General features: G+C 62.4%; 54 protein-coding genes. 37 read left to right on the forward strand and 17 right to left on the reverse strand.

Going from position 1 to position 52,370, the window contains the following annotated elements:
- Positions 1-119: 119 nt before the first annotated feature.
- Positions 120-1,655 carry a multiple monosaccharide ABC transporter ATP-binding protein gene (gene mmsA, locus AC1DWF_RS11790; RefSeq protein ID WP_476784818.1) on the reverse strand — a complete coding sequence of 512 codons (1,536 nt, stop codon included), beginning with the start codon at positions 1,653-1,655 and terminating at the stop codon, positions 120-122.
- A gap of 143 nt (positions 1,656-1,798) precedes the next feature.
- The gene (chvE, locus tag AC1DWF_RS11795; protein ID WP_476787903.1) at positions 1,799-2,866 is read right to left on the reverse strand and encodes a multiple monosaccharide ABC transporter substrate-binding protein; all 1,068 of its coding nucleotides are present in this window, start codon (positions 2,864-2,866) and stop codon (positions 1,799-1,801) included.
- A 298-nt stretch (positions 2,867-3,164) separates the two neighbouring features.
- Between chvE and AC1DWF_RS11800 the strand changes: the two genes are divergently transcribed.
- Positions 3,165-4,151 (forward strand): LysR family transcriptional regulator, encoded by a 987-nt coding sequence (locus AC1DWF_RS11800; protein WP_476786557.1) that lies wholly within the window; start codon positions 3,165-3,167, stop codon positions 4,149-4,151.
- 2 nt (positions 4,152-4,153) lie between these two features.
- On the opposite strand, the gene AC1DWF_RS11805 is transcribed toward AC1DWF_RS11800, so the two are convergent.
- The 8 genes from AC1DWF_RS11805 to AC1DWF_RS11840 all read right to left on the reverse strand — a co-directional run bounded on the left by AC1DWF_RS11805 (position 4,154) and on the right by AC1DWF_RS11840 (position 13,526).
- Positions 4,154-5,332, reverse strand: a complete 1,179-nt coding sequence (locus tag AC1DWF_RS11805) for a serine hydrolase domain-containing protein (RefSeq protein WP_476786556.1) — start codon at positions 5,330-5,332, stop codon at positions 4,154-4,156.
- A gap of 19 nt (positions 5,333-5,351) precedes the next feature.
- Positions 5,352-6,548, reverse strand: coding sequence for a serine hydrolase domain-containing protein (locus AC1DWF_RS11810; protein WP_476787902.1), 1,197 nt, complete (start codon positions 6,546-6,548; stop codon positions 5,352-5,354).
- A gap of 150 nt (positions 6,549-6,698) precedes the next feature.
- A complete protein-coding gene (locus tag AC1DWF_RS11815) occupies positions 6,699-7,733 on the reverse strand; it encodes an extracellular solute-binding protein (protein ID WP_476787901.1) in 1,035 nt (344 codons plus the stop codon).
- A gap of 125 nt (positions 7,734-7,858) precedes the next feature.
- Positions 7,859-8,893, reverse strand: a complete 1,035-nt coding sequence (locus AC1DWF_RS11820; RefSeq protein WP_476787900.1) for an ABC transporter substrate-binding protein — start codon at positions 8,891-8,893, stop codon at positions 7,859-7,861.
- A gap of 18 nt (positions 8,894-8,911) precedes the next feature.
- Positions 8,912-9,712: an ABC transporter permease gene (locus tag AC1DWF_RS11825; protein ID WP_476782477.1), complete on the reverse strand. Its 801-nt coding sequence runs from the start codon at positions 9,710-9,712 to the stop codon at positions 8,912-8,914.
- Complete coding sequence (locus tag AC1DWF_RS11830; protein WP_476787899.1) at positions 9,705-10,625, reverse strand: ABC transporter permease; 921 nt, start codon at positions 10,623-10,625, stop codon at positions 9,705-9,707. The genes AC1DWF_RS11825 and AC1DWF_RS11830 overlap by 8 nt, the downstream gene beginning before the upstream one ends.
- A 3-nt stretch (positions 10,626-10,628) precedes the next feature.
- A complete protein-coding gene (locus AC1DWF_RS11835; RefSeq protein ID WP_476782479.1) occupies positions 10,629-11,723 on the reverse strand; it encodes an ABC transporter ATP-binding protein in 1,095 nt (364 codons plus the stop codon).
- A 126-nt stretch (positions 11,724-11,849) separates the two neighbouring features.
- On the reverse strand, positions 11,850-13,526 hold the full coding sequence (locus AC1DWF_RS11840; protein ID WP_476782480.1) for an amidohydrolase: 1,677 nt from the start codon (positions 13,524-13,526) through the stop codon (positions 11,850-11,852).
- A 47-nt stretch (positions 13,527-13,573) separates the two neighbouring features.
- Here AC1DWF_RS11840 and AC1DWF_RS11845 point away from each other — a divergent pair, with 47 nt between their 5' ends.
- Positions 13,574-14,077 carry a TetR/AcrR family transcriptional regulator gene (locus tag AC1DWF_RS11845; RefSeq protein ID WP_476841702.1) on the forward strand — a complete coding sequence of 168 codons (504 nt, stop codon included), beginning with the start codon at positions 13,574-13,576 and terminating at the stop codon, positions 14,075-14,077.
- The gene (locus tag AC1DWF_RS11850) at positions 14,074-15,105 is read left to right on the forward strand and encodes a histone deacetylase family protein (protein ID WP_476782482.1); all 1,032 of its coding nucleotides are present in this window, start codon (positions 14,074-14,076) and stop codon (positions 15,103-15,105) included. The genes AC1DWF_RS11845 and AC1DWF_RS11850 overlap by 4 nt, the downstream gene beginning before the upstream one ends.
- Positions 15,106-15,112: 7 nt before the next feature.
- Here AC1DWF_RS11850 and AC1DWF_RS11855 read toward each other — a convergent pair whose 3' ends face one another.
- A complete protein-coding gene (locus AC1DWF_RS11855; protein WP_476787898.1) occupies positions 15,113-16,297 on the reverse strand; it encodes a TMEM43 family protein in 1,185 nt (394 codons plus the stop codon).
- A gap of 412 nt (positions 16,298-16,709) precedes the next feature.
- On the opposite strand from AC1DWF_RS11855, the gene AC1DWF_RS11860 reads away from it, so the two are divergent.
- Both AC1DWF_RS11860 and AC1DWF_RS11865 read left to right on the forward strand, forming a co-directional pair.
- Complete coding sequence (locus AC1DWF_RS11860) at positions 16,710-17,411, forward strand: helix-turn-helix transcriptional regulator (RefSeq protein WP_476782484.1); 702 nt, start codon at positions 16,710-16,712, stop codon at positions 17,409-17,411.
- Positions 17,408-18,169 carry a helix-turn-helix transcriptional regulator gene (locus tag AC1DWF_RS11865; RefSeq protein ID WP_476782485.1) on the forward strand — a complete coding sequence of 254 codons (762 nt, stop codon included), beginning with the start codon at positions 17,408-17,410 and terminating at the stop codon, positions 18,167-18,169. The genes AC1DWF_RS11860 and AC1DWF_RS11865 overlap by 4 nt, the downstream gene beginning before the upstream one ends.
- A gap of 6 nt (positions 18,170-18,175) precedes the next feature.
- On the opposite strand, the gene AC1DWF_RS11870 is transcribed toward AC1DWF_RS11865, so the two are convergent.
- The 6 genes from AC1DWF_RS11870 to motA are packed head-to-tail and all read right to left on the reverse strand — an operon-like array spanning position 18,176 to position 23,081.
- On the reverse strand, positions 18,176-18,619 hold the full coding sequence (locus AC1DWF_RS11870) for a hypothetical protein (RefSeq protein ID WP_476782486.1): 444 nt from the start codon (positions 18,617-18,619) through the stop codon (positions 18,176-18,178).
- Entirely contained in the window at positions 18,616-19,692 is a 1,077-nt protein-coding gene (flhB, locus tag AC1DWF_RS11875) for a flagellar biosynthesis protein FlhB (protein ID WP_476782487.1), read from the reverse strand. Before flhB ends, AC1DWF_RS11870 begins: the two co-directional genes overlap by 4 nt.
- A 26-nt stretch (positions 19,693-19,718) precedes the next feature.
- Positions 19,719-20,729, reverse strand: coding sequence for a flagellar motor switch protein FliG (locus AC1DWF_RS11880; RefSeq protein WP_476782488.1), 1,011 nt, complete (start codon positions 20,727-20,729; stop codon positions 19,719-19,721).
- A 43-nt stretch (positions 20,730-20,772) separates the two neighbouring features.
- On the reverse strand, positions 20,773-21,177 hold the full coding sequence (fliN, locus tag AC1DWF_RS11885; protein ID WP_476782489.1) for a flagellar motor switch protein FliN: 405 nt from the start codon (positions 21,175-21,177) through the stop codon (positions 20,773-20,775).
- A gap of 57 nt (positions 21,178-21,234) precedes the next feature.
- Positions 21,235-22,170 carry a FliM/FliN family flagellar motor switch protein gene (locus AC1DWF_RS11890; RefSeq protein WP_476782490.1) on the reverse strand — a complete coding sequence of 312 codons (936 nt, stop codon included), beginning with the start codon at positions 22,168-22,170 and terminating at the stop codon, positions 21,235-21,237.
- Positions 22,171-22,205: 35 nt separating this feature from the next.
- Positions 22,206-23,081: a flagellar motor stator protein MotA gene (motA, locus tag AC1DWF_RS11895; protein ID WP_476841703.1), complete on the reverse strand. Its 876-nt coding sequence runs from the start codon at positions 23,079-23,081 to the stop codon at positions 22,206-22,208.
- Positions 23,082-23,234: 153 nt separating this feature from the next.
- Between motA and AC1DWF_RS11900 the strand changes: the two genes are divergently transcribed.
- From AC1DWF_RS11900 to AC1DWF_RS12055, 32 genes are all read left to right on the forward strand, one after another.
- Positions 23,235-24,356, forward strand: coding sequence for a DUF1217 domain-containing protein (locus AC1DWF_RS11900; protein WP_476782492.1), 1,122 nt, complete (start codon positions 23,235-23,237; stop codon positions 24,354-24,356).
- A gap of 7 nt (positions 24,357-24,363) precedes the next feature.
- Complete coding sequence (gene flgF, locus AC1DWF_RS11905; RefSeq protein ID WP_476782493.1) at positions 24,364-25,086, forward strand: flagellar basal-body rod protein FlgF; 723 nt, start codon at positions 24,364-24,366, stop codon at positions 25,084-25,086.
- Positions 25,087-26,487, forward strand: coding sequence for a flagellar protein export ATPase FliI (fliI, locus tag AC1DWF_RS11910; protein WP_476787897.1), 1,401 nt, complete (start codon positions 25,087-25,089; stop codon positions 26,485-26,487). It begins immediately after the preceding gene.
- Complete coding sequence (locus AC1DWF_RS11915; RefSeq protein ID WP_476784982.1) at positions 26,471-27,100, forward strand: hypothetical protein; 630 nt, start codon at positions 26,471-26,473, stop codon at positions 27,098-27,100. The genes fliI and AC1DWF_RS11915 overlap by 17 nt, the downstream gene beginning before the upstream one ends.
- Positions 27,101-27,181: 81 nt before the next feature.
- The gene (flgB, locus tag AC1DWF_RS11920; RefSeq protein WP_476784983.1) at positions 27,182-27,562 is read left to right on the forward strand and encodes a flagellar basal body rod protein FlgB; all 381 of its coding nucleotides are present in this window, start codon (positions 27,182-27,184) and stop codon (positions 27,560-27,562) included.
- A gap of 5 nt (positions 27,563-27,567) precedes the next feature.
- Complete coding sequence (gene flgC / locus AC1DWF_RS11925) at positions 27,568-27,984, forward strand: flagellar basal body rod protein FlgC (RefSeq protein ID WP_476784984.1); 417 nt, start codon at positions 27,568-27,570, stop codon at positions 27,982-27,984.
- Positions 27,984-28,295, forward strand: a complete 312-nt coding sequence (gene fliE, locus AC1DWF_RS11930; protein WP_476784985.1) for a flagellar hook-basal body complex protein FliE — start codon at positions 27,984-27,986, stop codon at positions 28,293-28,295. The genes flgC and fliE overlap by 1 nt, the downstream gene beginning before the upstream one ends.
- 11 nt (positions 28,296-28,306) lie before the next feature.
- Positions 28,307-29,095, forward strand: a complete 789-nt coding sequence (gene flgG / locus AC1DWF_RS11935; RefSeq protein WP_476784986.1) for a flagellar basal-body rod protein FlgG — start codon at positions 28,307-28,309, stop codon at positions 29,093-29,095.
- 59 nt (positions 29,096-29,154) lie between these two features.
- Entirely contained in the window at positions 29,155-29,574 is a 420-nt protein-coding gene (gene flgA, locus AC1DWF_RS11940; protein WP_476787929.1) for a flagellar basal body P-ring formation chaperone FlgA, read from the forward strand.
- Positions 29,571-30,803 (forward strand): flagellar basal body P-ring protein FlgI, encoded by a 1,233-nt coding sequence (locus AC1DWF_RS11945; protein ID WP_476784988.1) that lies wholly within the window; start codon positions 29,571-29,573, stop codon positions 30,801-30,803. The genes flgA and AC1DWF_RS11945 overlap by 4 nt, the downstream gene beginning before the upstream one ends.
- 3 nt (positions 30,804-30,806) lie before the next feature.
- Positions 30,807-31,406 (forward strand): MotE family protein, encoded by a 600-nt coding sequence (locus tag AC1DWF_RS11950; RefSeq protein ID WP_476784989.1) that lies wholly within the window; start codon positions 30,807-30,809, stop codon positions 31,404-31,406.
- Positions 31,403-32,107 carry a flagellar basal body L-ring protein FlgH gene (flgH, locus tag AC1DWF_RS11955; protein ID WP_476784990.1) on the forward strand — a complete coding sequence of 235 codons (705 nt, stop codon included), beginning with the start codon at positions 31,403-31,405 and terminating at the stop codon, positions 32,105-32,107. Before AC1DWF_RS11950 ends, flgH begins: the two co-directional genes overlap by 4 nt.
- A 7-nt stretch (positions 32,108-32,114) precedes the next feature.
- Entirely contained in the window at positions 32,115-32,609 is a 495-nt protein-coding gene (locus AC1DWF_RS11960) for a flagellar basal body-associated FliL family protein (RefSeq protein ID WP_476784991.1), read from the forward strand.
- Positions 32,606-33,337 carry a flagellar type III secretion system pore protein FliP gene (gene fliP, locus AC1DWF_RS11965; protein WP_476787896.1) on the forward strand — a complete coding sequence of 244 codons (732 nt, stop codon included), beginning with the start codon at positions 32,606-32,608 and terminating at the stop codon, positions 33,335-33,337. The genes AC1DWF_RS11960 and fliP overlap by 4 nt, the downstream gene beginning before the upstream one ends.
- Positions 33,338-33,645: 308 nt before the next feature.
- Positions 33,646-34,575, forward strand: coding sequence for a flagellin N-terminal helical domain-containing protein (locus tag AC1DWF_RS11970; RefSeq protein WP_476788251.1), 930 nt, complete (start codon positions 33,646-33,648; stop codon positions 34,573-34,575).
- A 286-nt stretch (positions 34,576-34,861) separates the two neighbouring features.
- Entirely contained in the window at positions 34,862-35,809 is a 948-nt protein-coding gene (locus tag AC1DWF_RS11975; RefSeq protein WP_476788218.1) for a flagellin N-terminal helical domain-containing protein, read from the forward strand.
- Positions 35,810-36,152: 343 nt separating this feature from the next.
- A complete protein-coding gene (locus AC1DWF_RS11980; RefSeq protein ID WP_476786631.1) occupies positions 36,153-37,166 on the forward strand; it encodes a flagellin N-terminal helical domain-containing protein in 1,014 nt (337 codons plus the stop codon).
- 125 nt (positions 37,167-37,291) lie between these two features.
- Positions 37,292-38,932: a flagellar basal-body MS-ring/collar protein FliF gene (gene fliF / locus AC1DWF_RS11985; protein ID WP_476788219.1), complete on the forward strand. Its 1,641-nt coding sequence runs from the start codon at positions 37,292-37,294 to the stop codon at positions 38,930-38,932.
- The gene (locus tag AC1DWF_RS11990; RefSeq protein ID WP_476783899.1) at positions 38,932-39,552 is read left to right on the forward strand and encodes a hypothetical protein; all 621 of its coding nucleotides are present in this window, start codon (positions 38,932-38,934) and stop codon (positions 39,550-39,552) included. The genes fliF and AC1DWF_RS11990 overlap by 1 nt, the downstream gene beginning before the upstream one ends.
- Positions 39,549-40,847, forward strand: coding sequence for a MotB family protein (locus AC1DWF_RS11995; protein ID WP_476783900.1), 1,299 nt, complete (start codon positions 39,549-39,551; stop codon positions 40,845-40,847). Before AC1DWF_RS11990 ends, AC1DWF_RS11995 begins: the two co-directional genes overlap by 4 nt.
- Positions 40,844-42,175 (forward strand): chemotaxis protein MotC, encoded by a 1,332-nt coding sequence (locus AC1DWF_RS12000; protein ID WP_476783901.1) that lies wholly within the window; start codon positions 40,844-40,846, stop codon positions 42,173-42,175. The genes AC1DWF_RS11995 and AC1DWF_RS12000 overlap by 4 nt, the downstream gene beginning before the upstream one ends.
- Complete coding sequence (locus AC1DWF_RS12005) at positions 42,172-43,467, forward strand: flagellar hook-length control protein FliK (protein WP_476783902.1); 1,296 nt, start codon at positions 42,172-42,174, stop codon at positions 43,465-43,467. Before AC1DWF_RS12000 ends, AC1DWF_RS12005 begins: the two co-directional genes overlap by 4 nt.
- Entirely contained in the window at positions 43,397-43,987 is a 591-nt protein-coding gene (locus AC1DWF_RS12010; protein WP_476783903.1) for a transglycosylase SLT domain-containing protein, read from the forward strand. Before AC1DWF_RS12005 ends, AC1DWF_RS12010 begins: the two co-directional genes overlap by 71 nt.
- Positions 43,988-44,202: 215 nt before the next feature.
- Entirely contained in the window at positions 44,203-44,871 is a 669-nt protein-coding gene (locus AC1DWF_RS12015; RefSeq protein WP_476783907.1) for a response regulator transcription factor, read from the forward strand.
- Between the two features lie 65 nt (positions 44,872-44,936).
- A complete protein-coding gene (locus AC1DWF_RS12020) occupies positions 44,937-46,193 on the forward strand; it encodes a flagellar hook protein FlgE (protein ID WP_476783904.1) in 1,257 nt (418 codons plus the stop codon).
- Between the two features lie 32 nt (positions 46,194-46,225).
- Positions 46,226-47,680, forward strand: a complete 1,455-nt coding sequence (gene flgK, locus AC1DWF_RS12025; RefSeq protein ID WP_476783905.1) for a flagellar hook-associated protein FlgK — start codon at positions 46,226-46,228, stop codon at positions 47,678-47,680.
- A gap of 4 nt (positions 47,681-47,684) precedes the next feature.
- The gene (locus AC1DWF_RS12030; RefSeq protein WP_476788221.1) at positions 47,685-48,728 is read left to right on the forward strand and encodes a flagellar hook-associated family protein; all 1,044 of its coding nucleotides are present in this window, start codon (positions 47,685-47,687) and stop codon (positions 48,726-48,728) included.
- Between the two features lie 25 nt (positions 48,729-48,753).
- The gene (flaF, locus tag AC1DWF_RS12035) at positions 48,754-49,101 is read left to right on the forward strand and encodes a flagellar biosynthesis regulator FlaF (RefSeq protein ID WP_476785170.1); all 348 of its coding nucleotides are present in this window, start codon (positions 48,754-48,756) and stop codon (positions 49,099-49,101) included.
- Positions 49,098-49,538, forward strand: a complete 441-nt coding sequence (flbT, locus tag AC1DWF_RS12040; protein WP_476788222.1) for a flagellar biosynthesis repressor FlbT — start codon at positions 49,098-49,100, stop codon at positions 49,536-49,538. Before flaF ends, flbT begins: the two co-directional genes overlap by 4 nt.
- Entirely contained in the window at positions 49,538-49,951 is a 414-nt protein-coding gene (flgD, locus tag AC1DWF_RS12045; protein WP_476785168.1) for a flagellar hook assembly protein FlgD, read from the forward strand. Before flbT ends, flgD begins: the two co-directional genes overlap by 1 nt.
- Positions 49,948-50,214 carry a flagellar biosynthesis protein FliQ gene (gene fliQ / locus AC1DWF_RS12050; RefSeq protein WP_067958500.1) on the forward strand — a complete coding sequence of 89 codons (267 nt, stop codon included), beginning with the start codon at positions 49,948-49,950 and terminating at the stop codon, positions 50,212-50,214. Before flgD ends, fliQ begins: the two co-directional genes overlap by 4 nt.
- A 302-nt stretch (positions 50,215-50,516) precedes the next feature.
- Positions 50,517-52,160 (forward strand): MFS transporter, encoded by a 1,644-nt coding sequence (locus AC1DWF_RS12055; protein WP_476785167.1) that lies wholly within the window; start codon positions 50,517-50,519, stop codon positions 52,158-52,160.
- Positions 52,161-52,370 lie beyond the last annotated feature (210 nt).

Below are 52,370 nucleotides of genomic sequence, written 5' to 3' on the forward strand. Positions count from 1 at the left end.
GAAGAACACCATGATGGCGATCAGCGCCAGCACGAGGCCGTAGTCGCGCAAATTGCTTTGCCAGGCCGAGCGCGCCGCGGAATTGGCCGGCCGGTTGGCCTGCGCTGCCGTTTCTGTGCTCATGACGCTTTCGCCTCCCCGCGCACGATGGCGCGCATGATCTTTTCCTGGCTCGCCTCGTTGCCGGCCATTTCGCCGACGATGCGGCCTTCGTTCATCACGTAGATGCGGTCGCAGATGCCGAGCAGTTCCGGCATCTCCGATGAGATCACCAATATGCCCTTGCCCTCGCCGGCCAGCCTGTTGATGATCGTGTAGATTTCGTATTTGGCACCGACGTCGATGCCGCGTGTCGGCTCATCGAGGATCAAGACGTCGGGATTGGCAAACAGCCACTTCGACAGCACCACCTTCTGCTGGTTGCCGCCGGAAAGGTTGCCGGTCTTCTGGTAGACGCTCGACGAGCGAATGTTGGTCTTCTTGCGATAGTCGTTGGCGGCATTCAGCTCGGCGATGTCGTCGAGAACCCCGCCATGTGACACCGCCTTGAGATTGGCGACCGTCACATTGTGCTTGATGTGGTCAATCAGGTTGAGCCCGTAGGTCTTGCGGTCCTCGGTGGCGTAGGCAAGCCCATGCGCCACCGCGCGCCCGACGGTCGACGCATCGACCTTCTTGCCGTGGACGAAGACCTCGCCGCTGATCCTGGTGCCGTAGCTCTTGCCGAACACGCTCATGGCGAACTCGGTGCGCCCGGCTCCCATCAGCCCGGCGATGCCCACGACCTCGCCCTTGCGGAGGTTGATATTGACACCCTTGATGATCTGCCTGTCGGGATGCACGGGGTGATGCACCACCCAGTCCTTCACCTCGAAGATCGTCTCGCCGATGTTGGGCGAGCGGCTTGGAAAGCGGTCCTCCAGCGTGCGCCCCACCATCGAGGTGATGATCCGGTCCTCGGTGATTTCGTGCGGGTCGAGCGTCTCGATGGTCTGGCCATCGCGCAAAATGGTGATGCGGTCGGCCACCTTGCTCACCTCGTTGAGCTTATGCGAGATCAGGATCGAGGAAATGCCCTTGCCCTTGAACTCTATGAGCAGCTGCAGCAGCGCGTCGCTGTCTTTTTCGCTCAACGATGCCGTCGGCTCGTCGAGGATGAGCAGCTTCACTTCCTTCGACAGCGCCTTGGCGATCTCCACCAGTTGCTGCTTGCCAACACCGATATTGGTAATCAGCGTGTCGGGGTCCTCGCGCAGGCCGACGCGCTTGAGCAGTTCGGCCGCGCGCCGCCTGACCAGGTTCCAGTCGATGATGCCGCAGCGCGACTGCTCGTTGCCGAGGAAGATGTTTTCGGCGATCGACAAGAGCGGCACCAGCGCCAGCTCCTGGTGAATGATGACGATACCCGCGCGTTCGCTGTCGTGGATGCCGCCGAAACGGCATTCCTGGCCCAAATAGCGGATTTCACCCGAATACTCGCCAAAGGGATAGACGCCTGACAGCACCTTCATCAGCGTCGACTTGCCTGCGCCGTTCTCGCCGACGATGGCCAGGATCTCCCCAGCCCGGACGTCCAGATTGACGTTCTGCAGCGCCTTGACGCCTGGAAACGTCTTGGTGATGTCGCGCATTTCAAGGATTGTGCTGTCCGTCATCCGAACTCTCGATCCAGCAACGAAGAAGGCAACCGCACGCGCAGTCTGCCGCACTTCTGGAGAGAAGAAAACGCCTATGCGCCGAGCCTGCCCTTCCCCCGCAAGATGCAGGAGAAGGGTTGGGTTCGAAAGGGCGCCTTCGCTTACTTAAGCTCGTCGGCCTTGATGTAGCCCGAGCCGACCACGATCTTTTCGTAGTTGGTCTTGTCGACGGCCACCGGCGTCAGCAGGTAGGACGGAACCACCTTCACGCCATTGTTGTAGGTCTTCTCGTCGTTGATTTCAGGCTTGCCGCCCGAAAGCACGGCGTCGACCAGATTGGCTGTCACCTTGGCGAGTTCGCGCGTGTCCTTGAACACGGTCGAATACTGTTCGCCGGCGATGATCGCCTTGACCGAAGGGACTTCGGCATCCTGGCCGGAAACGATCGGCCATGGCTGGTCGGCAGTGCCGTAGCCGACGCCGCGCAGCGACGAAATAATGCCGCGCGACAGGCCATCATATGGCGACAGAACCGCATCGACGCGGCTGCCATCGGAGTAGTTGGCAGACAGGATGTTGTCCATGCGTGCCTGGGCGACAGCACCGTCCCAGCGCAGCGTGCCGACCTTCTGCATGCCCGTCTGGCCGGACTTCACCACCAGCGTGCCTTTGTCGATCAGCGGCTGCAGCACCGACATGGCGCCGTCATAGAAGAAGAAGGCGTTGTTGTCGTCGGGCGAACCGCCGAACAGCTCGACGTTGAACGGACCCGGCTTCCCAGGATAGCCGAGGCCCTGGAGCAGCGATTCCGCCTGCAGCACGCCGACCTTGAAATTGTCGAAGGTGGTGTAGAAGTCGACATTGCCGCTGTCGCGGATCAGACGGTCATAAGCGATGACCTTGACGCCCTTGTCGGCAGCCTGCTGGAGAACGGCAGACAGCGTCGTGCCGTCGATCGAAGCGACGACCAGCGCCTTGACGTCCTTGGTCACCATGTTCTCGATCTGGGCGAGCTGGTTGGGGATATCGTCTTCGGCATATTGCAGGTCGGCGTTGTAGCCCTTTGCCTTGAGTGCTGCGACCAGTTCGTTGCCGTCGCTGATCCAGCGCAGCGAAGACTTGGTCGGCATGGCAATGCCGACGGTGCCCTTGTCCTGGGCGTGCGCCTGGTAGGACATGGCAGCCAGACTGACCGCGAGCGCGGCCACGAACGTCTTGATGATCTTCACTTCTCTCTCCCTTGTGAAGTGCCGGCGCGCGGACGCAAGCGCTCGCGCGTGGCCCCGCCATGAACGGCGCGGCAAAGCCAGTTTGTGCAACATTCTCCCAAAGAGCCGCGAGCCCTGCGTTTCCTCCGCTCGATGCTCCAGCGCCCGGCTGGATTGTATCGAACTCGCGACGGCCACCAGAATTATGGAGTACGACATAACAGTCAAATGCAATCTTAGATGTTTCTCATATCATTTCTGGTATGTTTGATGACGAGGGCACGAAGCCCGCGCAACGGCCTTGGGAGGGGCTGAACCCATGGTCGACATCCCGGTCGACGTGCGGATGCAGGGTCTGAGCGTTCGTCTCAGCGAAAGCGAGACGCTGCTGCGCAGCGGCCTCAAGCTCAGGCACATGCGTTTGGTCGTCGCCCTTGAGGATCACGGCCAGATCAGCGCCGCCGCCCAGGTCATGAACATGTCCCAGCCGGCTGCCTCGCGCATGATCTCCGAGATCGAGGACATCCTCGGGGTACAGATCTGCGACCGGCTGCCGCGTGGCATCAGGCTGACGCCTTATGGTGCAGCCCTTGCCCGTCGCGGCCGCGCCATCCTGCTTGAAATGCAGCAGGTCGACCGTGAAATTTCCGATCTCAAATCAGGCAAAGGCGGTTCCGTGGTCATGGGTGCCGTGACCGCACCGGCGATTGAACTCGCAGTGCCCGCCATCCGAAAGATCCGCCAGCGCTACCCGCGCATCGAGATTTCCGTTCAGATCGAAACGAGTGCGGTGCTGGCGCGCGAACTGCTCGCCTCGCGCCACGACTTCATCATCGCCCGCATTCCCGACGACTTGGACCCGCGCCTGTTTGAAAGCCGCATTATCGGCATCGAAAAAGCTTGCCTGATCGTCCGGCGCGGCCATCCGCTGGCTGGTTCCGGCACCGTCCCGTTGGAGCGTCTCGCTGAATTCGACTGGGTGTTCCAGCCCGGCGGATCGCTGCTGCGCCAGACGGTGCAGGGCATTTTCATGAGCCGCAACGTCCGCATGCCTGACCGCATCCTCAACACCAGTTCGCTGCTGCTGACGCTGGTGATGGTGTCTCAGTCCGACGCCATCGCCCCGATCGCCGTCGACGTCGCCAAATTCGTCAACAGCGAGAGCGGGTTGGCTGGGGCAATCGAAATCCTGCCGATCGCCTTCGAGATCAACGTCCAGCCCTATAGCCTGATCATGGTGCGCGGCCGCACATTGTCACCGACAGCGCAGCTGCTGTACGATCATATCCTGCGGGAGATCGCCTGACCTCAAACCTTCTCGCAAAGCGCTTCGAAGAACGCCACATTGTCGAGATCCAGCGGATCATCGACCGGCAGCGCCTGCGACGACATCTTGGCGATGACGACTTCGGCCTTCTCGTCGACATAGAGCCACTGGCCGTGAATGCCGATGCCGCAATAGGCATTGGCGTTGTTGCCGCTCTGGTACCACTTGTTGCGATAGCGGCCATTGGCAAACAGGTTGACCATATCGCCGCGCTGCCAGGCCTCAGCGTGACCGCCATGGATTGTATCGTCGACCCAGGCTTGCGGCACGACCCGCCCACCTGCAGCCATACCGCCCTGCCGCATCATTTCACCAACGCGGGCAAGATCACGCGTCGCCACCGACACACCGCCGGCGGCGCGCGCCGAGCCCTCGCCATCGACGGTCACGAAGCCGTCGCGCTTTGCGCCAAGCGGCCGCCACAGCTTCTCCGACATCAGGTCGGCATAGCGCTGACCTGAAGCGCGCTCCACGATGATGCCGAGCAGGTCGGAATTGGGCGAACGGTAGCGGAAGGTCTTTCCGTGCGGCTCGTCCAGCTGCTGCAGCGTGACCAGGAATTCGCGCAGCGTTTCGGCCCCACCGCCGGGGTTCCACATAGTGGCACGGCGATAGCGGGCAAACGCACTTTCGGGATCGAGATAGGCTTCCTCGAAATCGAGGCTGACGGTCATGTCGAGCACGTGCCGCACCGTCGCATTGGCATATACCGAGCCCTTGGCTTCGGGCACATAGGTGGTGACGGGCGCGTTCGGGTCGAGCTTGCCGTCGGCCTCCAGCGCGCCCGCAAGGATTGCCGTCAGCGACTTCGAGATCGAAAAGATGATATGTCGCGCATCCGGCCGCATTGTTGGTGCGAACCAGTCGCCGACGAAGCCTCCCTTCTTCATCACCACCAGAGCGTCCGTCGACGAGCGCTCAAGGAAGCCCGCTACCGTCTCGTTCCGGCCATTGATCGCAACGTTTTCGGCAAGCAGCCCGCCGAGGTCGACCGGCGTCTCTTTCACATGGCCTTCATCGGCTGAAATCCGTGCGCTGCGCACCATCTCGCCGACATTCTGGAAGGCCCAGCGGCTGTAAGGCTCCTCGCGCCAGTTGGCGAGCGTCACATCGCTGCGGCCAAAGCCGAAAGTCCGCTCGAACAAGGTGGATGACGTCATGATCTTTTCCCTTCTATATTCAGGCCAATGCCGCCGAAATCGCGTGCACGGCCTTCAAGGTCGCCACCGAATAGGGCACCGAGGTGAAGTCGGGCCAGGTCGACAACTTCACCGTCACCATCCTGCTGTCCCTGTCGATATGGATCAACTGCCCGAATACACCCCGGCACATCAGTGCACGCGAGCGTGGATCCTCGATCCAGAACTGGTTGCGGTAGCTGCCTTCTGGCATCGAAGCACTGTAATCGGGGCCGTGCACGCCCTGACGGGTCTCGGCGATCCACGCGGCCGGCACAATGCCAGCACCATCTTCCAGGATCGTCTGGCCGAAGCGGGCATAATCTCGCAGCGTCGCGTTGAAGCCGCCGTCAGCCAGCGCGTAGCCAGCACTGTCGACGGTGAAGAAGGCATTCTCCTCCGCTCCGATCTTCTGCCACAGCTCTTCCGAAACGAGCTGTGGCAAGCGCTTGCCGGTCGCGCGCTCCATGATGAAGGCCAGCACGTCGGTTTCGATCGAGCGGTATTCGAATTGCGCCCCATGCGGGCGTGTCGTCTCGGTCAGCCGCAGGATCAGGTCGAAGACATGTTCCGGCCAGTGGAACGCCGGGTCGGTGCCTGGAGGAACCGCCTTCCAGCCCGAGGCGACATCGACCTGGCCGATGTCGGAATAAGGATCGGTATAGGCCTCGCTGAAACGCGTGCCCGTGGTCATGTCGAGCACATGCTGAACACTTGCGCCGCGCCAGCCGGTCACGCCCAGTTCGGGTAGATAATCGGTTACAAGTTTCTTCGGATCGACGACCCCTCGTCCAGCCAGGATGCCGAACACGGTTCCCGTCACCGACTTCGCCACCGATTGCGACAGATGCGGGGTGCGCTCGGTCATGCCGTTGTAGTAGCGCTCATAGGCGATCTTGCCGTCCTTGAGCACCAGAATGCCGTCCGTATAGGTTTCGTCGAGCAGGCCGGCCAGCGTCGTCGACTTGCCTTCGCTGTTTGTGACCGGCAACTGGTCGAGATCGACCTCGGCGCGCGGCAGGGCGCGAACCGGTCCCGCACCGCGCCACACCTCGGCGGTGGGCAGTATTTCGCGAATATGCTGGAACGACCAGCGGTTCCAGGGCGGGGTGTCCCAGTCCAGCCGGGACGGCGCCATGGCCGGCGGCGAGCCTTGCATGATCGGCGGCGGCACATCGCTGTTGCGGTAGGAACTCATGTCTCTCAACCTTATCTCTTCTCCCCGTTTACGGGGAGAAGATGCCGGCAGGCAGATGAGGGACGGCGCGAACTCTTCAAGGCTTGGTGCAGCCCCTCATCCGCCCCTTCGGGGCACCTTCTCCCCGTAAATGGGGAGAAGGGACAGCCCTTACTTCTGAAGCTCGGTCCAGATCCTGGTGTAGATCGCATCAGTTTCCGGCGCGCACATCATGGCCATCGTGCCATGCGGCTTGCTGGCTTCCGGAATGACGATCTCGGGTGCGTCCTTCATGTCTGCGGGCATGAACTTCTCGGACTGGGCGATGCCGTTTGCATAGCGGTGGAAGGCGGAAAGCCCGGCCGCGATCTCGGGGTCCATGATGAAATTCTGGAACAGCTTGGCATTCTCGACGTTCTTGGCATCCTTCAGCACGACGACATTGTCGCTCCAGTAGGTGAAACCTTCCTTCGGATAGCCGAAGTGAACTTCGGGACGCGCCAGCCGGATGCGCAGTCCGGCCCCGTTCCAAGTAGTGGACGCCTGGAAATCGCCGGCCTTCATCTTGTCAATGGCGCCATATTCCATGGCGATCCAGTTCGGCTTGGCCGCAACCAACAGGTCGCGCACCTTCTTCAGCACTTCCTTGTCGGCCGTGCACTGCTCGCCGCCGACATAGTGGACAGCAGCCGTCATGACGTCCTTCATTTCAGGAACGACGTTGACCTTGCCCTTCAGCTCATCCGGCGTATCGAAGATGATCCCCCAGGTGTTGATATCGCCCTTGTAGGTGTTGGTGTTGACGACGGTGCCAACAGTACCCCATGCCCACGGCACGGAATATTTGCGGTTGGGGTCGAATTCGGGATTGGCCCATTCCGGCGCGATGTTCTTGGCGTTCTCCATGCCGCCGGGATTGGTCTCGAGCAAAAGGCCTTCCTTGATCCAGATAGGCAGATGCGTCTGCGAGGGAACGGCGATGTCGAAGCCGCTGCCGCCCTGGCGCACCTTGGCAAGTGCGGTGTCATTGGAGTCGTAGTCGGTGACCGTCACCTTGACCTTGTACTTCTCCTCGAACTTTTTGATGACGTCCGGGTTGGTGTAATTGCCCCAATTGTAGATGTTGAGCGCACCTTCGGCGTGGGCGAGGCCCGTTGTGGCCAGCAGTGCCAGGGCCGCTGTGGCGGCGGACAATCTCGATTTCACGGCAATACTCCTTCTGTTACCTGTGACGTCTTCTGCCATGTGCAGAAAAAACGCTTGTGACAGCCGGGATCGATCTTCATCGATCCCGGCTGCGTTGTTTCAGGCTGGACGCCCTGCRCGTAGGCTTACTTCTGCAGTTCGGTCCAGATCTTGGTGTACAGCGCCTGAATCTCCGGCGAGCACAGGCGCTGCAGTTCGCCGCGCGATTTTTCAGCCTCTGGAATGATCACTTCCGGCGCGTCCTTCATGTCGGCCGGCATGAACTTGTCGGAACCGGCGATGCCGTTCGCATAACGATGGAAGGCAGAGTTCAATGCCGCGTTTTCCGGATCCATCATGAAGTTCTGGAACAGCTTGGCATTTTCAACGTTCTTGGCTTCCTTCAGCACAACGACGTTATCGCTCCAAAGCCCATAACCTTCCTTGGGATAGTTGAAGTGGATCGCCGGATTGGCCAGGCGCTGGCGCAATGCCGAGCCGTTCCAGTCGCTGGTCGCCTTGAAGTCGCCGGCCCCCATCTTCTCGATGGTGTTGTACTCCATGGCGATCCAGTTCGGCTTGGCTGCGACCAGCATGTCGCGCACCTTCTTCAGAACCGTCTTGTCGTCGGTGCACTGTTCGCCGCCGACATACTTGATCGCCGCAAACATCACGTCGTTCATTTCCGGAACGACGTTGACCTTGCCCTTCAGCTCCTCAGGCGTGTCGAAGATGATGCCCCAGCTGTCGGCCGGTCCCTTGTATGTGTCGGTGTTGACGACGACGCCGATCGTGCCCCAGGCCCATGGCACCGAGTATTTGCGGCCGGGATCGAAGTCGGGATTGGCCCATTCCGGCGCAATGTTCTTGGCGTTTTCCATCTTGCCCGGATCGGTCTCCTGGATGAGGCCTTCCTTGATCCAGATCGGAATGAAGGTCTGAGACGGAATCGCGATATCGAAGCCGGTGCCGCCCTGGCGCACCTTGGCGAGTGCTGTGTCGTTGGAGTCGTAGTCGGTGACGGTGACCTTGACGCTGTACTTCACCTCGAACTTCTTGATCATCTCGGGGCTGATGTAATTGCCCCAGTTGTAAATGTTCAGCTCGCCTTCGGCGGAGGCGAGGCTGGTCGAGGCCAGCAGCGCCAGGCCAACGGCCATCGACATGGATTTCAGGTTCATCATTCCACTCCCGTTGAACTAATCCCGTTTTCTGCTCATGAAGAAGAACAGTGTGACGATGACGACCGACAAGAGCAGGAAGACGGTCGAGATCGCATTGACCTCCGGCGTGATGCCGCGGCGGATTTGCCCCAGCATGTAGGTTGGCAAGGTGTCCTGGCCGCCCGACTTGACGAACTCGGTGATGACCACGTCATCGAGCGAAATGACGAAGGCGAGCATCAACCCGGCGATGATGCCGGGCCAAAGCAATGGCAGAGTGACCCTGCGGAACGCCTTCCATGGCGTGGCATAGAGATCGGCTGCGGCGCGTTCGAGCGTCAGGTCCATGTTCTCGAGCCGCGCCCGGATCGGCAGGTAGGCGAATGGGATGCAGAACGCGGTGTGCGCGGCGATCAGATAGCCAAGCCCCGAATAGCCGGTCGCAATCTTGACCTGGGCAAAGAAGATCAGCAGCGCCACGCCGGTGACGATCTCAGGCACCATCAGCGGCTGGTTGATAAAGGCGTATTTGAACGTCAGCCCGCGATAGGGTTGCGTCCGTGTCGTTGCCAGTGCCGCCATGGTTGCGGCAATCGTCGCCATGATCGCCGCCGCCGAAGCGATCTTCAGCGAACGCCAGGAGGCGTCGATCACCTGCACGTTGTTCCAGGCGGAGACGAACCAGCGCAGCGAAAAGCCACCCCACTCCGAAACCGAGGTCGACTCGTTGAAGGCATAGGCGACCAGCACCACGATCGGCAGATAGAGCAGCACGAAGCAGGTCGCAGCGATCGCGGTGAAGCCGGTCTGGTGTCGTATCGAAAACCGCTTAGCCATGACGCGCATCCGATCCGGACGTGTTGCGGACATAGACCAGCAGCGCCACCATCACGATCGCCATGACAGTGATCGACAAGGCGGCCCCCAGCGGCCAGTTGCGCCCCTGCCCGAACTGCAATTCGATCAGGTTCGCGAACATCATGTTCTTGCCGCCGCCGAGCACGCTCGGCGTCACATATGCGCCGATGGCCGGGATGAAGACCAGGATCGAACCGGCGATGACGCCCGGCTTGACCATCGGAAAGATGATCCGGCGCAGCACCTGCCAACGCGTGGCGTAGAGATCGTAGCCCGCCTCGACGAGACGGAAGTCGAGCTTTTCCATGCTGGCATAAAGCGGCAGCACCATCAGCGGCAGGTAGACATAGACCATGCCGACCATGATGGCGAAGTCGGTGAACAGCATCTGGATCGGCTGGTCGATGATGCCGAGCTTGATCAGGCCGGTGTTGATGATGCCTTCGTTGCGGATCACCTGCAGCACGGCGAAGGTGCGGATGAGAAGGTTGGTCCAAAACGGGATGGTGATCAAGAACAGCCAGATGTCACGCGTCCGCTCCGAACGCGTCGCGATGAAATAGGCTGTCGGGAATCCGAAGATCAGCGTCGCCACTGTCGCCATGAGGGCAAGCTTCAGCGAGCGCCAGAAGATGGTCAGATGCGCGCTGGCAAAGGCCAGCGTGTCGTCGAAAATGTCGCGCTCAAGCAGGACCGACACCCAGCCGTCGGTGGAGAATTTCCACACCACGTCGCCATACGGTCCCGGTGTCAGGAACGAATAGATCAGCACGATCAACAGCGGACCGGAGGCCGCCAGGAAGATGATGATCAGCGCCGGCGCCGACAACAGCCAGCGCTTGCGCAAATCGCGGCTTTCATTGAGCTTTTCGACTTCCGCAGCAGTGGCCATGGCTCAGTCCTTCAGGATCTGGGCCGCGTCGTCACCGATGACGACGCCGACGCGCTCGCCGCGCTCGAAGGTGGCATCCGCCCCGCGCGCATTCTGCTGGCGAACGGTAAACGTCTCGCCATCGTCCAGCTTGATGTGTACATGCGTATCGGTGCCGAAATAAACGACGTTTTCGACAATGCCCGAAATGTCGCCCTGCCCTTTGACGGCCTTGGCGTGCTCTGGACGGATCACGACAGTTGCGTCGCCATCGGGCTTAAAGCCCTCGGCAACGGTCGCGGAGATGGAGGCGCCGGACTTCAGCGTCACCTTGGCCTTGCCGCCGTCGAAGCTGTCGATCTTGGCGTCGAGGAAATTGGTCTCGCCGATGAAATCGGCGACGAAGCGCTCGGCCGGGCGGTCGTAGATATCGCGCGGACTGCCCACCTGCAGGATCTTGCCCGACGACATCACAGCGATGCGGTCCGACATCGTCAGCGCCTCTTCCTGGTCGTGGGTGACGAAGATGAAGGTGATGCCTGTCTCGTGCTGCAGCCGCTTGAGCTCGATCTGCATTTCCTTGCGCAGCTTGTAGTCGAGCGCCGACAACGGCTCGTCGAGCAACAGCACCTTGGGCTGCGGCGCGAGCGCACGCGCAAGGGCGACGCGCTGCTGCTGGCCACCTGAAATCTGGCTGGTGCGGCGCTTGGCGAGCTTTTCCATGCGCACCAGCTTCAGCATCTCGGCCACCCGCGCATCGATCACGGCGCGCGACTTGCCCAGCATTTCGAGACCGAAGCCGATGTTCTGCTCCACGGTCATATGCGGAAACAGCGCATAGGACTGGAACACCGTGTTGACCGGCCGCTTGAACGGCGGCAGCGGCGCGATATCGCTGCCATAAAGCAGGATCTCACCTTCGGAAGGAAAGTCGAAGCCGGCGATCAGCCGCAAAAGCGTGGTCTTGCCGCAACCCGATGGTCCGAGCAGCGTGAAGAACTCGTTTTCCCTGATCGACACCGAAACGGTATCGAGCGCCGCTACCTGTGCCTCACCCGTTCCAAAGACTTTACGAACGCCGCGAACTTCAATCGCATTCCTACCCGGTGTGTCCGGCACGCATAACGCCCCATTGTTTCGTCCACCTTGCTGGCGAACTTGTTCCCGTTTCGATTGTCACCACATGCCTCAAGGCTTGGCAACAACAGCTGTCATCTCACTGGTCGAGCAATCGCCGTGCCACCATCAGGCCTGGTAGGTCACCTTGCCGCCGCAGATCGTCGTCACCGGCCGCACCTCGTGCAGACCTTCAGGCGCTATTGCTTCGAGATCGGCCGACAGCACGACCAGATCACCGAAGAAGCCGGGTTTCAGCTGGCCCTTTTTGTCTTCCATGAATTCGGCATAAGCACCCTCAACCGTGTAGCCGGCCAGCGCCTGATGCAGCGAAACGCGCTGGTCGGGCATGTCGTCCGCCCAAGGCTTGCGCAGCATGGCCGCCTGCATGCCCAGAATCGGGTCTATGGGCGCTACCGGCCAGTCCGATGCAAACACCACATGGGCGCCGGCATCGATCAGCGTGCGGGTCGGATAGGCATAAGGCCAGCGCTCCCGGCCGATACGCGACACAGTCGGCTCGAGCGGGAAGCTCATGCCTCCTGGCGGATGGGGCGGCTGCATCGAGGCGATGACGCCAAGATCGACAAAGCGCGGAATATCGGTCGCGGTGGTCAGCTCGATATGCTCGACGCGGTGACGGCTGTCGCGCTTGCCGTTGGCCTTTTGGGCTGCCTCGTAGCCGTCGAGCACGGCGCGTACGGCACCGTCGCCGATCGAATGCACGGCGATCTGCAGGCCACGCCTGTCGATCTCGACAGCAATGCGCGAAAATTCCCCCGACGAAAACAGCGGCTCCCCAACCCAGTCAGGGCGGTCGGCATAAGGCTCGATCATGACAGCCGTCCACGAGTCGAGCACGCCGTCGTAAAACAGCTTCACCATGCCCGATGACAGCCACTCGCTGCTGTAGCGCTCGGCCATGTCTGATGCCTTGTCAAGCATGTCGAGGGTCATGAAGTTCTTGTAGTGGAACGGGATCTTTACCCGGCAGATCAGGTCGCCCTCGGCCTCGACCTCCGACAGGAGCTCGAGCTGGTAGTAGTTACCGTCCATGTTCTGGACAGAGGTTATGCCGTGGCGCGCGCACCAGTCGAGCCCGCGCCGCATGATGGCGCGGTCGCCGGCACGTTCCTCGGCACTCGGCATCGGGTCGGGTTCGCCGCCGGTCGACAGCCCGAGCCGCACGCGGCCTTCGCCGGCAAGCTTGAGTACCGGGTTGAACGCCTCGTTTTCGCGCAGCTCGCCCTCGGCCAGGCCATCGGTGCCCATGACGATCTCGTTGCCGGGCGTCAGCTCGCGCCCATGTAGCACGTCGGCCATCTCGAGCGCCCGGGTGTTCGCCCAGTAAGTGTGGTGGTCGGGTGCCGCCATCAGGAACGGCCGGTCGGGCAGGATCGCGTCAAGATGATGCCGGGTGACGCGCTCGGCGCCGACGATCGTGTAGTCCGCGCCTTGCCCCACCAGCATGCGCGCATCGGGCCGCGACCTGGCGTAGGCCTGCACCGCATCGCGCAAGGCCTCGAAGCCGTGGACGCCGGCGAGCTGGAGATGGGCGAGTTCGGCCGCACCCGAAAAGAGATGCATGTGCGCTTCGATGAAGCCCGGCACCACCGATCCGCCACGGGCATCGATGACCTTGGTCTGAGGTCCGCGCCAAGCTTCCACCGTTTGCTTGTCGCCGACAGCGGTGATCAAGCCGTCTGCGATGGCCACCGCTTCCGCCGCGGGCCGGGTCGGGTCCATGGTCAACACGCGGCCGTTGATGACGATCAGATCGGCATTGCGAACCGTTTGGACAGACATCGCGACTCCGCGCTCTTGACTGACTGAGACCGTTCAAACTTGCCGGCTTGTCCGTCGGATCGGTCTATCAGTACTTCCCCAACAAGGAAGCTATCCTTCTCGACCTCGCCCGGCGCTGGCTCGGCGCCTTCCCCGAAGTGATCGCCAAGCGTATCGACGCTCCGCGCCCCGCCAATCGCGACGAATTTCAGCAGGAGGTGGACAAGCTCTTCGTCGACACCTCCAGGCTCTATCTCGACAACGCCAATCTGATGCCAGTCATCGAGGCCATCACCGGCAATCCCGATCTCAGGCCCATCCAGAACGAATACGACGAACAGATCATCGCCCTCTACGCCGCCTGGCTTCAGCATATGAATCCCGCACTTCAGGATCAGGTCGCCAGCCGGCTCGGCGTGGTGATGATGGAAGTCGGCCACGTCTGCCGTCTCGTCGGGCTCAAGCGCGACCGCAAGGCCTTCGATCTCATCCAGGACGACGTCAAGATCATGTGGCTTGCCCTCGTCGACCCCTATCTCGACTTCAACCAGAACCAGGAAGGATTTTCATGAAGACAGTCTTTTCGCCGCTTCACGCCGGCCACAGCGGCCAGATGGAGCTTGTTGCGGGTGCCATCGTACCCGGCTTCGAAAAACCCTCGCGCGCCGAGATCATCAAGGCGCGGATCGAAAATCAAAAGCTGGGGGACATCCTTGCGCCCGAGGTGCATGACCTCACGGCTGCCAAGCGTGTGCATACCGCCGACTACATCGACTTCCTGCCGACCGTCTGGCCGCAGTGGGAAGCCGCCGGCAAGTCGGGCTCGGCAATCCCCTTCGCCTGGCCGACGCGCGGCCTGCGCGGCGATGTGCGCCCGCGCAACATCGAGGCCTTGCTCGGTTTCTATTCCTTCGACGGCGGCGCGAGCTTCGTGAAGGGCACATGGGATGCCATCAAGTCGTCTTATGACGTGGCACTGACCGCGGCCCATCTGGTCAAGGCTGGCGAACGCAGCGCATTCGCGCTCTGCCGTCCGCCTGGCCACCATGCCGGTGCCGCCTTCATGGGCGGCTATTGCTTCATCAACAACGCCGCCGTCGCCGCCCAGTGGTTCCGCGATCAGGGCGCCAAGCGCGTCGCCGTTCTCGACGTCGACTACCACCACGGCAACGGCACCCAGGAAATCTTCTACGATCGCCCCGACATCCAGGTCATCAACCTGCATGGCGACCCGATGACCGAATATCCGTTCTTCCTCGGCCATGCAGACGAGCGCGGTTCAGGCGCAGGCGAAGGCTTCAACCTCAACTACCCGATGCCCTTCGGCAGCTCGTGGGAGAAGTGGGGCGAAGCCCTTGAGGATGCCTGCCAGAAGCTTGCCGCCTATGCGCCGGACGTCGTTGTCGTCTCGCTCGGCGTAGACACCTTCGAAAGGGATCCGATCAGCCAGTTCAAGCTGACCAGCGCCGACTATCCCAAGATTGGCGCGCGCATCGCCAAGCTTGGCCTGCCTACACTGTTTGTCATGGAAGGCGGCTACGCCGTCGACGAGATCGGCATCAACGCCGTCGGCGTGCTCACCGGCTTTGAGGGGCGGTAATTGCCATCTACGCCGTCGCGCCCCCTCGCGGCGCGGCGGCTGCCGCCTTGCGCTTGCCGAACCTCGTCAACACGTAGGCCAAGGCAAGCCCTCCGACCGCGATGCCGACTGCCAGGAGCGGTCGGTACCAGAACCACGCCACGGCGATCGTCGCCGACCCCACCAGCAGCGCCAGCACGAAGGCGACAAGCCCGGCGCCCATGCGCACGATGCTGCCGACGAAGGGGATCACATCGGCCAACACGCCGAGCGGGGCCAGTAGCAATCCGAAACCGATGGCCAGCAAAAGCAGGCAGCCGGCGCGCACCAGCCAGGTGATGATGGTGTTGGCGCTCACGGCATTTGCAAACATCTTTTCGGCCGGCACCTTGCCGGCATCGACGAGCAGCAGTTCATCGCCCGCGACCGTCTGGTAGGGCGAAAACCTGTGGCCGCTCTGCTGGCCGATGACGCTGATGTCGCCGAGCGGCACCAGCCTATAGCCAATGCGATAGTCGCCAATCGCCGGCGATGTCGGGTTGACGCCAAGGAATATCCGGCCATCGACGACGCTGATGCGCTCGGCGCCGGAATGGGCGTCCTGGATATCCGAGAGCTGGGTCGGCGATATGGTCAGCGGCTGGGCATCTCCGATGCGGTCGAGCACCGGTTCGTCCAGTATGAATGCGCCAAGCCTGCCCTCGGGGATCTGGAACGATCGCGTCGCGATCTCCATTGACGGGTTCTGGTGGTTGGACGGTTGCTTGAACTCGGATGACGAGATCGGCCGGTCCTGCCATTGCTTGGCATAGCTGTAGGTAGTGACCGTCTCCTCGCCGCCGCCCAGCTTGGTGGTCGTCTCCGATTTGGAATTCTCCACCCACTGGTACATCTCGACGTTGCGCACCAGGCGCACGCCTTCGGCCGATATTGCAAAGTCCGGGTCGCTGAGCCCTTCCGATGTGCTCATGGCTCCGCTGGTATGGATGAGCTTGCCCTCATTGGCGCCGTTGATCGCATCGGACGGCACCGACACCACGGCACCCGCGCCTTCGGCCAAAGAGCGCGCCGTGGTCACCGCCCTGCCCTCGTTCCAGAACAGCACCGCCACCATGGCAGCGACAAGGATCAGGCCGACCAGCACCCCGCCGACCGCACGCTTGATCCGCCCGAACCATGATACGCTGGTCACTTCACGAATTTGCTCGCTCATTGCATTCCCCTGCCCGCAGTGGACGCAGCGTTATGCCGATTGTGTCAGCCGATCAATGGCGATTGTCGCGAAGCTTTCCCCAAGGTTTCCGCGAGCTTTCAACCCGCCTTGAGTCTGTCGAAGGACTCTGAATTAACTTTTTGTCAATTATGTTTGCAGAGCGATTCGCGAGCGGTTAGATTAACCACGAATCAGCCGGTCCTCGGGGGGCGCGGCGAACCACCAACTCTCTGAAATGCCGGGAATTTTCCCGGTGGAGAGCGCGTCAGGTTTCGCGCGACCAGTACGGATTCGGCCGATGGATGCCCCAGGCGTCCGCGTCGTGTTTTTACGTCAAAGTTATGGATATTTCGACCGGATCGGGCCGCCGCCCAACTCCGGTTCCCAAATGGATTCCGGCAGAAGTTTTGAGATGACCGCCCTCGCAGCCCGCCACGAACATACGACCGTCGCAGCAAGGCTCGCATCACGCAGCGATCTCACCGCTTTCTTCATGAACCTGACCGACGAGATCGGTGCCGACGGCTATATGCTCGTCGCCATCGCCCAGGACCAGGAGCGCGACAATCTCCAGATCATCGCCTCGAACTGGATCTATGACGCCATCCAGCTTGCCGGCCATGCGCTTATCGCCGGTCTCGCCCAAGGCCCGTTCGCCAGCGCGCCCGGCGGCCGCCCGCAGAGCCTCATCGCCTCGCAGGCACCAGGAATCCTTGGCGGCGAAGAAGCCCGCCTGCTCGACATACTCGGCCATGCCGAAATTTTTGCTCTACGCCTGCATGTCGGCCGCCAGCGCCTGTTCGTGCTGTTTTCCGCAGACGAAGCTGGCCGCATTGACCCGGCCGTCATGCCGCGCACTCAGCTCGAATGCTGCTATGCGCTGTCGCAGGCACCCAGCATCCTGGCAGCTGCGACCATGCAGGACCCGCTCTCCGACCGCGAGCGAGAATGCCTGTTTTGGGTGTCCGAGGGCAAGACCACCGACGAGGTCGCGCTGATCCTTGGTGTGTCGTCCAACACCGTCAATTCCTACATCACCCACGCGATCCAGAAACTGTCGGCCTCCAATCGCGCCATGGCGATTGCGACCGCGATCAGGAGCGGCATCATTTGAGCTACGCCCAGGCAAAGCAGCTAGGCCGCGCGTCGGACTGCCAGCAGGACGTTTCGTCCGCCAGCCACGCCGCCACAATCGGCATGCCCGCCGTAACCCTTGCCGACGCTGCCAAGCGCTGCCGCTGGATTGCCGTCGATCTCGGCGCGCGCGATTTCGCGCTTTGCCTCGCCGGTTCGTCCGCCGACAGCAGCCGGCTCACGCCGTGCTTTGATTCCGACTATCCCAGCACCATGTCCGCTGCCCGCCTTCTTGGTGGTGGCATCGGCGAACATCTGATGCGTCATGCGCGCCAGTCGACCGCGCCATGCTGGTGGGCAGACAACGCCGACGCAGCACACGCTTTCTCTGAACTTCCCTGGACGAGCCGCATCGAGCCGCTTGCACAGAGCGGCCGCGGTATCGCCTTCCCAGTCTACACCGACCGCGGCCAGGTCGGCCTTTTCATCTTCGCCGGTCCTGAGCTTTCACCCAACCCGCAATCGCTACATGACCTGCATGGCCGCTGCTTTCAGCTGTTTGATGCGGTGGCTCGTATCAACGCCACCCAGTCTCGCGAAATGCCTTCGATGTCGCGTCGCGAGATCGAATGCCTGAAGCTGACTTCGCGCGGCTACACCAGCGAAGAGATCGCCAAGCTGCTCAAGCTTTCGGTCCACACCGCCAATCAATACCTCACCCAGACGACGCAGAAGCTCAACGCCGTCAACCGCATGCATGCGGTCGCCAAGGCGCTGCGTCTGGGCCTGATTGATTAGTAATCCTTAGGCCGCCTCTGCGCGTGGCGTCTCCGGCCGCCGGAGCATCGCATGCTGGATCGCGGCTGCGAGATATTCGGTGTTCTTCTCGGGCTCGGCATCGGGCTTTTCGAAGGAGACGTAGTGCACTTCGACCGAGGCATTGTTGGCGGTCATCGACAGCTGGAAATAGATCACTGCACCTTCGGGCCTGAGCTCGAGGTCGAGCACGATGCGCGGAGTACACGTCCAGCTGACATGCGCCTCGCCGCCCAGCCCAAGGCGCAGCGCGCCTGGCATGAAATAGAGTTCAGCGGCTGAATCGACGAGATCCGCCACGTTGGCGAAATGCTCCATCCGGATGAAGGCGATGTAATCGGCCAGGTCGACGAGGCGCAATTCGCGCACTACCGGCTGGATGGCCGTTGCGACAAGGACTTCACGGGACGAAGCATGCTGCTGATGTTTCATGACTGATTGCGCTGAGCCCTGTTTCCGTAAACGATCCGCACCAGTTCGGCGACGGCCTGATAGAACTGCGATGGAATGATATTATCCACCGAAACTTGCTTGTACATGGAGCGGGCTAGAGCCACGTCCTCGAAGACCGGAATGCCGTTCTGTTCGGCGATCTCGCGGATCTTCAGCGCCACCAGATCTTGCCCCTTGGCGAGCACGACGGGCGCCGCATCCTCGTTGCGCACATAGCGCAGCGCGATGGCGAAATGGGTCGGATTGGCGATCACCAACGTTGCTTTCGGCACCGCTGTCATCATGCGCTGGCGGGCCCGGTCGCGCGCGATGGAGCGCAGGCGCGACTTGACGATCGGATCGCCTTCCGACTGCTTCATCTCGTCCTTGACCTCTTGTTTGGTCATGCGCTGTTCCTGGAACCAGTGGAAGCGCGACCACACGATGTCGGCGACGCCGATCACCCCCATGACGAAAACGATCGCCACCAGGATATCGACGGCGATATCGCGGATGACACTTCCGAAGGCCACAGGATTGGTGATCATGCCGGCGAGCAGTCGCCGATGATCGTCCGAGAGGACGAAGTACAGCACGATCATGACGAAGCAGAGCTTGGCCAGCGACTTCAGGAATTCGGCGAAGCCCTGCGCGCCAAACATGCGCGACCAGCCCTTGGTCAGCGAGATCCTCGAAGCTTGCGGGCGGATGCGTTCGCCAACGAACTGCGGAATGTTCTGGACCAGCGATGCGCCGAGACCGGCGACCACGAGCAACAAAAACAGGCTTGCGACTGCCCGCCCGACCTCGACAACGACAGCCTGGTAGAGCTCGATCACGTCGCGCTCGGTACCAAGCGGCCAGGCTTCCGGCTGTTCGAGGAAATTCGACAAAAAAACGCCGAGTTCGGCCACCGAGCTGCTGGCAAAGAACACGGTATAGACCATGATCGCCAGAAACGAGGTGAAGATCGCGACTTCCTTGGAGACAGGCAATTTGCCTTTCTCCATCGTGTCGCGGATCTTCTTCTCAGTCGGCTCTTCTGTTTTGGAGTCTTTGTCTTCGTCCGACATCGCTCAGCAGTCCCGCGCGGACGGGATCAGGCGGCTTCTTGCGTCGTTGGCAGTTCGAGGAGACCCTCGTTTGCCATGCGCAAAGCCGTGGAGGCAATGGTCTTGCGGGCACGCAGGATGTCGGCAGGCTGGATGCCTTCCGATCCCTGGCTGAGTTCGGATTCGATCATGCGGCGCGAGCGCGCGCCGATCGACGACAGCACAGCCTCGGCAAGCGGCAGGGCCGTGCCACGCAAGGCAAGCGTGATAAGCTCGCTCGACAACCCGTCGAACAGCGCCACGCGCGCTTTCTGCGACATCGTGGGAACATCGTCGAAAGAAAACAGCCGGGCGCGGATGGCATCGAGATCGGCCATGCCGACCTCGCGCAGGTCGCTCATCACTTCTTCGAGCTGCGACTTGTCGAGTTCGTTGAGCACGCTGGCGACGCGGGTCTGCCCGGCCGAGGTATCCTTCTGGGCGCTTTCGGTCAGAACGCGGGTGCGGATCTGGTTTTCGACCAGCCTGGTCGCAGCTTCAGATACGTTCGTCAGTTCCATCATCCGCTTGATGATTTCGCTGCGCGCCGGCTTTTCCATCGTCAGCACCACGCTTGCGGCATAGTTCGGCGCGAGGTTGGACAGGATCATCGCCGACGTCTGCGGATGCTCATTGGCAAGGAAAGCGCCGATCTGGGCGGCTTCGAGCTTTTCGAGCTGCGGCCACACCGGCACCGTTGTGTCCTTCTTGGCCATGGGCTCGTCCTTGCCCATCAGCGCCTTCATCTCTTCGGGCGACAAGGACTCGTTGAGGATCGTGTCCATCTTGTCTGCGGAATCGAGCAGGCCCGCGCCTTCGGTGAACTCGGCCTCGAATTCGGCGACGATCCGTTCAAGGTCGGCCTGCGGAATGGTCTGCAGCAGCCGCGCGCCTTCGATCAGCGCCTTGAGTTCATCTTGCTTGAAGAACTTGAGCAGCCGGCTCGCCGACGGCTTGCCCATCGCCACCAGTATGGCCGCCGCCTTTTGCGGCCGCGTCAGCGTCGCCAGCGTCGTCATGCGGAAGCCTTTCGAAAAGCAAGGGAAAGCACGTTCAAGGTCCTCAAGCGGTCTTGGTCGCGGCAACGATCTCGGTCAGGCGGATACCAAAGCGCGACGGATCGCTTTCGAGCACGGTGATTTCGCCGCGCGCGATCCGGCGGCCATTGACCACCACGTCGACCGGCTCGCCGATGCGACGGTCGAGTGCGATGGTCGAACCCTTCTGCAGCGTCATCAGGTCAGCCACCGGCATTTCGGTGCTGCCGAGCACGATCTGCACCTCGACTGGAATGTCGAAGATGACGCTGTTGTTGCCAACGCTGGAGGTGCGGGCAATACCGGGACGCTTTTCTTCTTCGCTCAGAACGCCACGCAGTTCTTCGATGGCGCGGTTGAGCTGGTCGTCCTCGACTTCGACTTCGACTTCGGGCTTTTCGACCTCGGGCTTGGACTGCGCCTTGCTCATCGGTGTTCTCCAGTTCTGTCGTTCGCGGTGCCTCACGCTGCTTGGCAGCGCATCGGCTCAGCCCGCGACGATCCCTTCAATTGTTTCTTCAGTGGCGTCGATCGGACGCTTGATGCGTACGGTGTAGTTCTGGCCGAGCTTGCCGAACTCGCAAGCAAACAGCGTCTTGCCACGCGCGGCGATCACGGCATTGGACTGGGTGTTCTCAGCCAGTTCGATGACCTGCCCGACCGCGAGCCCAGTCAGGTCGCCGAGCGTCAAGCGCCCGAGCGGCATCGATGCTTCAAGGCGCACGGTCGAACGCATCAGCTCGTCGGAAAAGCGTGACCGCCACTCGGTCGTCGGGATTGCCTCGGCTTCCTTCTCGGCCTTTGAGCGGCGATCTTCGATCAGCACGCGCTGCGGCAGGGTCAGCACCAGCAGGCCGCGCGACACGGCCGTCGAGATCGACAGCGTGACGCGGGCGGAAGGCCCGTCGCGGAAAACATGCTTCTTCATGACAGTGCCGGTCATCGCTTCGGCCACCGGCAGCTTGACGCCGAGACCACCGTCAGGGCCTTGCACGTTCATGGCGCGCGCCACGTCCTGGAAAATCAATGTCGCAACGCTCGTCTCGATCGACGACAGCTCGCGGTCGATCGGCGCAACCTCGCGGCTCGGATCGCCGCCGAACATGATATGCACCAGGATCGCCAGCGCTTGCGGATCGAGCGTCATCACCAGCCCGTCCGGAGACGTCTGGGTGATCGCGACCGACATGGCCTGGTTGCTTTTACCCGCCTTGGCGTCGGCCATGCGGGCGAGCTTGACTTCGACCACCTCGACGAAGACCTGCTCCGGCAGCACTTCGCTCAAATACTTGGCAATCAAAGGCGACGAGCGCTCGGCCAGACGACGGGCGGCGGAATGCACCTTGGCCGGCTCGCCGGTGTCGCCCAGAAGGCGCTCGATCACGATGTCGCGTGGTTCCGCYGGGCTTGCGGTGGTGTTCATGGCTTGCGATGCCCTTTGTCAGCGTCCCGCATCGGTCAGGCCGCCTTCTTTTCGGTATTGCCGGTGTTCAGCGTGCTCTGCTCCACCGCATCGATCGACGGGCGATCATAAGACGAGATCGTCTTGCGGCCGAACTCGATCGCCACCTGCGGCAGCGAGCCGTTCATGTAGGCAAGCAGCGTCTGCTTCACGACGATATAGAGGCGGTTTTTCTTCTCGCGGACCGTCTTGACCTTGGTGGCGATCGGGTTGACCACCGAATAGGACAAGAAGATGCCGAGGAAGGTGCCGACAAGAGCCGCACCGATCAGGCCGCCGAGTATCTCGGGYGACTGGTCGAGCGCGCCCATCGCCTTGACCACACCGAGCACGGCGGCGACGATGCCGAGCGCCGGCAGGCCGTCGCCGACCGCGACCAGCGCATGATAGGACTTGAGCTTGTCGGCACGGATGGTCTGGATTTCTTCGTCCATCAACGCTTCGATCTCGTGCGAACGTGCGTTGCCGATGATGATGATGCGGCAATAGTCGCAGATGAAATGCGTCAGGTCGTAGTTTTTCAGCACCGTCGGGAAAGCCTGGAAGATCGCCGACTCGTCCGGATTGTCGATATGGGCTTCGACTTCCGAACGCGTCTTGGTGCGCAGCTCGCGCATCAGGGAATGCAGCACGCCCAGCGTTTCAAGATAGTCCTGCTCTTTCGGCACCGCCTGCTTGAAGGCCTCCATGATGCCCCTGCCGGTGTCCTTGACGGTGGCCATCGGGTTGGCCACGAGGAAGGTACCGAGGGCAGYCCCGCCGATGATGACGAGTTCCCAGGGCTGCATCAGCACGTTTAGATGTCCGCCCATCGCCATGAAGCCGCCAAGCACACAGCCCAGCGTCACGACGAGTCCGATCAGAATGCCCACAGGCAGGTCCTTCCGCATTCAAAGCACTATGCAGACACAGATAGCTCGCGTGCCTTGTGTGAGGCTTGAAGGAACGCAGCAAAATGATTCAGCCTCGCGCAAGCATTTGAGCGTAGCCTTCCCCGACTATCCTGCGGCGGAAGGGCTATTGTCATGCTCAATACCTATACAAGCTATCACCTGATCGCGAGGGACATCGGCAAGGCAATCGACCGTGTCGAGTCCCAGCCCACCGTCGAGCGCGAGACCGAATATTATTTGAAGAACATCAAAAACGTGAAATCGATCGACGAGTTCGTCAAGAACGACCGTCTGTTCAAATACGCCATGAAGGCGCACGGTCTCCAGGACATGGCCTACGCCAAGGCGTTCATGGTCAAGGCCCTGAAGGAAGGCATCACCAGCAAGGACAGCTTCGCCAACAAGCTGACCGACAAGCGCTACGCCGAATTCGTCAAGAGCTTCAATTTCGCCGAGCTCGGCCCGCAGGCCACCACCTACAACAAGGCCCAGCAAGGTGCCGTCAGTCAATATCTGGTCAAGGCAGAACTGGGCGGCCTCGACCCCAAGTCGGAAGCCGTCCAGAAAGAGGTCAAGTACTACCTCGACAACATCATCAAGGTGAAGTCCGCCAAGGACCTGCTGGGCGACGACAGGCTGTACAAATTCGCCATGACGTCCTTCGGCATCGAATCTTCGATCCCCAACAAGGAGATGATGGAGAAGGTCCTGGCTGGCGGCGTTCGCGATCCGAATAGCTACGCCAACCAGATGACGAACAAGAGCTACGCCGCCTTCGCCAGCACGTACAATTTCGAGGCCAATGGCGAGACTGCCACCACCACCAATCCCTCCCAGAGGCCGGCCGTCGACAAGTTCATGCGCCAGACGCTGGAGGAAAATGCAGGCAAGGACAATGAAGGCGTGCGCCTGGCGCTCTATTTCGAGCGCAAGGCATCGACCATCACCAGCTTCTACCAGGTGCTTGCCGACCCCGCCCTCGCCAAGGTCCTGCGCACGGCGCTTGCTCTGCCCGAATCCTTCGCCGGCGCCAATATCGACCGCCAGGTCGCGCTGTTTGAGAGCAAGCTCAATGTCGAGGACTTCTCCAATCCCAAGAAGCTCGGCGAATTCATGAAGCGCTTCACCAGCCTTTGGGAAATCAACAACCCCTCCTCACCGGTGCAAGCCTCCGTCGGCGTGCTTTTCGGCGGCTCGCCGGCCGCTGGCGTATCGACCGACCTGCTGTTTGCCATGCAGAAGCTGAGGTTCTGAGGACATCATGCAAAACGGTCTCTACGTCGCGCTTTCCGCCCAGGTCGCACTCGAAAAACGCCTCAACACCATCGCCGACAACGTCGCCAACGCATCCACCGTCGGCTTCCGCGCCACCGGGGTGAAGTTCGAGGACGTCGTCTCCGGCCTCGGCCAGAAGTCGGTGTCCTTCACCTCGCCCGGCGACACCTATCTTTCGACCCAGCATGGCGGCATGCGTGAAACCGGCAACCCGTTCGACTTCGCCATTCGTGGCGACGCCTGGTTCGGCATCGACACGCCCGCCGGCGTGGTGATGACGCGCGACGGCCGCTTCTCCATGACCCAGGACGGCCAGCTCGTCACCGTCGAGGGCCACCGGGTTCTCGACGCCGGCGGCGCGCCGATACAGCTCGACCCGCGTGCCGGCCCTCCGACAGCGGGTGCCGACGGCGCGCTGCGCCAGGGTGACCGCCTGGTCGGCGCCATCGGCCTCTACGAGTTCAATCCCGGCATCAACTTTGTCCGCTATGGCAATTCGGGCGTCGTGCCGCCGACACCGCCCCAGCCGATTGTCGACCGCATGAACGCCGGCATCGTCCAGGGCTTCGTCGAAGAGTCCAACGTCAATCCGATCAAGGAGATGACCAAGCTCATCATGGTGCAGCGTGCCTTCGAAAACACCGCCGCGCTGATACGCCAGAACGAAGCCTCGTTCTCCGACGCCATCAAGACGCTCGGCTCGAAATAAGTGAGCACGTCCCTGACCGCCATCCGCAACGGGCCACAGCCGGTCCACCACAATCGGCTCGAGGCGCTGGAGCGTATCCAGAACCGCTTCACTGACGACCGCCTGCTGGTCAGGCGTGGGGGCAGGGTCAGCGAAATCGCGCCCACCCACTATAAGGTCGGCGGCCTGTCCGCGAGCGCGCGGCTCGGCGACATCGTCGAGCACCGTGGACACGGCCGCAACCGCCGTGGCGAAATCGTCCAGATCGGCCGCGACGAAGTGCTGGTCGCCCCTTATGAGAGCAGTGCCGAGGTCGGGGTTGGCGATGCCGTCTTCACCCGCGGCCCGATCGCCATCACCCCGCATCCGAGTTGGCGCGGACGCGCCATCGACGCCCTTGCACGGCCCATCGACGGTGGTGCACCGCTGATCCGCAACGCCAAGCAGGACGCGGCCGAAGCCGTGCCGCCAGCAGCGCTCGCCCGCCAGCGCGTCGAAACCGGCTTCATGACAGGTGTCCGCGTCATCGACATCTTCACCCCGCTCTGCCTCGGCCAGCGCATGGGCATTTTCGCCGGCTCCGGCGTCGGCAAGTCGACGCTTCTTGCCATGCTCGCCGGCGCCGATGCCTTCGACACGGTCGTCGTCGCCCTGATCGGCGAGCGTGGCCGCGAAGTCCGCGAATTCCTCGAAGACACCATCGGTGCGGCCTCCATGGCCAAGACGGTCGCGGTCGTTGCCACCTCCGACGAGAGCGCGATGATGCGCCGCCGTGCGCCCGACACAGCTATGCGCGTCGCCGAGCATTTCCGCGACCGTGGCGACCGCGTGCTTCTGGTACTGGATTCGATCACCCGCTTTGCCCACGCGCTGCGCGAAGTCGCCATCGGTGCCGGCGAACCGCCGGTCGCGCGCGGCTATCCCGCGTCCGTCTTCACCGACCTGCCCAAGCTGCTTGAGCGCGCTGGCCCCGGCATGGAAGGCACCGGCTCGATCACCGCGATCATCTCGGTGCTCGTCGATGGCGACGACCACAACGATCCGGTCGCGGATTCCGTCCGCGGCATCCTCGATGGCCACGTCGTGCTCGACCGCTCGATTGCCGAACAGGGCCGCTATCCGCCGGTCAATCCGCTATCCTCGATCTCGCGTCTGGCCGGCAAGGCCTGGACTCCAGAACAGCGCCAGCTTGTCAGCAAGCTCAAGGCTATGATCTCGCGTTTCGAAGACACGCGCGACATCCGCCTGCTCGGCGCCTACCAGGCCGGCGCCGATCCGGAGCTCGATCTCGCCGTGCGCCAGGTTCCGGTGATCTACGAGGCGCTCGGCCAGTCGCCTGCCGATGGGCCTTCGCTAGATCCGTTCTCCGATCTCGCACGTCACCTGAAAGCCAAGGATAGAGCCCATGTTCAGGCGGAATGACCCGGCAAGCGTGTTCCTCGAAATGATCGGGAGCAAGGACAAGCCGCTCACGCTGCTCCAGCGCCTCGGCTTGAAGCGCTCGCCGCTGACCATCACCCCAAGGCGCGAAAAGCGCGACCGCAGCAGCGACTTCGTCATCGCTGGCCTCGGCATCGCGCTCGGTCTCACCTGCGCACTGTTTCCCTGGTATATCTTCTTCAACCAGGAGAAATTCGGCGTCCGCGCGATGAAATTCTCTGGCGGCGGCCAGAACCAGCAACCGATTCCGCTCGCCATGGGCCAACAGGTCAACCGCATAGGCGCGCCTATGTCGGTCGAAGATATTCCGCCGATGAAGCTCGACCTCTTTGCCACCGGCTCGCTGCGCCGCGACAAGGACGACGAGGTTGGCGTTCCGGGCGTTACCGAACAGCCCTTCCCCGGACCGAAGATCGAATTCAAGCTCGTTCATATCGCCAATGGCCGAGCCATGGTCGAAGACGATGCCGGCGTCTGGATCGTCCAGCGTGGCTCGCCGCTGCCCGACTCGAGCCGTGTCGCCTCGATCGAACAGCGCGACGGCAAATGGGTGCTCGTCACCTCGCGCGAAGAGGTCTTCCACGTCTCGCCTTGAGCTGGTTTTGCCGAAGGACCGCCGCGCAAGGCCCGCGCAAGACTGACGCAATAGTGTTTGGAAATCTGCTCGGAGATTTCCATGGACCCCGTCAACCTGTTCGATCTGGCCGCCCAGCAGGCACGCTGGCTTTCGGTGCGCCAGAACACCATCGCCGGCAACGTCGCCAACGCCAACACGCCCGGCTATCGGACCAACGACATCGAGCCCTTCGAGCGCGTGCTTGACCGTTCGCGCGTCGCCATGGCGTCGACCCAGAAGGGCCATCTCACCGGTGGCGCCACCGAAGCAGGCTACGCGGTCAAACCCGAAGAACCCAAGCACGCGGTCCTGCCATCCGACAATACGGTGGCGGTCGAAGACGAGCTCATGAAAGCCGGCGAAGTCCGCCGTTCGTTCGAGCTCAACACGGCCATCGTCAAGGCCTTCCACCGCATGATCATGCTCAGCACAAAGGCCTGACAGGGATGGATCCGCTCGTTTCAGCACTTAAGGTCGCAGGCTCCGGTCTCGGAGCCCAGTCCGAACGCCTTCGCATCGTTTCGGAAAACCTTGCCAACGCCCAGTCTACCGGCAACACGCCCGGTGCCGACCCCTATCGCCGCAAGACCGTGAGCTTCGCTGCCGAGCTCGACCGCGCAACCGGCGCTTCAACCGTCGAGATCGCCTCGATCGGCCATGATCAGTCGGCGTTTCCGCTGGAGTTCCAGCCCGGCAACGAGGCCGCCGACGCCAGCGGCTTCGTCAAGATGCCCAACGTCAATGTCATCATCGAAATGGCCGACATGACCGAGGCCAACCGTTCCTATGAAGCCAACCTGCAGGTCATCAAGCAGGCGCGCGATCTCATTTCCATGACCATTGATCTTATGAGGAGCCAGTAATGATCGGCAGCATCAGCCCACTCGGCACGCAGCTACTGAGCAAGCCGACGAGCGTCGTGCCCGAGGCTGGCGCAGCCGCAGCTGGCGGCGTCGGCTCGTCCTTCGCGGCAGCCCTTGCGGACGCCGCCGCACAGACCAAGGCCACCTTGCACAAGGCAGAGCAGCTCTCGCTTTCCGGGCTTCAGGGCAAGGCCGACACCCGTGAGGTTGTCGACGCGGTGATGAGTGCCGAGCAGGCGCTGCAGGCGGCCGTCGCCATCCGCGACAAGATCGTCACGGCATATCTCGAAGTCAGCCGCATGGGCATCTGAGGAACATTCCGATGAAAGCGCTAGCCATTGCCGCTACGGGCATGAATGCCCAGCAGACCAATCTCGAGGTGATCGCGAACAACATCGCGAACATCAACACCACCGGCTACAAGCGCGCCCGCGCCGAATTCTCCGATCTGCTCTATCAGGTCGACCGCCTGCAAGGTGTGCCCAATCGCGCCAATTCGGCGATCGTGCCGGAAGGCGTCAGCATCGGCCTCGGCGTCAAGACGGCGGCCGTGCGCAACGTCCACATCCAGGGCGGCCTGACCAGCACCACCAACGAGTTCGACCTCGCCTTGTCAGGCAAGGGCTGGTTCCAGATCGAAGGTGCCGACGGCCAGACACTCTACACCCGCGCCGGCTCGTTCAACAAGAACGCCACCGGCCAGCTGGTCACCGTCGACGGCTTCAACGTCGTCCCGGCGATCACCGTGCCGCAGGATGCGGTCGAGGTCATCGTCAACAATTCCGGCCAGGTCTTCGCCCGGCTCGACGGCCAGGCAGCGCTCCAGCCGCTGGGCGACCTGACGCTTGCCAACTTCGCCAACGAAGCGGGGTTGATGCCTCTCGGCGACAATCTCTTCCAGGAAACCGAAGCCTCGGGTGCCGCCAATGTCGGCGTGCCTGGCGATCCCGGCTACGCCACGATCAAGCAGGGCTACCTGGAAAACTCCAACGTCGACCCGGTCAAGGAAATCACCGAGCTGATCTCGGCGCAGCGCGCCTACGAGATGAATTCCAAGGTCATTCAGGCGGCCGACGAAATGGCCGCTGTCGTCTCCAAGAACATCCGGTGAGCATCATGCGGCGACGGAACGCCCTCCTCCATATCCGCACGGCGGTCCTCGCGTTCGCCATGCTTGGCAGCGCAGCGATGGCCGCCGAACAGGAGGTGGTGCTCGTTCCCAACCGCGTCATCTACCCCGGCGAAGCGATCGCCTTGTCCGCGCTCAAGGAAGTCACGCTCAAGCCGGGCAAGGTTCGCCCGGACGCGGTCGCGACGCTTGCCAAGGAGCTCGACGGCAGGGTTGCCAAGCGCACGCTGCTGCCCGGCCGCTATATTCCCGTCAATGCGTTGCGCGAGGCCTGGCTGGTCGACCGCGGCGCCTCCGTCCAGGTCGTGTTCGCCGCGGGTGCTCTCCTGATCTCGGCTACCGCCGTCACGCTCGAACCGGGTGCTGCCGGCGACCTTGTCAAGGTCCGCAACATAGACAGTGGCAAGGTCCTCAGCGGCACGGTCATGGCCGACGGCTCGATCCACGTGGGTGCCATATGATCCGCAGACTGTTGCTCGCGGCAGTTGCCGTTCTTGGCCTCCAGAACGCTTACGCCGACGGTCCCGACGGCGTTCCTGCCTCCGAGCTGGCAGCGCGTGCCGCCAAGGCTGGCGGCGATGATGGCTTTGGCAGCGGTGGTGACGGCGGACGGCAGACCACGCTCAACAGCGGCGGCGCGCATCTCATCAATGTCCGCATCAAGGACGTCGCCTCACTGCAGGAATCCCGCGACAACCAGCTTGTCGGCTACGGCCTCGTCATCGGCCTGCCGGGCACCGGCGACAGCCTGCGCAACTCGCCCTTCACCGAACAGTCGATCCGCGCCATGCTCGAAAATCTCGGCATCGCCTCGGAGGACGGCCGCCTGCGCGTCAAGAATGTCGCTGCGGTGGTTGTCACGGCCAACATGCCGGCCTTCGTGCAGTCCGGCGCCCGCATCGACGTCAACGTCTCCTCGCTCGGCGATGCCACAGCGATTTCAGGCGGCACGCTGGTGATGACGCCGCTCAAGGCGCCGGACGGCGAGATCTATGCCGTCGCCCAGGGCTCGCTGCTGGTCGGCGGCTTTGCCGCGCAAGGCAATGCCGAAAAGGTGATCCAGGGCGTTCCGACCGCCGGCCGCATCCCCAACGGCGCCATCGTCGAGCGCGAGGTCAAGGCCCGCTTCGGCGACGAGAACGTTCTGACGCTGCAGCTCTTCAATCCCGATTTCTCGACAGCGGTGCGTATCGCTGACGCCGTCAACGACTATGCCCGCCACCGTTTCGGCAAGCGCGTGGCCGGCGAGCAGGACTCGCGCACCGTCGTCATCCGCAAGCCCGAAGGTGTGTCGACCGCGCGCTTTTATGCCGAGCTCGAAAACCTGATGGTCATGTCCGACACCCCGGCCCGGGTCGTCGTCGACGAGCGCACCGGCACCATCGTCATCGGCAACGAGGTCAAGATCTCGCGTGTCGCCATCAGCCACGGCACGCTTACGGTCCGCATCACCGAGCAGCCGCGCGTCGTCCAGCCCGAGCCGTTCGCGCGCGGCCAGACCGCGATCGAGGACTTCACCGTCATCGAGACGGAGCGTCCCGACTCCAAGCTGGCCATGCTCGACGGCCCCGACCTGCAGACGCTGGTCGCCGGTCTCAACCGCCTCGGCGTCAAGCCGGACGGCATCATCGCAATCCTCCAGGGCATCAAGTCGGCAGGCGCGCTGCAAGCCGACCTGGTGGTTCAATAGGCCATGGCCATGACAACAAGCCATTTCCAGATGTTCTACCGCCAGGCCCTCCCCGTAGCGGCACTGGCCATCGTCCTTGCCGGCGGCGGCTTGGCCCGCGCCGAACAGATGCTCGTTCAGGGCACGCCCACCCAGGTCATGCCGCGCGAGGTCAAACCGCAAGTTTCACCCGAGCACACCGCGACAATCCCGCCAAACACGGTCGAGCCGAGCGAAGTCGAGCGCTTCTGCTCCAACATCGCCGACGCTGCCCGCGACCGTCGCTACGCGCTTCAGGCCGAAGAGCTGAAGAAGCTCCAGGCCGAAGTCGACAAGCGCATTGCAATGCTCGAGGAGCGCAAGACTGAATACGAGACATGGCTGAAGCGCCGCGAGGTCTTTTTGGCCCGCGCCGAAGAAGGCGTCGTCCAGATCTATTCGCGCATGAAACCCGATGCCGCCGCTGAGCGCCTGGCGGTCATGAATATCGACCTCGCCGCCGCCATTCTGATGAAGCTCGACGCCCGCAAGTCCAGCGTCATCCTCAACGAGATGGAAAGCAAGTCGGCGGCCGAGCTGACCCGCATCATGGCAAGCGCATCCCGCCGGGAAGACCCAACATGACCAGAAAAGTCCTTCTCGCGGCCATGCTCGCAAGCCTCGCCGGCTGTGCCACCGACCTCAAGGAAATCAACAAGGAGCCGACCATGTCGGCGGTTGGTTCCGGCATCGAGGACGGCAGCTCGTCAATGTACCGCTACCCGGAATCGCCCTCGGCGCCGCCCAAGCGTTTCTCACTGTGGCAGGACAAGCAAAGCCGCATGTTCACCGACCCGCGCGCGCTCCAGGCTGGCGACATCCTCACCGTCAGGATCGAGATCGACGACAAGGCCCGCTTCAAGAACGAGTCCGAGCGCCAGCGCACGTCGAGCCGTGGCCTGGGCATGGGCCTCGACCTCGAATGGGACGGGGCCGGCACCAGCGGCTCGGCGGATGGAAACATCGACTCGAAAACCAAATTCACAGGCGACGGTGCCACCGCCCGTTCGGAGAAACTCAACCTGCTCGTTGCCGCCGTCGTCATGGAAGTGCTGCCTAACGGCAACATGATGATCCGCGGCTCGCAGGAGGTCCGCGTCAACGCCGAGCTGCGCGTGCTGACCATCGCCGGTATCGTGCGCCCGACCGATATCGGCCCGCACAACACCATTCCTTACGAGCGCATCGCCGAAGCCCGCATCTCTTATGGCGGTCGCGGCCGCATCTCCGAGGTCCAGCAGCCGCCCTACGGCCAGCAGTTCCTCGATCAGGTCCTCCCCTTCTAGGTCGGTCATGTCAGCAGTAGAACAGCCCCCCGCAGCAAAACCCGGCCGGTCACTGGTCATCCAGATCGGCATCCTGCTGATGATGACCTCGGCGGCCATCGGCATGGGCTGGCTGTCCGGCGGCTATCTCAAGGGCGAAGCCAAGCCGGCCGAACAGGTGGCCGCTGAGACGGCAAAGCCGCATGCGCCCAACAAGGACGCCAGCGATCCTGCAGCAGCCGGCACGTTGGTGCAGCTCCCCACCATCACCGCAAATCTCGCCGCGCCCGACACCATGTGGGTGCGCCTTGAGGTCTCGCTGGTGCTCGACGCGCCGCAACCGCCCGACCTCGCCGATCGCGTCCACCAGGACCTGGTTGCCTTCGTGCGCACGCTCAGGATCCATCAGATCCAGGGCGCCAGCGCTTTCCGCCATCTCAAGACCGACCTCGACGAACGCGCCGCGATCCGCAGCGACGGTCACGTCAAGGAAGTCCTGATCAGAACGTTGCTGTTTGAATGAAAAAGTTCCTGGCCACCGCAGCCATCCTCGCGGGCACCGCCCTGCCCGCGGGCGCGCAGCAGCTCGACCTGAGCGCGCTGGGCAACACCGACGGCGCCACCATCGGCTACATCATCCAGATGTTCGGCCTGCTGACCGTCTTGTCGGTGGCGCCGGGCCTGTTGATCATGGTGACGAGCTTCACGCGGTTCATCATCGCGTTTTCGATCCTGCGTACCGGCATCGGCCTGCAGTCGACTCCCGCCAACCTGATCCTCATCTCGCTGTCGCTGTTCATGACCTTCTACGTCATGGCGCCAACCTTCGATCAGGCCTGGCAAAACGGCGTCAAGCCGCTGATGGACAACCAGATCACCCAGACCGAGGCGGTCGATCGCATCTCCGATCCGTTCCGCACCTTCATGATGCGCAACGTCCGCGACAAGGACTTCAACCTGTTCGCCGACCTCGCCCGCGAGCGCGGCCAGACCGTATCGGAAGACAAGGTCGACCTGCGCATCCTGGTTCCCGCCTTCATGATCTCCGAAATCCGCCGCGGCTTTGAAATCGGCTTTCTGATCGTCCTGCCCTTCCTCGTCATCGATCTGATCGTTGCCACCATCACCATGGCCATGGGCATGATGATGCTGCCGCCCACGGTCGTGTCGCTGCCGTTCAAGATATTGTTCTTCGTCCTCATCGACGGCTGGAACCTGCTCGTCGGCTCTCTGGTTCGATCATTCACCTAGATCACCGCGCGTCCGATACGAGCGCACGAAAGGGCTCTCACGCTTTGATTTGACATATCGAACCGCAGTACGCCCATCGGCGCGCTGCGGTTGCAACGCTTGCAGCAAGCACACGCAAAACCGAAATAAATCAACAGGTTAATACTGATTTAACCATGCCGCTTAGACCTTTGGTAGGGACTGTCGGCCAGATTGCCCGACATGGCGGGTGACCTTCCTAGAAGCGCTCATTGGCATGATGCCTCTCCGCCATACCGGCCGATCCGGTATGTCCCTGTACCTTTGCATTCTTTAGGGGCGTTATTCCCATGACCAGCATCAACACCAACACCTCGGCAATGACTGCATTGCAGTCGCTTTCCGCAACCAACAAGAACCTTTCCACGACCCAGGGCCGCATCGCCACGGGCTTCCGCGTCGCTGAAGCTTCCGACAACGCCGCTTACTGGTCGATCGCCACCACCATGCGTTCCGACAACAAGGCCAACTCGGTCGTGCAGGATTCGCTCGGGCTCGGCGCCGGCAAGATCGACACCGCCTACACCGCGATGAACAAGGCCATCGAAGTCGTCGACAAGATCAAGGAAAAGATCCTCGCGGCCAAGAACGCCGGCACCGAAGATCGCAAGAAGATCCAGAGCGAAATCGCAACCTACCAGGCACAGCTCAAGGACAATATCGCCGGCGCCAACTATGCCGGGTCGAACCTGCTCAAGACCGGTTCGACTGCGACCGACGCGACAAATTTCAGCGTCATGACCTCCTACAATCGCGACTCGGCGGGCAAGGTCACTACAGGTCAGATCGATGTTGCACTCAGCAACGTTCGCCTGGTCAATACGGACGCTGCAGCCAAAAACGGCGTGCTCGATACAGAAACGGCCACGACCGGTGCGGGCGCTGTCACAGTCTCTGTCCTGACCCTGAGTGTCAGCACGGCAACGCTGGACAGCAAGGATTTCGACGACATGCTGACCGGCGTCGAAAAGGCACTCGGCTCAATGGCGACTGGCGCTGCAGAACTCGGTGCCTCCAAGGCTCGTATCGACATGCAGAAGGACTTCGTGTCCAAGCTCAGCGACTCGATCGACCGTGGCGTCGGCCAGCTCGTTGACGCCGACATGAACAAGGAATCGACCCGTCTGCAGGCCCTTCAGGTCCAGCAGCAGCTCGGCATCCAGGCTCTGTCGATTGCCAACTCCAACACCCAGTCGATCATGTCGCTCTTCCGCGGCTAATATCGGCAAATGTCGTCTCAGACATGAAGCTCGGGCCACATCTCGGTGTGGCCCGATTTCGTTTGGGCAGTCGCATCGGTTAAGATGGGCTAACAAATATTCAAATAAAACAGCAAGTTAATCGCAATTAACCATAATACTTAGAATTTTAATAGGAATTTTCCGCCAGATTACCCCTCATGGCGGGTGACCTTCCCTGAAGCGCTCATTGGCATGATGCCTCTCCGCCATACCGGCCGATCCGGTATGTCCCTGTACCTTTGCATTCTTTAGGGGCGTTATTCCCATGTCCAGCATCAACACCAACACCTCGGCAATGACTGCATTGCAGTCGCTTTCCGCAACCAATAAGAACCTTTCCACGACCCAGGGCCGCATCGCCACGGGCTTCCGCGTCGCCGAAGCTTCCGACAACGCCGCTTACTGGTCGATCGCCACCACCATGCGTTCCGACAACAAGGCCAACTCGGTCGTGCAGGACGCGCTCGGGCTCGGCGCTGGCAAAGTCGACACCGCCTACACCGCGATGAACAAGGCCATCGAAGTCGTCGACAAGATCAAGGAAAAGATCCTCGCGGCCAAGAACGCCGGCACCGAAGATCGTAAGAAGATCCAAAGCGAAATCGCAACCTACCAGTCGCAGCTCAAGGACAACATCGCCGGCGCCAACTATGCCGGGTCGAACCTGCTCAAGACCGGTTCGACTGCGACCGACGCGACAAATTTCAGCGTCATGACCTCCTACAATCGTAGCGCGGCCGGTGCTGTAACGACTGGCCAGATCGACGTTGCGCTCGCCAATACGCGCCTGATGAACACCGTCGCCGCCACCGCAGATGGTACGCTTGACAAGAACGGCACGGCCTCCGCGAAATCCGTTCTGAATCTCAGTGTCTCCGACCTGACAGGTGTGACCGGCTACACCGCTGGCACCCCAAGCACGGAAAGCGCCGCTTTCGACAACCTGCTGACCGACGTCGAAAAGGCTCTCAGCTCGATGGCGACTGGCGCTGCAGAACTCGGTGCCTCCAAGGCTCGTATCGACATGCAGAAGGACTTCGTGTCCAAGCTCAGCGACTCGATCGACCGTGGCGTTGGCCAGCTCGTCGATGCCGACATGAACAAGGAGTCGACCCGTCTGCAGGCCCTCCAGGTCCAGCAGCAGCTCGGCATCCAGGCTCTGTCGATCGCCAACTCCAACACCCAGTCGATCATGTCGCTGTTCCGCGGCTAATTGAGCATCGCCGACGATCAGCTTTGGTCTTCGGAGTAGCAGCCAAGAGCCGTCTCAGGCACTTGCCGCTAAGAACGGGCCGCACCGCAAGGTGCGGCCCGATTTCGTTTGGACCCGCTAGCTCGGCGCAAGCCACCTTCCACATAAATGCCCCTGCGTCACCGAACCGCGCAAACGCTCGAGTCGCCGAACGCTCTTAATCCACCGTTAACCATGAACCGCTAGTTATGGTTAACCAATTGCCATGCGGTTCATCGCTGCCACGGGGCGGAAACGAACAGCATCAGCGACCGGTCCACAGCCGCAGTCAGCGGCGCGGTTTTGACAGAGGGGGCTATTTTCGATGTCCAGTATTATGACCAACGCTTCGGCAATGACGGCTCTCCAAAGCCTCAGCGCCACCAACAAGGCGCTTCAGACCACCCAGGGGCGCATCTCGACCGGCTTCCGCGTCGCCGAAGCCTCTGACAACGCCGCCTACTGGTCGATCGCCACGACCATGCGCTCCGACAACAACGTCAATTCGGTCGTGCAGGACGCGCTCGGCCTCGGCGGCGGCAAGGTCGATACCGCCTACACCGCGATGAACAACGCCCTCACCGCCGTCGACAAGATCAAGAAGAATTTGCTGCTGGCCAAGAATGTCAGCCCTGAGCAACGCGCCAAGCTCCAGACCGAAATCGACACATATGTCGACCAGCTCAAGGACGCCATCGGCGGGGCCAACTATGCTGGCTCCAACCTGCTCCAGACCGACTCCTCGAAGGATACGGGCAATCCTGCGGGTACCCCTCCTGTTCCAGAGAGCAACAACCTAAGCATCATCTCGTCATACAACCGCGATTCGTCCGGCGCCGTTTCGACCGGCAGCATCGATATCGCGCTGACTAATGTCCGGCTAATCGATACCGTAATACCTGCTGCCGGCCCCCCCGCTGTCGTCTCGAAAGGCATTCTGGATATGGCTGGATACGCTTCCGGCGTTTCCGCTTTAAACATCAACGTGCTAAACCTTGCAGCTGTAACGGCACGAGACAGCACGGGCACAATCATCACCACGCCTACCGAAGCGCAGAAATTCGATGCCTTGCTGACGGACGTCGAAACGGTGCTCGCCAAGATGGCCGACGGCGCGTCCGAACTCGGTGCCGCCAAGACCCGCATCGACATGCAAAAAGACTTCGTGTCCAAGCTGATGGACTCCATCGACCGCGGCGTAGGCCAGCTCGTCGATGCCGACATGAACAAGGAATCGACCCGCCTGCAGGCGCTTCAGGTCCAGCAGCAGCTCGGCATCCAGGCGCTGTCGATCGCCAACTCGAACTCGCAAAGCATCCTGGCGCTGTTCAAGGGCTGATCGGCCGCTCTCAGAACCAGCGCATCTATTTGCCATGGGCCGCGCATCTTGCGCGGCCCATATCATTTTCGCGCAAGCTTCGCGGTCTAGGGTCTGCCGGATAGTTTTGCGGGGAACCTACGCACGTGCCTGAACAGCTACAGAGCATAGTCGCCAATCTCAGGAGTTTCGGCCCACGCCGGCTCGCCATCTTGGCTGGCATCGCAGCGCTGGTCCTCGCCGTCATCGGCGTGGGGTCCATCTATCTCAACCGTCCGGCCTACGAGACGCTTTATGTCGGGCTCGAACGCTCCGACGTGAACCAGATCGGCATGGTGCTCGGCGAGGCCGGCATCGGCTTCGACGTCGCCTCCGACGGCACCACTGTCCTGGTACCCGCCGGCAAGACCTCGCAGGCGCGCATGCTGCTTGCCGAAAAGGGGCTGCCCACCAGCGCCAACGCCGGTTACGAGTTGTTCGACAATGTCGGCTCGCTCGGCCTCACCTCCTTCATGCAGCAAGTCACCCGCGTGCGTGCATTGGAAGGCGAGATCGCCCGCACCATCCAGTCGATCTCGGGCATCAAGGCCGCCCGCGTCCACATCGTGATGTCCGAGCGCGCCAATTTCCGCCGCGACGAGCAGAAGCCGTCGGCTTCGGTGGTCATCCGCGCAGCGAGCATGGATGCCGACAAGAGCGCCATGTCGATCCGCCATCTCGTCGCCGCAGCCGTCCCCGGGCTCGACGCCGAACGCGTGACGGTGCTCGATTCGAGCGGCAATCTGCTTGCAGCCGGCGATGACCCCAGCAATTCGAGTGCAGCGCGCTCCATCGGCGTCGAACGCACCGTCGAGACCCAGATCGAAGACAACATCCGCCGCGCACTTTCTGCCTATCTCGGCCCGGACAATTTCCGCGCCAGCGTCAAGGCCGACGTCAACACCGATACGCGTCAGACCGACGAGACCATCTTTGATCCGGAATCGCGCGTCGAGCGCTCCGTCCAGGTCGTGCGCGCCAATGAAGCCAGCAACCAGAAGCAGTCGTCCACGCCTGCCACTGTCGAACAGAACCTGCCTGACGCCGAAGCAGGTGCCGCAACTGACGGCCCGCAGTCGAACTCAAACAGCGACCGCAAGGAAGAGATCACCAATTACGAGATGAACTCGAAGCGTATCGCCACCGTCTCGAATGGCTATTCGGTGACCAAGATGTCGATCGCCGTCGTCGTCAACCAGCAGCGCCTGGCAGCCATCCTTGGCAAGGACGCGACGCCTGAAGCCATCGCCGCCCGTGTCGCCGACATCCAGAAGATGGTGACCTCGGCCACCGGCTTCGACGAGAAGCGCGGCGACCTGATCAACGTCTCGGCCGTCGAATTCATCGACGGTCTCGACGGCGAAGCGATCGCAAGCCCCGGGGCCTTCGCTTCCGTCGGCCAGCATGCCGGCACGCTGATCAACGCCGCGGCCTTCATCGTCGTTGTCTTCCTCGTCGCCTTCTTCGGCTTGCGGCCGATGGCGGCGGCACTTTCCAGGCCAGCCACTGCAGCCATCGCGGGACCCAGCTTCGATGAAGTGCAGCGTTCGTTGCCGACGCCCGATGCGTCCGCTGAGGCGGAGGCGCAGGCCGCCCTGCCCGGATCGCGGCCCAGCAACGCCATCGACGATCTGCGCAACAAGCTGCGCCCCGCCCCGCAGGACCGCCTCGCCCGCATGGTCGACATCAACGAAGAGCGCACCGCACTGATCCTGCGCAAATGGGCTGCCAAGGAGGTAGCCGCCTGATGTCGATTGCAGCGCTTTTCGAAAGGCTGACCGATTTCGCGCCGTTGGCTCCCAACGGGCCCGACCTCGAAACGCCGGCCGCAAGTACTTACCCCAAGGCAGTGCCCGATCCGGACATCCCGGCGATCGTCGCCGAGGCGGTCGCTCACGCCGAGGCCGAGCTGGCCGCGCGGCTGAGCGAGGAGCATGAGGCAGCCCTCGAAGTCGAGCGCCAGCGCCATGCCACCGAGATCGCCGATCTCGGCGCCCGCTTCGGTGCCGATACAGGTGCCGCCATCGCCATGCGCATCGGCGAGATGGAAACGCGCCTCGTCCATCTCTCCACGGATGCCGCCGCCCGCATTGTCGCCGGCTTGGTCAGCGACGACATCCGCAGCCGCTCCATCGACGCCCTGGCCAGTGCCGTCATATCAGCCTGCGCCGACCGCGAGGCGGTGCGCATCAAGGTCAGCGGCCCGCAGTTCCTGTTCGACGCGCTGGCAACGGCCCTGGGCGAGCGCGCGGCCAATGTCGACTTCATCGAGGCTACAGGCTTCGATCTCAGTGTTTCGATCGACGACAACCTGTTTGAGACCCGTCTCGGCGAATGGTCTTCGGCCCTTTCCGAGACCTTGCCATGACTGCCACCGACGGCGGCGAGCCGCGCCACGAGATCATCATCGTCCGGCGTGCCCATGTCGATCACGATGAAGGCCATCACGGCGGTGCGTGGAAGATCGCCTTCGCCGACTTCATGACGGCAATGATGTGCTTCTTCCTGGTCATGTGGCTGATCAGTGCCGCCAACGAGCAGACCAAGGCGGCGGTCGCCAGCTATTTCAATCCGGTCAAGCTTGTCGACCGCAACGCCAGCCGCAAGGGGCTCGAAGAGCTTGGCGATGGCCCCAACTCCGTTGGCCTGACCGCTGAGACCCCGCAGGAAGCCTCAGGCAAGGCCGGCACCGACGGCCGCGGCAATGCCGGCCCGTCGACCGAGAAGAATTCGGCCGACTCCGCCGATTCCGTCAAGCGTTCCGACGACCACCTCTTCAACGACCCCTATGCCGTTCTCGCCGAGATCGCCCAGGAGACCGGCGCCAAGGCCAATGTCTCCGAACGCGGAGACGGCGGGGCGCAAAGTGCCGGCCCTTCGAGTGGTGCCACCGGCGGTGAAGCCTATCGCGATCCCTTCGCGCCCGATTTCTGGACCGAGCAGGTCGCAACACCCGCTGCCGAGGCAAGTGCCGAGCGTGCCTCGATCGAAGGCGATCCGGCAAAGCCGGGCGACAAGACCGCGCGCTCTGACACGTCGGAGCCTGTGAAGGCCGCCGAGCCCTCGTCCAAGGCAGCCGAACAAGCAACACCCCTTGCCCGTGAAAGCGCCAAGCCCGGCGATGCCCCCAAATCGGAGGCAGCCGAAGCCCAAGCTATATCCGAAAAGCCGAAGCCCAAGGACGATACGCCGAGCAAGGACACCATCAAGGACGCCGACGCTATCAGGCGCGAACTCGCCGAGGCCATCAAGTCGGGCCCAAACCTGCCCGACGGCGTCTCGGTCGTCGCCACCGACAGGGGCGTCGTCATCTCGGTTACCGAGCAGTTCAACTTCGGCATGTTCGAGATCGGTTCTGCCGTGCCGCGCAAGCAGCTCGTGCTTGCCATGGAAAAGATCGCCAAGACCATCTCGGCCCACGAAGGCCAGGTCTCGATCAACGGCCACACCGATGCCAGGCCGTTCCGAGGCGGCGGCTACGACAATTGGCGCCTGTCCACCGCGCGCGCCCATTCGGCCTATTACATGCTGGCCCGCGCCGGGCTCGACGAGAAGCGCATCGTCGAGGTCGCCGGCTTCGCCGACCGCAAGCTGAAAGACACAGCAGAGCCCTTCTCGGCCACCAACCGGCGCATCGAAATCTTGCTGGAGAAGCCTCAATGAGGCTGGCGGCATCTCTTTCAGGTGCGGCCCTCATCGCCCTGCTGGTTGCGGGCGTGCCAGGCCGCGCCATGGCCAGCGAAGCGCCAGCACTTGAGCCTTACCAGCTCGTGCGCTGCCTGCAGCTGTTGCAGGACCGCATTGCCGGCGGCGACCAGGCTTCGTTGCCGCTGCAGCGCCGACTGCTCGAAATGACCGACGAGCGCATGCGCACGGCCAGTACAGCCGCATTCAAGGACCCCAAGAATTTTCGCGCTTTGCTCATCTACGCCATGAGCGGCGGCAATCCGCTGACCATCGAACAGGTCCTGTCGCGGCTCACCCTCGAAGAGGCCGACCGCACGCTTGCGCAAGGCATCATCGACTATCTCAGGGGCAAGCCGAAAGGCGCGGTCGAAGCACTCGCCTCGATCGATCCGCTGACGCAGATCTCCGAGCTGGGCGCCTTCCTTGCCCTGGTCAAGGGTTCGGTCAGCATCACCGATGAGCCCGAAAAGGCGATGAAGCTGTTCGATCAGGCTCGCCTTTTGAGCCCCGGCACGCTGGTTGAGGAAGCAGCACTGCGCCGTTCGGTGACGCTTGCCAGCCGGATGGAGGACGGTGGCCGCTTCCTGCGCACCTCGACCCAATATGTCCGCAGCTACCTGCGCTCACCCTATGCCAGCCAGTTCGCCGATGCCTTTGTCGCTGGCGTCGTCACCCTGCACGCCTCGGTCAATCTCGACTCGATTGCCGAGATCACGGCGATGATGGATGCCGAGCAGGAGAAGGTCGTCTATCTCCGTATCGCTCGTCGCGCCGCGATCGACGGCCTGACCGAGCTTTCGGCGTTCGCGGCCGCCAGGGCCGAGCAAGGCCGCGACGGCAGTAACAGCACCGACCCGCGTGCTCAGCTCTATTCCGGACTTTCGGCTGTCACGTCGGGCAATGCTGCCGACATGCTGGGCATGCTTGGCGGTATCGACCGCGACAAGCTGTCCAAGGGTGACCGTGCTTTGCTCGACGCCGTCGAGGCAGTCGCCACCGAAATGACCTCGGCGGTACCGGCCTCGCCAGAAAGCAAGCCGAAACCAATCGACATCGAGGACCTGCCGCCAGCACCGCTCGACCTTGCATCGCCTCCGGCCGATCCAATGGTTCCCGATGCCGTCGAAGCGCCGGCTCCTGCGGCGCAGTCAATGCCCACGCTCCCGGAGCCGGCGATCGCCAAGGCACCCAGGGTCGTGCCGCTGACCAAGCCAGGACCCGCCGAGGCTGAAGACCCCAAGATCATCGAAGCGCGCCGTACTCTCGAATCCATAGACGAACTTCTCGGAGGCTCTCCCAAATGACCGACGGCATTAGCGCTGCGCTGGTGAGCCCGACCGCCAGACATCCATCGGCGGCAGACCGCAACGCTCTGGCAGGCAACGACGAGCAGGCGGATTTCGGCCGCACTTTGATGTCGCCGCAAAAGGGCGAAAAGCAGTCGAAGGAGCAGGCCGCCGACCAGGACGCGCCGCGCGAAAAGGGCCTACACAAGCTCGCCGCACGGCTTGCCGCGCGTGATCCAGGCGTTGCTGATGCCAAGGACGAAACCGATCCGGGCACCACGGAGACATCGGCGGAAACCAGCCAACCCGAAGGTGCTGAACTCCCCGACACGTCGGCCAAGGACGCTAGCAAGGCTGACATGTCGGCCGATGCCGCCTTGCCGCTGGTGCTTGCATTGAGTGAATTGCGAAAGGCGACCAGCCACCCGGCCAATGCCGGCTTGGCCGATGCCGCCGACGCCGAGGCCGGCGATGTCGCAGCAACGCCCGCCGGCGACATGGCCGACACCGAGCGTTCAGCACTGGTCATGAGCAGCGCGTCAGCGCGTGCGAGCTCCGCTGGCTCGGCTTTGCCACCTGGCATGGCACCCGTGGCTGAAACACGCATATCTGATACACCTGTCACAGCGCAGTCCGCCACGCCGGGCGCGGCAAGCACGGATGCTGCCGAAGCCGACAAGCCGGCACGCCCGACACCAGCAAAACAGGCCGAGCAACCCACCGCTGCAAGCCGCGTCAGCGTCATTTCCGAGCAAGCCATCCCCGCTCCTGCCGCCTCCGGTGCCAACAGCACTGCAGGCGCACTCGCCCTTGCCATCGCCTCCGACGCGCCACGCCACACCGCAGCCGCAAGTGCGGTCCAGCAGCTCCAGGCCAGCACCACAAATGCGCCCGCCGCACAGGTCCTCAAGATCCAGCTGCGTCCGGTCGAATTGGGCATGGTTACAGCCAGTTTGCGCCTGGCTGGAGAGCAACTCTCGATTGAAATCGAAGTTGAAAACGCCGAAGCCTATCATCGGCTTTCCGCCGACCGCGAAGCGATCAACACAGCGCTGCGTGGCCTCGGATTCGATGTCGATCGCGTCACCATCCTTCAACCGCAATCGGGGCAACCACGCAGTGACAGCGGTGCCCCATCCGGCAGTGCCAGCGGTCGCGACCAACCGTCCTTCCAGTCGGACGGAACAGGTAGCGAAGGTGGCAATTCAGGCAATGGACGTCCTGGCGGGAGATCGGCAAATGAAGACGGTAGCGCACACAACATCTCGCCGCCTCGCGCTGATCGCCCTGGCAGCAGCCGCTATATCTAGTGCTGCAACTGGCCTGGCCGTAGCCGCTGCGAACCCTTGCGAGCCGGAGATCCTGCGCGCCGCAGACCGCTATGGCGTGCCGGTCGGCATCCTTTATGCAGTCGGCCTGACGGAGACCGGAAAAAAGGGCAGTTTGCAACCCAACGCATTGAATATAGAAGGAAAAGCAGTTTTTCCCAGTAACGAGACCGAGGCTCTCGCTGCCTTTGAAACCGCCCGCAGCGAAGGCAAGACCCTGATCGATCTCGGCTGCATGCAGATAAACCACCGCTATCACGCGGCCGAGTTTCGTTCGGTCCGCGACATGCTCGATCCCCGTCGCAATGTCGACTACGCCGCGCGCTTTCTGGTCAGTCTTCACAGCCGCCACGAGTCCTGGTCGATGGCTGTCGCACGCTATCACGCCGGCCCAAATAACGACCCCGCCCAGAAGCGTTATGTCTGCCGCGTCATCGCCAACATGGTCGCCACCGGCTTCGGCCGCTGGACCGACAATGCCCGGAATTTCTGCAACCCCTAGGCGGCCCGCGCCATATTGAACCGGTCACAGGCCGAGACACCCGCCGTCCTCCAAACGCTGAATCAGGATGCACGCATGTCGTGCAGCCGGTTCAACCCATGCGATTCCTGACTCCCCAAAAAATAGCGGCAAGAATTCACGATTGGTCGCCTTGGTCTCGACCCATTACCGATTGGTTAACGGGGCATTTATTTCTGATTCGGAAGGCGGGGCCGATGATTGTTGTTGTCGACGAGCGAGAGCTCGTCACCAAAGGATATAATTCACTTTTTGACCGGGAAGGCGTCGCTTGCGCGGGTTTCCGCTCCGGCGAATTCGGCGAATGGGTCACCAGCGCTCCTGAGGAAGATCTGCGTTCGGTTCGCGCCTTCCTCATCGGCGACTGCAGCGAGGGTTTGATTTCTCCTCGCCAGCTGCGGGACCGCTCCAAGGCGCCGGTCATCGCGCTCAGCGAGCAGAACAATCTCGAAAACACGCTCAAGCTTTTCGAATCCGGCGTCGACGACGTCATTCGCAAGCCTGTCCATATCCGTGAGATCCTGGCCCGCATCTCGGCGATCCGCCGCCGCGCCCAGGAAGACACCGGCTTCACCGAGATTGGCGCGATGCGCATCTTCATGGATGGCCGCGACCCCGAGATCCACGGTGAGCCATTGCCGCTGCCGCGCCGCGAGCGCCGTATCCTGGAATATTTGGCAAGCAACAGCGGCCGTCGCGTCACCAAGACTCAAGTCTTCAACGCGATCTACGGCGTGTTCGACGAAGAAGTCGAAGAAAATGTCGTCGAAAGCCACATCTCCAAGCTGCGCAAAAAGCTGCGCGAGCGTCTTGGCCACGACCCGATCGATTCCAAACGTTTCCTCGGTTACCGGCTGGTCGTCTGATCAGCCTCGCGCAAGACATGCCGCGTAGCTTCCCTATCGTGGCATGAGATTTGAGGAGACCATCGATGAGCCTTTACGGAATGATGCGAACCGGTGTTTCGGGCATGGCTGCCCAGGCAAACCGGCTGTCGACGGTCGCCGACAACATCGCGAACTCGAGCACGACCGGCTACAAGCGCGCCTATACCGAATTCTCGTCGCTGGTTCTGCCCAGCACGCCCGGCAGCTACAATTCCGGCGGCGTCACCACCAATGTGCTGAATTCGATCAGCAAGCAGGGCGCGCTGCAATACACGACGTCGACCACCGATCTTGCTGTCGATGGCAACGGCTTCTTTGTCGTCCGCGACGCATCAGGCTCGCCGTTTCTGACCCGTGCCGGCTCCTTCGTTCCCGACGGCCAGGGCCGCCTGATCAATTCCGCCGGCTACCAGCTCATGGGCTACAGCTACGCCAACGGCGTTCCGGCTGCCACCGCCAACGGCTTTGAAGGCCTTGTTCCGGTCCAGATTTCGGCCACCGAACTCACCGCGCTTCCGACCAAGAACGGCACCTTCACTGCCAATCTGCCAAGCGACGCGACTGTTGTTGCCCCGCCCCTGCCGAGCGGCAACCTTGCAGGCGCGACCTACACCGCGAAATCCTCGATGGTGGTGTACGACAATCTCGGCGGTAAGAAAATTCTCGACGTCTACTACACCAAGACAGGCGCCAACACCTGGGATGTGGCCGTGTTCGATCAGTCGAAGGCAGCGTCCGGAACGTCGTCGTTCCCGTACGCCGCAGGCGGTCTCCTCGACAGTGACTCCCTCACATTCGACGGCACCACCGGCAAGCTGACCGCCGGTGGAAATTTGTCGTTTACCGTGCCCGGCGGCGCGCCAATGACCCTCGACATGTCGAAGATGACCCAGCTCGCCTCACCTTACACGGTCACCAAGGCTGTGACCGACGGCAACGGTCCGAGCACGATCGAGCGCGTCCAGTTCGACACCGACGGCACCATGTACGCCCAGTACGCCGACGGCTCGATGAAGCCGCTGTTCAAGATCCCGCTGGCCGACGTGGCGAGCCCTGACCGGCTCATCCAGAAGTCGGGCAACGTCTTCTCGCAAGGCGCTGACTCCGGCGATGTCCAGATCGGCTTCGCCGATGCAGGCGGTCGCGGCAAGATGGTCTCCGGCGCTGTCGAGAACTCCAACGTCGATATCGCCGAGGAACTCACCGCCATGATCGAGTCCCAGCGCAACTACACCGCCAATTCCAAGGTCTTCCAAACCGGAGCGGACCTCATGGATATCCTCGTCAACTTGAAGAGATAGGCTGACGGGCCTCAGTCCGCGAAAGATCCAGCATGTCCTTGTCGTCTGCCCTCAGCATCGCTCAATCTGCGCTTCGCAACACGTCGCGGCAGACCAGCACCGTTTCCCGCAACGTCGCGGATGCATCGAACCCAGATTACGCCCGCCGCACGGCGGTGCTCACCAGCACCGGTCCCGGTGCGCGCGTCATCGAGATACAGCGAGCGACCAACGAACTTCTGTTTCGCCAAAACCTCTCAGCTCTGGCCGACTTCTCCGGCCAGAACACGCTCTTCGAAGGCCTGCAGAAGCTGGCCCTCGACGTCAACGGCTCCGACAACAAGACTTCGCCGGCGGCCGTGCTTGGCAAGTTCCAGCAGGCGCTGCAGCTTTATGCGGCGGCACCTTCCAATGAAAACCTCGGCACGGCGGCGATCGATGCCGCCCGTCAGGTCGTGCGCTCGCTGAACGATGGCACCGATGCCATCCAGAAGATCCGCACCGAGGCGGATGGCGAAATCGCCACCGCTGTCGATGACCTCAACACCTTGCTGGCCGATTTCGAGCAGGCCAACAAGCTCATCATGACCGGTACGCGTACCGGGCGCGACGTCAACGATTCCCTCGACCAGCGCGATGCCATCTTGAAGAAGATTTCCGAGATCGTGCCGATCTCGACCTTCAAGCGTGGCGACAACGACATGGTCATCACCACGACCTCGGGCGCAACCCTGTTCGAGACCGTGCCGCGCGCCGTCACCTTCGAGCAGACACCCGGCTTTGCGACCGGCATGGCCGGCAGCAAGATCTATATCGACGGGGTACCGATCCAGCCGGGCACCGGCGCCAACACCGATGCGGCGGGCAAGCTCGCCGGCCTGGTCCAGCTGCGCGACAGCGTCGCCAACACCATGCAGTCACAGCTCGACGAGACCGCGCGCGGCCTCATCACCGCATTCCGCGAGACGGCTCCCGGCCTCGCCGATCGGGCCGGCCTGTTCACATGGTCGGGCGGTCCGGCTGTTCCGGCGGCCGGCACGCTGATCAATGGCCTCGCGCGCCAGATCAAGATCAATCCGGCCGTCGACCCGACCGTGGGCGGCAATCCGAAGCTTCTGCGCGACGGCGGCATCAACGGAGCCTCCTACGTCGCCAATACGGCCAACAACGCGTCCTACGCCGATCTGCTGATTTCTTACGGCAACCGCATCGACCAGCCCATGGTCTTTGATCCGGCTGCCGGCATCACCGCAAACTCGAGCCTCAGCAGCTTCACCACCAATTCGATCGGCTGGTTCGAAGGCATGCGCAAGCAGGCCGATAGCGCGACCCAGACCAAGGAGGCACTGGCAGTTCGTACGGCCGAAGCGCTGTCCAGCGAAACGGGCGTCAATGTCGACATCGAGATGTCGCTGATGCTCGATCTCGAGCACGCCTACCAGGCCTCGGCAAGGCTCATGAAGGCTGTCGACGAGATGCTCAGTGCCCTGTTGGCAGCGGTGAGGTAGCGCAATGAAAACCACCTTCGTTTCCACTTCGGCGGTCACCAACGCGCTGCGTTATTCGATGATGCGCCAGCAGTCGGCGCTCATCAAGGCGCAGAAGGAGGCCACCACCGGCTTCGTCGCCGACACCGGGCTGGCGCTTGGCGCCCGCACGGCACAGTCGGTCGCCTTGAACCGCGACCACGAACGTTTGGGTGGCATTGTCGATTCCAACGCCTTGGTGTCGTCGCGGCTGTCGATGACTCAGGAGTCGCTCAAGCAGCTCGGCAAGTCGGCCCAGACCTTGCTCGCCAGCTTGACCACGAGTTCCTCCAGCGACACCACTTATGGGCAGACCCGAGACGCCGCGCGCTCCACGCTCGCCACCATGACCTCGGTGCTCAACACAAGTTACAACGGCGAATATCTGTTTGCCGGCACCAACACCGACGTCAAGCCGTTCAACGATTTCAAGCCGGGCTCGCCGGGCAAGGTGGCTTTTGACACCGCCTTCCAGACCCATTTCGGCTTCACGCAGAACGACCCGGCCGCCAAGAACATCACCGCTGCCCAGATCGACAGCTTCATGACCACCAAGGTCGAGCCGATGTTCCTCGGCGCTGGCTGGCAGGGCACGTTTTCGAATGCCACCGATCAGGGCATCACCAGCCGCATTACCTTGAACGAGACGACCGAAAGCTCGGTCAGCGCCAATGAGATGGGTATCCGCAAGATCGCGATGATTTCGGCGGTCATGGGCGACCTGCTCGATAGCAATGTCGGCAACGAGGCCCGCGCGGCACTCGTGACGCGTGGCGTCGCGGCCATCGGCGCGGCCGTCAGCGACATCGGCCAGCTGGAAGCAAGAACCGGCATCATCCAGCAGCGCGTCAGCACCGCCACCGAGCGGCTGGAAATGCAGAAGGACCTTTACGAAGGCTACATCATCAAATCCGAGGGCGTGAACCCCGAACGGGCGGCGACGCGTGTCACCGATCTCATCTCGATGATCGAAAAGTCATACGCCCTGACCGCGCGTATTCAGCAGCTTAGCCTGATGAAATTCCTCTGACCTGACGGCAACCAACGGGACGCATATGTATCAATTCTCCTATGCCGATATCCAGGATGACTCGGTCGCCGACGCCAAGGATCGCGAACGCCAGCTGCTCAGCCGTTCTATCGATCTTTTGACCAAGGCGAGCGAAGTCGGGCCCAATTCCAAGGAAGCCATCGACGCGCTGATGTTCACCAACCGTGTGTGGATGTCGCTGATGGACGACCTCGGCAGCCCCGAAAACGCGCTGCCCAAGGAGCTGCGCGCCAACCTCATCTCCATCGGCCTTTGGCTGCTGCGCGAGTGCGAAGACATCCGCCAGGGCCGCACCGACAATTTCGAAGGCCTGATCGAGGTCTCGCAGATCATCCGCGACGGCATCCAATGAAAAACACGCTGAAGATCTCGCTGAAGGCCAACGAAAAGATCTACATCAACGGCGCCGTCGTCCGCATCGACCGCAAGGCGGCACTTGAGCTGCTCAACGACGCGCAGTTCCTGCTCGAAAGCCATGTCCTGCAGCCCGAGCAGGCCTCGACACCGTTGCGCCAGCTCTACTTCATCCTGCAGGTGATGCTTGTCGATCCCCAGGGTGCCGTCGAGGCGCGCGACATGTTCCGCCGCTCGCTGCCGCTTTTGCTCGCCACCTTCGACAATGCCGAGATCCTTTCGAGCCTCAAACACATCGACCGCCTCGTTTCGGAAGACCATGTCTACGAGGCGTTGAAGACGCTCCGCTCCCTCTACCCCCTCGAACAGCGCGCCATGGCCGGCAACGATCAGCAGCCAGCCGAACGCGCAATCGCCGCCGGAGGCACTTTCTGATGCCCATCGACTTCACCACCACCCCGCCCGTCGGCGTCAACACCGGCACCAAGTCGTCCGGCGCCAAGGCCGCCGTCGATTACCAGTCCTTCCTCAAGCTGCTCATGGCGCAGATGAAGAACCAGGACCCGACCAAGCCGATGGACTCGACCGAATACGTCGCCCAGCTCGCTACCTTCTCCCAGGTCGAGCAGTCGGTGCAGATGAACTCGCGGCTCGACCAGATCCTGCAGTCCTCCGCGCTCGCCCAGGCCGACGCGCTGATCGGGCGCACGGTCACCTCCGCCGATGGCAAGACCTCAGGCAAGGTCGCCGAAGTGCGTCTCGCCAAGGACGGCGTCATTGCCGTGCTTACCGACGGCAAGCAGATCACCATGGCCCCCGGCGTCACCGTCAAGGCGTCGGCCGCGTGAACGAAGCCGACGCGCTCGACCTGGTCCAGTTCGCCATCTGGACCGTGCTGACCGCGTCCGCGCCGGCGGTGGCGGCGGCGATGCTTGTCGGCGTCGGCATCGCTCTTATCCAGGCACTGACCCAGATCCAGGAAATCACCCTCACCTTCGTGCCCAAGATCGTCGCCATCTTCCTGGTGGTGGCGCTCACCGGCCCGTTCATCGGCGCCCAGATTTCGAGCTTCACCAACGTCATCTTCGAGCGCATCGAAAACGGCTTCTGACGCAGGCCTGTGCGGCGATCTGGCTCGCCCCCGATTCAGGTCAGGCCGAGCCGCAAATGGCGGATTCCGGGGTCGCTCTTGGACGACGAGCGGAGGCTACATTCAGGTCGGTAAGCACCGGAAGCGCAGGAAGCTGCCATTTGCAGGCCGGCCTCACCTGAATCCTGCTGTGGACCGCCGCCGAACCGTTGCTGGACCATGTCGGTTCCAGACAAATCGGTTCACCCCGCCCCCCTATCATGGTCTAGTCTTACAGCAACGATTCATTCAACGGGGGCAACCGGCCCAGCCGGCTTCAACGCATGGACGACGACCACCAGTACGAGCAGGGCTCAGCACTCGCGCCGTTCAAGCACGGCATCTTCCGCTCCGTCTGGTTCGCCAGCCTGGCGTCGAATTTCGGCAGCCTGATCCAGTCGGTCGGCGCCGCCTGGCTGATGACCTCGATCGCCACCTCGTCCGACATGGTGGCGCTGGTCCAGGCCTCGATATCGCTGCCGATCATGCTGTTTTCGCTCGCCTCCGGCGCGCTTGCCGACAGCTACGACCGCCGCCGCGTCATGCTGACCGCGCAATGCTTCATGTTTGCAGTCTCCGCTCTGCTGACGCTGGCCGCCTATCTCGGCCTGATCACGCCATGGCTTCTGCTCGCCTTCACCTTCCTCATCGGCTGCGGCACGGCCCTCAACAACCCGTCCTGGCAGGCATCGGTCGGCGACATGGTGCCCCGTCCGGTCATGCCGGCGGCGGTCGCGCTCAACTCGATGGGCTTCAACATGACGCGTAGCGTCGGCCCGGCCATCGGCGGCATCATCGTCGCGACCGCAGGTGCCGCTGCCGCTTTCGCCGTCAACACGCTGAGCTACTTCGCAATCATCTTCGTTCTGTTCCGCTGGCGTCCGCAATATCCGGCCAACCCGCTGCCGCGCGAAACGCTCGGCCAGGCCATGGGGGCCGGCCTGCGTTATGTCGCCATGTCGCCCAACATCGGCAAGGTGCTTCTGCGCAGCTTCGCCTTCGGTTTCACCGCCGTCGTCATCCAGGCGCTTTTGCCGCTTGTTGCGCGCGACCTCGTCGCTGGCGGCCCGCTCACCTACGGTGTCATGCTCGGTGCCTTCGGCATCGGCGCAGTCGGGGGCGCGCTGATTTCCGGCCGTATCCGCCGCAGCATGTCGAGCGAAACCATCGTGCGCTCGGCCTTCGTCGGCTTTGCCCTGTGCAGCTGGATCGCCGCCTGGAGCTCGAACGCCTGGCTGACCAGCGCAGGCCTGCTCATCGGCGGTGCCTGCTGGGTGCTGGCGCTTTCGCATTTCAACATCACCGTGCAGATGTCGACGCCGCGCTGGGTCGTCGGACGGGCGCTGTCGATCTACCAGATGGCGACCTTCGGCGGCATGGCTCTGGGGAGCTGGATCTGGGGTCTCGTCGCCGAAAGCAACGGCGCAGCGACGGCCCTCATCGCCGCCGGCATCGTCATGCTGGTCGGTGCTGCGATTGGCTTCCTTTTGCCGCTGCCCGAGCATACCGCTCTCAACCTCGACCCGCTCAACCGTTTTCGCGAACCGCATCTGGCGCTCGATGTCAGGCCGCGCAGCGGCCCCATCGTCATCACCATCGAATTCATCATCCGCGAGGAGGACGTCAGCGCCTTCCTCGACGCCATGACCGAACGCCGTCGTGTCCGGCGCCGCGACGGCGCGCGCAACTGGACGCTGTCGCGCGACCTGGAAAACCCAGAAATCTGGGTCGAGAGCTACCACACGCCGACTTGGCTCGAATATATCCGCCACAACCAACGCGCCACCCACGCCGACGCCGTCATCGGCGACAAGCTCAGGGCGCTGCACAGCGGTGCCCAGCCGCCACGCGTCCACCGCCTCATCGAGCGCCCCACCAGCCTCGCCGCAGCGCTTGGCACTCACAAGGGCCACATCGAGCTGCATTGAGGGGCGGACGCGCGCCTTGACCGTGGCAAGGTTTTCCACGGTACGCACCGTTTTGATACAGATTATCCCGCCAACCTTCTCAGTCGCGATCCTTCGCACCCCCCTCTGGCCTGCCGGCCATCTCCCCCACAAGGAGGGAGATCACGCCTTCATCAGTGCCGCGGCCAATCACCAACGTCGCAAGGCTTGTCCTTAAGACGTTGCAGGATG

This window comes from Aminobacter sp. P4_D5, from assembly GCF_056401815.1.

Bases quoted from the DNA above. Each gene is read 5' to 3' on its own strand.
- AC1DWF_RS11840 (WP_476782480.1), bottom strand. From the start codon at position 13,526: ATGTCTGTCCAAACGGTTCGCAATGCCGATCTGATCGTCATCAACGGC.
- AC1DWF_RS11980 (WP_476786631.1), top strand. From the start codon at position 36,153: ATGTCCAGTATTATGACCAACGCTTCGGCAATGACGGCTCTCCAAAGC.
- AC1DWF_RS11825 (WP_476782477.1), bottom strand. From the start codon at position 9,712: ATGGCTAAGCGGTTTTCGATACGACACCAGACCGGCTTCACCGCGATC.
- AC1DWF_RS12005 (WP_476783902.1), top strand. From the start codon at position 42,172: ATGACCGACGGCATTAGCGCTGCGCTGGTGAGCCCGACCGCCAGACAT.
- AC1DWF_RS11850 (WP_476782482.1), top strand. From the start codon at position 14,074: ATGAAGACAGTCTTTTCGCCGCTTCACGCCGGCCACAGCGGCCAGATG.
- AC1DWF_RS11900 (WP_476782492.1), top strand. From the start codon at position 23,235: ATGCTCAATACCTATACAAGCTATCACCTGATCGCGAGGGACATCGGC.
- AC1DWF_RS11805 (WP_476786556.1), bottom strand. From the start codon at position 5,332: ATGACGTCATCCACCTTGTTCGAGCGGACTTTCGGCTTTGGCCGCAGC.
- AC1DWF_RS12015 (WP_476783907.1), top strand. From the start codon at position 44,203: ATGATTGTTGTTGTCGACGAGCGAGAGCTCGTCACCAAAGGATATAAT.
- mmsA (WP_476784818.1), bottom strand. From the start codon at position 1,655: ATGACGGACAGCACAATCCTTGAAATGCGCGACATCACCAAGACGTTT.
- AC1DWF_RS11860 (WP_476782484.1), top strand. From the start codon at position 16,710: ATGACCGCCCTCGCAGCCCGCCACGAACATACGACCGTCGCAGCAAGG.
- flgD (WP_476785168.1), top strand. From the start codon at position 49,538: ATGCCCATCGACTTCACCACCACCCCGCCCGTCGGCGTCAACACCGGC.
- AC1DWF_RS12030 (WP_476788221.1), top strand. From the start codon at position 47,685: ATGAAAACCACCTTCGTTTCCACTTCGGCGGTCACCAACGCGCTGCGT.
- AC1DWF_RS12010 (WP_476783903.1), top strand. From the start codon at position 43,397: ATGAAGACGGTAGCGCACACAACATCTCGCCGCCTCGCGCTGATCGCC.
- AC1DWF_RS11970 (WP_476788251.1), top strand. From the start codon at position 33,646: ATGACCAGCATCAACACCAACACCTCGGCAATGACTGCATTGCAGTCG.
- AC1DWF_RS11975 (WP_476788218.1), top strand. From the start codon at position 34,862: ATGTCCAGCATCAACACCAACACCTCGGCAATGACTGCATTGCAGTCG.
- AC1DWF_RS11820 (WP_476787900.1), bottom strand. From the start codon at position 8,893: ATGAACCTGAAATCCATGTCGATGGCCGTTGGCCTGGCGCTGCTGGCC.
- fliP (WP_476787896.1), top strand. From the start codon at position 32,606: ATGAAAAAGTTCCTGGCCACCGCAGCCATCCTCGCGGGCACCGCCCTG.
- flgK (WP_476783905.1), top strand. From the start codon at position 46,226: ATGTCCTTGTCGTCTGCCCTCAGCATCGCTCAATCTGCGCTTCGCAAC.
- AC1DWF_RS11870 (WP_476782486.1), bottom strand. From the start codon at position 18,619: ATGAAACATCAGCAGCATGCTTCGTCCCGTGAAGTCCTTGTCGCAACG.
- AC1DWF_RS11880 (WP_476782488.1), bottom strand. From the start codon at position 20,729: ATGACGACGCTGGCGACGCTGACGCGGCCGCAAAAGGCGGCGGCCATA.
- AC1DWF_RS11950 (WP_476784989.1), top strand. From the start codon at position 30,807: ATGGCCATGACAACAAGCCATTTCCAGATGTTCTACCGCCAGGCCCTC.
- flbT (WP_476788222.1), top strand. From the start codon at position 49,098: ATGAAAAACACGCTGAAGATCTCGCTGAAGGCCAACGAAAAGATCTAC.
- AC1DWF_RS11945 (WP_476784988.1), top strand. From the start codon at position 29,571: ATGATCCGCAGACTGTTGCTCGCGGCAGTTGCCGTTCTTGGCCTCCAG.
- AC1DWF_RS12020 (WP_476783904.1), top strand. From the start codon at position 44,937: ATGAGCCTTTACGGAATGATGCGAACCGGTGTTTCGGGCATGGCTGCC.
- fliN (WP_476782489.1), bottom strand. From the start codon at position 21,177: ATGAGCAAGGCGCAGTCCAAGCCCGAGGTCGAAAAGCCCGAAGTCGAA.
- AC1DWF_RS11800 (WP_476786557.1), top strand. From the start codon at position 3,165: ATGGTCGACATCCCGGTCGACGTGCGGATGCAGGGTCTGAGCGTTCGT.
- AC1DWF_RS11810 (WP_476787902.1), bottom strand. From the start codon at position 6,548: ATGAGTTCCTACCGCAACAGCGATGTGCCGCCGCCGATCATGCAAGGC.
- flgA (WP_476787929.1), top strand. From the start codon at position 29,155: ATGCTTGGCAGCGCAGCGATGGCCGCCGAACAGGAGGTGGTGCTCGTT.
- flgC (WP_476784984.1), top strand. From the start codon at position 27,568: ATGGATCCGCTCGTTTCAGCACTTAAGGTCGCAGGCTCCGGTCTCGGA.
- AC1DWF_RS11960 (WP_476784991.1), top strand. From the start codon at position 32,115: ATGTCAGCAGTAGAACAGCCCCCCGCAGCAAAACCCGGCCGGTCACTG.
- AC1DWF_RS12000 (WP_476783901.1), top strand. From the start codon at position 40,844: ATGAGGCTGGCGGCATCTCTTTCAGGTGCGGCCCTCATCGCCCTGCTG.
- fliE (WP_476784985.1), top strand. From the start codon at position 27,984: ATGATCGGCAGCATCAGCCCACTCGGCACGCAGCTACTGAGCAAGCCG.
- AC1DWF_RS11990 (WP_476783899.1), top strand. From the start codon at position 38,932: ATGTCGATTGCAGCGCTTTTCGAAAGGCTGACCGATTTCGCGCCGTTG.
- flgB (WP_476784983.1), top strand. From the start codon at position 27,182: ATGGACCCCGTCAACCTGTTCGATCTGGCCGCCCAGCAGGCACGCTGG.
- flgG (WP_476784986.1), top strand. From the start codon at position 28,307: ATGAAAGCGCTAGCCATTGCCGCTACGGGCATGAATGCCCAGCAGACC.
- AC1DWF_RS11830 (WP_476787899.1), bottom strand. From the start codon at position 10,625: ATGGCCACTGCTGCGGAAGTCGAAAAGCTCAATGAAAGCCGCGATTTG.
- flgH (WP_476784990.1), top strand. From the start codon at position 31,403: ATGACCAGAAAAGTCCTTCTCGCGGCCATGCTCGCAAGCCTCGCCGGC.
- flaF (WP_476785170.1), top strand. From the start codon at position 48,754: ATGTATCAATTCTCCTATGCCGATATCCAGGATGACTCGGTCGCCGAC.
- AC1DWF_RS12055 (WP_476785167.1), top strand. From the start codon at position 50,517: ATGGACGACGACCACCAGTACGAGCAGGGCTCAGCACTCGCGCCGTTC.
- AC1DWF_RS11855 (WP_476787898.1), bottom strand. From the start codon at position 16,297: ATGAGCGAGCAAATTCGTGAAGTGACCAGCGTATCATGGTTCGGGCGG.
- AC1DWF_RS11995 (WP_476783900.1), top strand. From the start codon at position 39,549: ATGACTGCCACCGACGGCGGCGAGCCGCGCCACGAGATCATCATCGTC.
- AC1DWF_RS11915 (WP_476784982.1), top strand. From the start codon at position 26,471: ATGTTCAGGCGGAATGACCCGGCAAGCGTGTTCCTCGAAATGATCGGG.
- flgF (WP_476782493.1), top strand. From the start codon at position 24,364: ATGCAAAACGGTCTCTACGTCGCGCTTTCCGCCCAGGTCGCACTCGAA.
- flhB (WP_476782487.1), bottom strand. From the start codon at position 19,692: ATGTCGGACGAAGACAAAGACTCCAAAACAGAAGAGCCGACTGAGAAG.